This window comes from Actinomadura chokoriensis, from assembly GCF_039529475.1.
GTDB lineage: Bacteria > Actinomycetota > Actinomycetes > Streptosporangiales > Streptosporangiaceae > Spirillospora > Spirillospora bangladeshensis.
The window spans coordinates 1-55,252 of sequence record NZ_BAAAMW010000002.1; the positions used below are offsets into that span (position 1 = coordinate 1).

50 protein-coding genes, 2 tRNA genes and 1 pseudogene (1 of these 53 cut by a window edge) are annotated in these 55,252 nt (G+C 73.0%); 24 read left to right on the plus strand and 29 right to left on the minus strand.

All coding sequences use genetic code 11. The annotated features are described in order from the left end of the window. The first annotated feature begins 149 nt into the window (after positions 1-149). The 4 genes from ABFX46_RS04170 to ABFX46_RS04185 are packed head-to-tail and all read left to right on the plus strand — an operon-like array spanning position 150 to position 2,722. Positions 150-599, plus strand: a complete 450-nt coding sequence (locus ABFX46_RS04170) for a roadblock/LC7 domain-containing protein (RefSeq protein WP_346040000.1) — start codon at positions 150-152, stop codon at positions 597-599. After that, positions 596-952 (plus strand): DUF742 domain-containing protein, encoded by a 357-nt coding sequence (locus ABFX46_RS04175; RefSeq protein ID WP_346040001.1) that lies wholly within the window; start codon positions 596-598, stop codon positions 950-952. The genes ABFX46_RS04170 and ABFX46_RS04175 overlap by 4 nt, the downstream gene beginning before the upstream one ends. Continuing rightward, entirely contained in the window at positions 930-1,541 is a 612-nt protein-coding gene (locus tag ABFX46_RS04180) for a GTP-binding protein (protein ID WP_346040002.1), read from the plus strand. The genes ABFX46_RS04175 and ABFX46_RS04180 overlap by 23 nt, the downstream gene beginning before the upstream one ends. After that, positions 1,538-2,722: a cytochrome P450 family protein gene (locus tag ABFX46_RS04185; protein WP_346040003.1), complete on the plus strand. Its 1,185-nt coding sequence runs from the start codon at positions 1,538-1,540 to the stop codon at positions 2,720-2,722. Before ABFX46_RS04180 ends, ABFX46_RS04185 begins: the two co-directional genes overlap by 4 nt. On the opposite strand, the gene ABFX46_RS04190 is transcribed toward ABFX46_RS04185, so the two are convergent. Beyond that, positions 2,691-4,118 (minus strand): SPFH domain-containing protein, encoded by a 1,428-nt coding sequence (locus ABFX46_RS04190; protein ID WP_346040004.1) that lies wholly within the window; start codon positions 4,116-4,118, stop codon positions 2,691-2,693. The two genes, ABFX46_RS04185 and ABFX46_RS04190, sit on opposite strands and share 32 nt — an antisense overlap. Before the next feature lie 682 nt (positions 4,119-4,800). Here ABFX46_RS04190 and ABFX46_RS04195 point away from each other — a divergent pair. Next, a pseudogene (locus ABFX46_RS04195) lies at positions 4,801-6,048 on the plus strand (bifunctional copper resistance protein CopD/cytochrome c oxidase assembly protein); the annotation flags it as partial. A gap of 50 nt (positions 6,049-6,098) precedes the next feature. On the opposite strand, the gene ABFX46_RS04200 reads toward ABFX46_RS04195, so the two are convergent. From ABFX46_RS04200 to ABFX46_RS04220, 5 genes are all read right to left on the minus strand, one after another. Next, on the minus strand, positions 6,099-7,430 hold the full coding sequence (locus ABFX46_RS04200; protein WP_346040005.1) for an HD-GYP domain-containing protein: 1,332 nt from the start codon (positions 7,428-7,430) through the stop codon (positions 6,099-6,101). Continuing rightward, the gene (locus tag ABFX46_RS04205; protein ID WP_346040006.1) at positions 7,427-8,779 is read right to left on the minus strand and encodes an HD-GYP domain-containing protein; all 1,353 of its coding nucleotides are present in this window, start codon (positions 8,777-8,779) and stop codon (positions 7,427-7,429) included. Before ABFX46_RS04205 ends, ABFX46_RS04200 begins: the two co-directional genes overlap by 4 nt. A gap of 618 nt (positions 8,780-9,397) precedes the next feature. Then, a complete protein-coding gene (locus ABFX46_RS04210; protein ID WP_346040007.1) occupies positions 9,398-10,324 on the minus strand; it encodes an NAD-dependent epimerase/dehydratase family protein in 927 nt (308 codons plus the stop codon). Between the two features lie 70 nt (positions 10,325-10,394). Continuing rightward, complete coding sequence (rsrA, locus tag ABFX46_RS04215) at positions 10,395-10,691, minus strand: mycothiol system anti-sigma-R factor (RefSeq protein ID WP_346040008.1); 297 nt, start codon at positions 10,689-10,691, stop codon at positions 10,395-10,397. Continuing rightward, entirely contained in the window at positions 10,688-11,293 is a 606-nt protein-coding gene (locus tag ABFX46_RS04220; RefSeq protein WP_346040009.1) for a sigma-70 family RNA polymerase sigma factor, read from the minus strand. The genes rsrA and ABFX46_RS04220 overlap by 4 nt, the downstream gene beginning before the upstream one ends. Before the next feature lie 335 nt (positions 11,294-11,628). On the opposite strand from ABFX46_RS04220, the gene ABFX46_RS04225 reads away from it, so the two are divergent. Further along, positions 11,629-12,432: a class I SAM-dependent methyltransferase gene (locus tag ABFX46_RS04225; protein ID WP_428831220.1), complete on the plus strand. Its 804-nt coding sequence runs from the start codon at positions 11,629-11,631 to the stop codon at positions 12,430-12,432. On the opposite strand, the gene ABFX46_RS04230 is transcribed toward ABFX46_RS04225, so the two are convergent. After that, positions 12,429-12,770, minus strand: a complete 342-nt coding sequence (locus ABFX46_RS04230; RefSeq protein ID WP_346040011.1) for a TraR/DksA family transcriptional regulator — start codon at positions 12,768-12,770, stop codon at positions 12,429-12,431. The genes ABFX46_RS04225 and ABFX46_RS04230 overlap by 4 nt on opposite strands. Before the next feature lie 56 nt (positions 12,771-12,826). Beyond that, positions 12,827-13,621, minus strand: coding sequence for an SOS response-associated peptidase (locus tag ABFX46_RS04235; protein ID WP_346040012.1), 795 nt, complete (start codon positions 13,619-13,621; stop codon positions 12,827-12,829). A 78-nt stretch (positions 13,622-13,699) separates the two neighbouring features. Here ABFX46_RS04235 and ABFX46_RS04240 point away from each other — a divergent pair, with 78 nt between their 5' ends. From ABFX46_RS04240 to ABFX46_RS04265, 6 genes are all read left to right on the plus strand, one after another. Next, positions 13,700-14,719 carry a DoxX family protein gene (locus tag ABFX46_RS04240; protein WP_346040013.1) on the plus strand — a complete coding sequence of 340 codons (1,020 nt, stop codon included), beginning with the start codon at positions 13,700-13,702 and terminating at the stop codon, positions 14,717-14,719. 118 nt (positions 14,720-14,837) lie between these two features. Further along, a complete protein-coding gene (locus ABFX46_RS04245) occupies positions 14,838-15,446 on the plus strand; it encodes a sigma-70 family RNA polymerase sigma factor (RefSeq protein WP_346040014.1) in 609 nt (202 codons plus the stop codon). Beyond that, on the plus strand, positions 15,443-16,171 hold the full coding sequence (locus tag ABFX46_RS04250) for an anti-sigma factor family protein (RefSeq protein ID WP_346040015.1): 729 nt from the start codon (positions 15,443-15,445) through the stop codon (positions 16,169-16,171). Before ABFX46_RS04245 ends, ABFX46_RS04250 begins: the two co-directional genes overlap by 4 nt. A gap of 50 nt (positions 16,172-16,221) precedes the next feature. Next, the gene (aroA, locus tag ABFX46_RS04255; protein WP_346040016.1) at positions 16,222-17,493 is read left to right on the plus strand and encodes a 3-phosphoshikimate 1-carboxyvinyltransferase; all 1,272 of its coding nucleotides are present in this window, start codon (positions 16,222-16,224) and stop codon (positions 17,491-17,493) included. 15 nt (positions 17,494-17,508) lie between these two features. After that, positions 17,509-18,537 (plus strand): ribosome small subunit-dependent GTPase A, encoded by a 1,029-nt coding sequence (gene rsgA, locus ABFX46_RS04260; RefSeq protein ID WP_346040679.1) that lies wholly within the window; start codon positions 17,509-17,511, stop codon positions 18,535-18,537. A 40-nt stretch (positions 18,538-18,577) separates the two neighbouring features. Next, entirely contained in the window at positions 18,578-20,101 is a 1,524-nt protein-coding gene (locus ABFX46_RS04265; RefSeq protein ID WP_346040017.1) for a serine/threonine-protein kinase, read from the plus strand. On the opposite strand, the gene ABFX46_RS04270 is transcribed toward ABFX46_RS04265, so the two are convergent. Continuing rightward, complete coding sequence (locus tag ABFX46_RS04270; protein ID WP_346040018.1) at positions 20,098-20,946, minus strand: hypothetical protein; 849 nt, start codon at positions 20,944-20,946, stop codon at positions 20,098-20,100. The genes ABFX46_RS04265 and ABFX46_RS04270 overlap by 4 nt on opposite strands. Before the next feature lie 135 nt (positions 20,947-21,081). On the opposite strand from ABFX46_RS04270, the gene hisN reads away from it, so the two are divergent. From hisN to lhgO, 3 genes are all read left to right on the plus strand, one after another. After that, positions 21,082-21,885: a histidinol-phosphatase gene (gene hisN, locus ABFX46_RS04275; RefSeq protein ID WP_346040680.1), complete on the plus strand. Its 804-nt coding sequence runs from the start codon at positions 21,082-21,084 to the stop codon at positions 21,883-21,885. Between the two features lie 188 nt (positions 21,886-22,073). Continuing rightward, positions 22,074-22,265: a hypothetical protein gene (locus ABFX46_RS04280; RefSeq protein ID WP_132192914.1), complete on the plus strand. Its 192-nt coding sequence runs from the start codon at positions 22,074-22,076 to the stop codon at positions 22,263-22,265. Positions 22,266-22,307: 42 nt separating this feature from the next. Beyond that, positions 22,308-23,495, plus strand: coding sequence for an L-2-hydroxyglutarate oxidase (gene lhgO, locus ABFX46_RS04285; RefSeq protein WP_346040019.1), 1,188 nt, complete (start codon positions 22,308-22,310; stop codon positions 23,493-23,495). Positions 23,496-23,514: 19 nt separating this feature from the next. Here the strand turns inward: lhgO and ABFX46_RS04290 are convergent, their stop codons facing one another. Continuing rightward, the gene (locus tag ABFX46_RS04290; RefSeq protein WP_346040020.1) at positions 23,515-24,981 is read right to left on the minus strand and encodes a carboxylesterase/lipase family protein; all 1,467 of its coding nucleotides are present in this window, start codon (positions 24,979-24,981) and stop codon (positions 23,515-23,517) included. A 74-nt stretch (positions 24,982-25,055) separates the two neighbouring features. Then, on the minus strand, positions 25,056-25,697 hold the full coding sequence (locus ABFX46_RS04295; protein ID WP_346040021.1) for a TetR/AcrR family transcriptional regulator: 642 nt from the start codon (positions 25,695-25,697) through the stop codon (positions 25,056-25,058). A gap of 106 nt (positions 25,698-25,803) precedes the next feature. Between ABFX46_RS04295 and ABFX46_RS04300 the strand changes: the two genes are divergently transcribed. Next, complete coding sequence (locus ABFX46_RS04300; RefSeq protein ID WP_346040022.1) at positions 25,804-26,676, plus strand: oxygenase MpaB family protein; 873 nt, start codon at positions 25,804-25,806, stop codon at positions 26,674-26,676. Positions 26,677-26,734: 58 nt separating this feature from the next. Here ABFX46_RS04300 and ABFX46_RS04305 read toward each other — a convergent pair whose 3' ends face one another. The 5 genes from ABFX46_RS04305 to ABFX46_RS04325 form a co-directional block, all read right to left on the minus strand. Beyond that, positions 26,735-27,544, minus strand: coding sequence for an SDR family oxidoreductase (locus tag ABFX46_RS04305; protein WP_346040023.1), 810 nt, complete (start codon positions 27,542-27,544; stop codon positions 26,735-26,737). After that, positions 27,541-28,896 (minus strand): cytochrome P450, encoded by a 1,356-nt coding sequence (locus ABFX46_RS04310; protein WP_346040024.1) that lies wholly within the window; start codon positions 28,894-28,896, stop codon positions 27,541-27,543. Before ABFX46_RS04310 ends, ABFX46_RS04305 begins: the two co-directional genes overlap by 4 nt. Positions 28,897-28,995: 99 nt before the next feature. After that, positions 28,996-31,989, minus strand: a complete 2,994-nt coding sequence (locus ABFX46_RS04315; RefSeq protein WP_346040025.1) for an AMP-binding protein — start codon at positions 31,987-31,989, stop codon at positions 28,996-28,998. Positions 31,990-32,045: 56 nt separating this feature from the next. After that, positions 32,046-33,692, minus strand: coding sequence for an AMP-binding protein (locus ABFX46_RS04320; protein WP_346040026.1), 1,647 nt, complete (start codon positions 33,690-33,692; stop codon positions 32,046-32,048). A 109-nt stretch (positions 33,693-33,801) separates the two neighbouring features. After that, on the minus strand, positions 33,802-34,173 hold the full coding sequence (locus ABFX46_RS04325) for a DUF3054 domain-containing protein (protein WP_346040027.1): 372 nt from the start codon (positions 34,171-34,173) through the stop codon (positions 33,802-33,804). Positions 34,174-34,262: 89 nt separating this feature from the next. On the opposite strand from ABFX46_RS04325, the gene ABFX46_RS04330 reads away from it, so the two are divergent. Continuing rightward, complete coding sequence (locus ABFX46_RS04330) at positions 34,263-35,198, plus strand: DUF5996 family protein (protein WP_346040028.1); 936 nt, start codon at positions 34,263-34,265, stop codon at positions 35,196-35,198. 173 nt (positions 35,199-35,371) lie between these two features. Here ABFX46_RS04330 and ABFX46_RS04335 read toward each other — a convergent pair. Together ABFX46_RS04335 and ABFX46_RS04340 are read right to left on the minus strand one after the other, a co-directional pair. After that, positions 35,372-35,445: transfer RNA gene (locus ABFX46_RS04335), tRNA-Met, on the minus strand. 32 nt (positions 35,446-35,477) lie between these two features. Then, positions 35,478-36,095 carry a TetR family transcriptional regulator gene (locus ABFX46_RS04340; RefSeq protein WP_346040029.1) on the minus strand — a complete coding sequence of 206 codons (618 nt, stop codon included), beginning with the start codon at positions 36,093-36,095 and terminating at the stop codon, positions 35,478-35,480. A gap of 62 nt (positions 36,096-36,157) precedes the next feature. Between ABFX46_RS04340 and ABFX46_RS04345 the strand changes: the two genes are divergently transcribed. Next, positions 36,158-37,369, plus strand: a complete 1,212-nt coding sequence (locus ABFX46_RS04345; RefSeq protein ID WP_346040030.1) for a cytochrome P450 — start codon at positions 36,158-36,160, stop codon at positions 37,367-37,369. Here the strand turns inward: ABFX46_RS04345 and pruA are convergent. Continuing rightward, entirely contained in the window at positions 37,366-38,997 is a 1,632-nt protein-coding gene (pruA, locus tag ABFX46_RS04350) for an L-glutamate gamma-semialdehyde dehydrogenase (RefSeq protein WP_346040031.1), read from the minus strand. The genes ABFX46_RS04345 and pruA overlap by 4 nt on opposite strands. A gap of 15 nt (positions 38,998-39,012) precedes the next feature. Further along, the gene (locus ABFX46_RS04355; RefSeq protein ID WP_346040032.1) at positions 39,013-39,921 is read right to left on the minus strand and encodes a proline dehydrogenase family protein; all 909 of its coding nucleotides are present in this window, start codon (positions 39,919-39,921) and stop codon (positions 39,013-39,015) included. A 117-nt stretch (positions 39,922-40,038) separates the two neighbouring features. Between ABFX46_RS04355 and ABFX46_RS04360 the strand changes: the two genes are divergently transcribed. Further along, complete coding sequence (locus tag ABFX46_RS04360; protein ID WP_346040033.1) at positions 40,039-41,139, plus strand: PucR family transcriptional regulator; 1,101 nt, start codon at positions 40,039-40,041, stop codon at positions 41,137-41,139. Here the strand turns inward: ABFX46_RS04360 and ABFX46_RS04365 are convergent. The 5 genes from ABFX46_RS04365 to ABFX46_RS04385 form a co-directional block, all read right to left on the minus strand. Next, on the minus strand, positions 41,136-42,788 hold the full coding sequence (locus ABFX46_RS04365; protein ID WP_428831212.1) for an acyl-CoA synthetase: 1,653 nt from the start codon (positions 42,786-42,788) through the stop codon (positions 41,136-41,138). The two genes, ABFX46_RS04360 and ABFX46_RS04365, sit on opposite strands and share 4 nt — an antisense overlap. A gap of 211 nt (positions 42,789-42,999) precedes the next feature. Further along, positions 43,000-43,073, minus strand: a tRNA-Met gene (locus tag ABFX46_RS04370). Positions 43,074-43,123: 50 nt separating this feature from the next. Beyond that, the gene (locus ABFX46_RS04375) at positions 43,124-44,173 is read right to left on the minus strand and encodes a YlbL family protein (protein WP_346040035.1); all 1,050 of its coding nucleotides are present in this window, start codon (positions 44,171-44,173) and stop codon (positions 43,124-43,126) included. A gap of 87 nt (positions 44,174-44,260) precedes the next feature. Further along, complete coding sequence (locus ABFX46_RS04380; protein ID WP_163055620.1) at positions 44,261-44,704, minus strand: molybdenum cofactor biosynthesis protein MoaE; 444 nt, start codon at positions 44,702-44,704, stop codon at positions 44,261-44,263. Positions 44,705-44,774: 70 nt separating this feature from the next. After that, on the minus strand, positions 44,775-45,308 hold the full coding sequence (locus tag ABFX46_RS04385) for a PPA1309 family protein (RefSeq protein ID WP_346040036.1): 534 nt from the start codon (positions 45,306-45,308) through the stop codon (positions 44,775-44,777). Positions 45,309-45,485: 177 nt separating this feature from the next. Here ABFX46_RS04385 and ABFX46_RS04390 point away from each other — a divergent pair, with 177 nt between their 5' ends. Further along, positions 45,486-48,347 (plus strand): UPF0182 family membrane protein, encoded by a 2,862-nt coding sequence (locus ABFX46_RS04390; RefSeq protein WP_346040037.1) that lies wholly within the window; start codon positions 45,486-45,488, stop codon positions 48,345-48,347. 60 nt (positions 48,348-48,407) lie between these two features. On the opposite strand, the gene ABFX46_RS04395 is transcribed toward ABFX46_RS04390, so the two are convergent. After that, positions 48,408-49,490 (minus strand): NAD-dependent epimerase/dehydratase family protein, encoded by a 1,083-nt coding sequence (locus ABFX46_RS04395; protein ID WP_346040038.1) that lies wholly within the window; start codon positions 49,488-49,490, stop codon positions 48,408-48,410. A gap of 89 nt (positions 49,491-49,579) precedes the next feature. Between ABFX46_RS04395 and ABFX46_RS04400 the strand changes: the two genes are divergently transcribed. Genes ABFX46_RS04400 through ABFX46_RS04410 form a run of 3 tightly spaced genes read left to right on the plus strand, consistent with a single transcriptional unit; the run spans position 49,580 to position 51,790 of the window. Beyond that, positions 49,580-51,007 (plus strand): zinc-dependent metalloprotease, encoded by a 1,428-nt coding sequence (locus ABFX46_RS04400; protein ID WP_346040039.1) that lies wholly within the window; start codon positions 49,580-49,582, stop codon positions 51,005-51,007. Next, on the plus strand, positions 51,004-51,180 hold the full coding sequence (locus ABFX46_RS04405) for a hypothetical protein (RefSeq protein WP_163061162.1): 177 nt from the start codon (positions 51,004-51,006) through the stop codon (positions 51,178-51,180). Before ABFX46_RS04400 ends, ABFX46_RS04405 begins: the two co-directional genes overlap by 4 nt. Positions 51,181-51,223: 43 nt before the next feature. Beyond that, positions 51,224-51,790 carry an NUDIX hydrolase gene (locus ABFX46_RS04410; protein ID WP_346040040.1) on the plus strand — a complete coding sequence of 189 codons (567 nt, stop codon included), beginning with the start codon at positions 51,224-51,226 and terminating at the stop codon, positions 51,788-51,790. Positions 51,791-51,797: 7 nt separating this feature from the next. Here ABFX46_RS04410 and ABFX46_RS04415 read toward each other — a convergent pair whose 3' ends face one another. The 3 genes from ABFX46_RS04415 to ABFX46_RS04425 form a co-directional block, all read right to left on the minus strand. Next, a complete protein-coding gene (locus tag ABFX46_RS04415; RefSeq protein WP_346040041.1) occupies positions 51,798-52,457 on the minus strand; it encodes a hypothetical protein in 660 nt (219 codons plus the stop codon). After that, positions 52,454-53,005, minus strand: coding sequence for a M48 metallopeptidase family protein (locus ABFX46_RS04420; RefSeq protein WP_428831221.1), 552 nt, complete (start codon positions 53,003-53,005; stop codon positions 52,454-52,456). Before ABFX46_RS04420 ends, ABFX46_RS04415 begins: the two co-directional genes overlap by 4 nt. A gap of 172 nt (positions 53,006-53,177) precedes the next feature. After that, a complete protein-coding gene (locus ABFX46_RS04425; RefSeq protein ID WP_346040043.1) occupies positions 53,178-53,978 on the minus strand; it encodes an enoyl-CoA hydratase/isomerase family protein in 801 nt (266 codons plus the stop codon). A gap of 229 nt (positions 53,979-54,207) precedes the next feature. Between ABFX46_RS04425 and ABFX46_RS04430 the strand changes: the two genes are divergently transcribed. Continuing rightward, positions 54,208-55,252: the 5' portion of an ABC1 kinase family protein gene (locus tag ABFX46_RS04430; protein WP_346040044.1), read on the plus strand. The gene runs 287 nt beyond the window's last position; 1,045 of the gene's 1,332 nt are visible here — the first part of the coding sequence; its start codon is at positions 54,208-54,210; its stop codon lies off the right edge, out of view.

Genomic DNA, 55,252 nt, shown 5'->3' on the forward strand with positions numbered 1-55,252 from the left:
GAGCCCGCCGCGCCCGCCGCCGGGGAGAGGCCGCCGGCCCGCCCGGCGCGGGAGACCGCCGCCGGCCTCGGCGCCTGGCAGCGCGGGACGCGGTCCGGCCGCGCCGCGACGCCGGGCGGCGACGGCACCGAGAGCAAGGAGCCGCGGCCATGAACTCCGCGGTCGACGACAAGGGGTGGAACGGCTCGATGGACGACGGTACGAACCGGCTCGGCTGGATGCTGGACGACGCGCTCCGGATGCCGGAGACCCGCTACGCGGTCCTGCTGTCGGCCGACGGGCTGCTGATGGCGCACTCCGAGGGGATCGGCCGGGACGAGGCGGAGCGGCAGGCCGCCGGGATGGCGGGCCTGCAGTCGCTCGCCCGCAGCACCGCCGAGTTCTGCGGGGACCCCGGCACCACCTGGCGGCAGACCGTCAACGAGTTCGACGACGGCTACGTGTTCCTCGTCGCCGCCGGCCCCGGCGCCTACCTCGCGGTGTCGGCGACGCAGCACGTCGACATGGAGGCCGTGTCGTTCCGGCTCCAGGAGCTCGTCCAGCGGCTGGGCAAGGAGCTGACCAGCCCGCCGCGCCCCGGCGCGGGCAGTCCCGCATGACCCCCCGCCGGAACGAGCGCGCGCTGGTGCGCCCGCACGTCGTCACCGGCGGCCGCGCGCACCCGACCCGCAACGTGTTCGACCTCGTCACCCTCGTCATCGCCACCGGCGACCTGCCGCGGACCGGCCTGTCCCCCGAGAAGCTCCGCATCCTCGCGCTGTGCCGGGGCGGCGCGCTGTCGGTCGTCGAGATCGCCGGGCACCTGAGCCTGCCCGTGGGGGTCGTCAAGGTGCTCCTGTCCGACCTCGTCGACGGCGGCCACCTCACCACCCGGGCCGCCGCGCCCGCCGCCCCGCAGTCCAAGGCCCGGCTCCTTCAGGAGGTGCTCGATGGACTCCGCGCCAGCCTCTGAGACGTCCCGCTCCGACCCGCGCTACGTGCGCGCCAGCGTCCGGACGGCCGTCAAGATCCTCATCGTGGGCCACTTCGCCGTCGGCAAGACCACCTACGTCGGGACGCTCTCGGAGATCCGCCCGCTGCGCACCGAGGAGCGGATGACGCAGGCCGGGGCGACCGTCGACGACCTCGCCGGCATCCGCGACAAGACGACCACCACCGTCGCGATGGACTTCGGCCGCCTCACCCTCAGCGACGACCTCGTCCTGTACCTGTTCGGCGCGCCCGGCCAGCAGCGCTTCACCCGCCTCTGGGACGACCTGGCGCGCGGCGCCCTCGGCGCGCTGATCCTCGTGGACACCGCGCGGCTCAAGGAGTCGTTCGACGTCATGGACCTCGTGGAGAAGCAGGGCCTGCCGTACGCGGTCGCCGTCAACCACTTCGACGGCTCGCCCGTCTTCCCGGACGCCGAGGTCCGCGAGGCGCTCGACCTCGCGCCCGGGACGCCGCTCGTCACCTGCGACGCCCGCGACCGCAGGTCCTCCACCGAGGCGCTGATCTCGCTCGTCGACCACCTCCTCACCCTCGATCGGGAATCCGCATGACCGAACCGCAGCGCTTCCCCCTGTACGGCCCCGAGTACGCGCGCGACCCGGCCGCGACCTACGCGGCGATGCGCGCCCACGGCGACCTCGTGCCCGTCGAGCTGTCCCCCGGCGTGCCGGCGACGCTGGTCATCGGGTACGAGGCGGCACTGGAGATCCTCCGCGACCCGGACACGTTCCCGCGCTGCAGCGAGGTGTGGGAGGAGGAGGTCGGCCCGAGCTGCCCGGTGCTGCCGATGATGATGTCGCGGCCCAACGCGCTGTTCACCAACGGGTCCGTCCACGCCCGGCTCCGGTCGGTGATCGTCGACAGCCTGGACCGGGTCGACCCGGTGACGCTGCGCGAGCACGTCCAGCAGAGCGCGGACACCCTCATCGACCGGTTCGCCGCCGACGGCAAGGCCGACCTCATCGGCCAGTACGCGCGGACGCTGCCGCTGCTGGTGTTCACCGAGATGTTCGGCTGCCCCCGCGACATCGGCGACAAGCTCGTCCGCGGCATGAGCGCCCTCTTCGACGCCGAGGGCGCCGAGGAGGGCAACGCGCTGCTCGCCGAGGCCGCCGGCGAACTCGTCGCGCACAAGCGGCGCACGCCCGGCGCGGACGTGACGTCGTGGATGATGCGGCACCCGGCCGGACTCGACGACATGGAGATGGCGCACCAGCTCACGCTGCTCGTCGGCGCGGGCACCGAACCCGAGCAGAACCTCATCGCCAACGGCATCCTGCTGCTGCTGTCGGACGACCGGTTCGGCGGCGACCTGTCCGGCGGCAGCATGCCCGTCGAGGACGCCCTGGACGAGATCCTGTGGACCGACCCGCCGATGGCCAACTACGGGACGACGTTCCCCCGCCGGGACATCGACTTCCACGGGTACACGCTGCCCGCCCACCAGCCCGTCCTGATCAGCTACGCGGGCGCGAACACCGACCCGTCCCGGGCGACCCCCGACCGGAAGGGCAACCGCGCGCACCTGTCGTACGCGGGCGGGCCGCACACCTGCCCGGCCAAGAGCCACTCCCGGCTGATCGCGTCCGCCGCCATCGAGGTGCTCCTCGACCGGCTGCCCGACCTGGACCTCGACGTCCCGCGGGAGGCGCTGGAGTGGCGACCGGGCCCGTTCCACCGCGCCCTGGTCGCCCTCCCCGTCACGTTCCCGCCGGCCGGGACCCGTCGCTGACCGACCCGTCCGCCGCCGCGCGCAGCGCGCCGATCACCGCGGTCAGCTGGGTGATCAGGCCCGCCACGCTGGTCTGGTCGGCGCCGTTGACGGTGACGGTGCGCAGCTCGTCCGGCTTGGGGAGCCTCGCCATGATCTCCGGGAGCGAGGCGATGAGCCGCGCCTGGAGCGCCGCGGGCGTCCGGTCGTTCTCCAGCGCCGCGGCGGCCGCCTCCCGCTCCAGGTCCAGCAGCGCCTGCTCGTGCCGGGACCGGGCGCGGGACTCGGCGAGCGCCAGCTCGCCCTCGGTGCGGAGCCGGGCCAGCTCCTGGTCGCGCTCGATCCGCAGCCGCCCGGTCTCGGCCTCCTCCGCGTGCCGCTCCCGCTCCATCCGCAGCGCGTGCCGCGTCGTCTCGGTCTCCAGCTCGGCGACCTCGCGGGCGTCGTCGTGCTCACGCCGGGTGCGGCGCAGCTTCTCGGCGGCCTCGGCCTCGAACAGCCGCGCGTCGTTGGCGGCGCGCAGCTCGGCCAGCTCGCGCTCGTGGTCGAGCCGCTGCGACTCCTTGGTCCGCGCGGCCGCCATCTCCCGCTGCCCGACGACCTCCTCGGCCTCCAGCTCGGCCAGCCGCGCGACCTGCCCCTGCTGGGCGCGGTAGGGCTTCTGCAGGTTCTCCCACAGCTGGGACGAGCTGACCACGGCCTCCTTGATCTGGACGGTGACGATCCGCAGCCCGAGGCCCTGGTCGCTGTTGTCCTCGCCCTCGGCGACCGCGCGCAGCCGGGCCGTCAGCTCCTCGATGATGGGCTGCTTGTCGCTGAGGACGTCCCGGACGCCCATCGTGGAGACCTTGTCCTTGATCGCCGCCTCGGCCTGCTCGCGGAGCTGCAGGTTCACCAGCCGCATCGGGTCGTCGGCGTCGCCGAAGTCGAGCTTGCGGTAGGCGGTCGCGAAGTCCTGGATGATCCACTGCACGTAGCCCTGGACGAGGACGCCCTGCAGCTCCCGGCAGATGCAGTACGCGTTGATCAGGATCGTCTGCGTCGCGCCCGGCACCACGATGAACGAGTCGGTCGACGGGTTGAACCGGAACGAGACCCCGAGCCCGATGTGCAGCGGCTCGGCGCGCCCGCGCCGGGTGTGCACGACGAACGCGTTCGGCGGGACCAGCACGTTCTTCCACCGCCAGAACCCGGTGACGCGCACGTCCACGGGGCCGGGCCCGCCTCCCTCGCCCGCGCCGCGGCCGAGCGCCCGCTCGCGCTTGGCGAGCGGGCCCGGGGGCGGCGGCGGGACGGCGCCCGGCGCGGCGGGCATCGGCATCGGCGCGCGCCGGCCCTTGAGGTCGTCCTCCAGCACGGCCTGCTGCGCGACGACCTTCTCCAGATACGTGTTGCTCCCCGGCTGCTGGGCGCTCATCTCGCTCCTCGGGCGCGATCACGGGGCCGGGCGGACCGGCCGGAACGGGAGGCCGCCTCGGCGGTCGGTCCCCGTGCGAGATGCGGCTTGGCGGCCACAGTAATGAACTTTCCACCGGGTTGTGTGCGTATTTCGACGCGTGACGACACATGAGGCGAACCCGGCCCGGCCCCCGGCCCGGACCGACCGGGCGATGCTCGTCATCGGGGCCGCGGCATTGGCGCTGGTCGTGCTCGCTCTCGTCGTGCGGCTCGGCGGCGCGTTCAGCGGGAGCGCGACCCCCGGGCTGTCGCAGGCGGGCGCGCTGACCAAGACCGGCCTGTCGGTCGCCGAACTCGGCGGGGACGTCGCGGCCGTCCTCACGGTCGGCTGGCTGCTGGTCGCGGCCGTGTTCGTGCCCGGGACGTCCGCGCTCGGCCGGCGCTGCCTGCGCGCCGCCTCGCTGACCGCGCTGGCGTGGGCGCTGTGCACGCTCGCGCTGATCCTGTTCACCGCCCTCGACCTGTTCGGGATCGGGTTCGCGGGCCTCACCGGCGACATGATGCGGACGCTCCTCATCGAGCTGCCGCAGGGGCGGGCGCTGCTCCTCGTCCTCGCCGCCGCGGTCGCGCTGGCGGTCGCGGCGAGCCTGCCGCGCGCGGCGGGCGGCGCCGGGTACCTGCTCGCCGGCGCGCTCGCCGGGATGCTGCCGCCGCTGTTCACCGGGCACGCCGCGAGCGCCTCGAACCACGCACTCGCCGTCTACAGCCTCGCCGCCCACGTGCTGGGCGTCGCGCTGTGGGTCGGCGGGCTCGTCGCCCTGGTCACCGTCGCGCCGGACGTCCGCGACGGGCTCCCCCGGGGCGCCGGGCACTCCTCCCGCGACGCCGATCGGCACGGCCTCGCACGGATCGCCGAGCGGTACAGCTCCCTCGCCCTCGTGGCGTTCGCGGTCGTCGGGGTCAGCGGCGCGGTGAACGCCTGGGTGCGGCTCGGCGGCGTCCACCTCGGGTCGCGGTACGGGATGCTCGTCGTGGCGAAGGGCGTGGCGCTCACGGCGCTCGGCGTGCTGGGGTGGCGGCACCGCCGCGCCACGATCCCCGCCCTGCGGGACGGGACCGGCCGGCGCCCGTTCCTCCGCCTCGGCACGGCCGAGGTCCTCGTGATGACGGCGACGATGGCGCTCGCGACCGGGCTGTCCCGCACGCCGCCGCCGGAGAACGCCCCCGGGACCCTCGACATCACCGCGCTGCGGCTCGGGTTCCCGATGCCCGGCCCCGCCGGGATCGGTCCGTACCTGGCGGACTGGTGGATCGACCCGCTGTTCTTCGCCCTGATCGTGACCGGCGCCGTCCTGTACGGCGTGGGGATCGCGCGCGTCCGTGACTGGCCGTGGACGCGGACGGCGGCCTGGGCGGGCGGCCTGCTCGCCCTGCTGCTCGCCACCGGCAGCGGGATCTCCCGCTACAGCATGGTCCTGTTCAGCGCCCATGCCGTCCAGCACGTCCTCGTCGGGCTCGCCGCGCCGCTGCTGCTGCTCCACGGGGCCCCGGTGGGCCTGGCGCTCAAGGCGATGCGCGGCGAGGGCCGGGCGCTGCTCGCCGCCGCGGCCGGCAGCCGGGGTGTGCGAGCACTGGCCAACCCGGTCGCCGCGTCGGCGCTGCTGCTGCTCAGCCTCTACGCGTGGTACGTGTCGCCGCTGTTCCCGCCGTCGCTCAGCAACCATGCCCTGCACTCGCTGGCCATGGTGGCCTTCCTCGCCATCGGGCTCGCCTACTTCCACGGGACGGCCCGGACGCCCGTCCCGCTCGCGGTGCTCCCGCTGCACGCGGCCGCCGGGATCGCGCTCATGCGGGACGGGAGCGTCCTCGGCGGCTGGTACGAGACCCTCGGCCGCCGCTGGGGCGCGTCGCCCCTGGACGACCAGCGCCTCGGCGCGCTCCTGCTGTGGACGGCCGCGGCCGCGATCACCGCCGCGCCCGCCGTGCCCACCGCGCGCCGCTACTGGCGGAGCCGCCGGTCCACGACGCGGCTGAGCGCCTCCACGACCGCCGGGTCGTACTCGGCGGCCGAGTCGAGCCGCAGCCGCTCCAGCACGGCGGCGCCCCGGTCGCGGTCGGAGGAGTCGCCGACCAGGTCGTCGTAGGCGTTCGCGACCTTGATGATGCGGCCCGCGAGCGGCGGCGGGATCGGCCGGTCGGCCGCGTCGCCGGCGGGCTCGCGGCCCGTCCGGTACGGGTGCGAGGACAGCTGCACGATGTAGGCGACCCGGTCCAGCACGCCGGTCTGCTTGATCACCTCGGCGCCCAGCTCGGCGATGCGGCGCTGCTCCACCGGGGACGCCAGCACGGTCGCGCCGCCCGGGATCGGGTCGCCGAGCGACAGCTGCCCGATGTCGTGCATCAGCGCCGCGTACTCCAGTTCGAGCAGCTCCTCCTCGGACATGCCGAGCTCGCGGCCCATCGCGACCGCGAGCCGCGCGACCCGCCGCGAGTGGCCCGCCTCCACGTAGCCACCGACCTCGGTGACCCGCGACAGCGCCCGGACGGTCTCCAGGTAGGTCGCGCGGATCCCGGCGTACCGGCGGAACGCGAACTGCGTCACCAGGATCGGCACCGTGAAGATCAGCAGCGCGGCCTCGCCCATCGCGGTCGTCGCGACCGCGATCAGCATGGCGGTCGCGCTGGTCGCGGCGCACAGCGCCATCTTCGCGTCGATCTCGTCGCGCAGCGCGATGCCGAACCGGGCGCGGACGGTCTCCGCCCGGATCATCGCGGCGATCAGCACGTCGGTGAAGCAGGACGCGATGACGACGACGCCCATCACCGCCAGCAGCAGGTACCAGGCGAGGTCGAGGCCGAGCATCGGCCGGAAGCACAGCGCGATCACCGCGACGTTGAACAGCCGGCGCGCCATCGCGTCCGGCCGCGGCGTCCGGCCGACCGCGATGTGCGGCAGCGAGCCGACCAGCATGCCGACCGCGGTGACCGCGACGACCTGCAGCGCGGAGTGCTCGGCCGGGACGACGCCGAGCGGCGCGTCCGGCGCCGCGCCCTCGGGGCCGACGCCGACCAGCAGCGCGTACCCCATCGCGCCCGCGCTGGCGATCGGCGCGACCTCCCGGTTGCCCGGCATCACCATGCGGAACAGCTCGCCGAGCGCGATCAGCACGCCGAAGATGAGCGCGACGTTCGGCTGGTACAGGCCGACGGCCGCGACCTGCGTGATCGCGACGACGACGAACAGCCCGGCGGTCGCGATCAGCAGCAGTTGGCCGGAGTCGATGGTCTGCCACGCGGCCCGCTCGCGGGCGGGGATACGGCCGGTCGTCACTGGTGCCGCACCTCGTCGCCGCCGGTGACCCGCAGCGGCGCGCTCGGGTCGTCGTGGTCCTGCTGGGTGGTCTCGACGACGTCGTCGTCCGGCAGGACGACGGGCCGCGGCGGCTCCCAGCCCTCCCGCTCGATCGCGCGCAGGAACGCCTCGACCATCACCGGGTCGAAGTGGTCGCCCATCCCGCGGCGCAGCTCCTCGACGGCCTCGTCCTTGGTGCGGGCCGCCCGGTAGGAGCGGTTGGAGGTCATCGAGTCGAACGCGTCCGCGACGGAGATGACCCGGGCGAACTCGGGGATCTCGTCGCCGGCGAGGCCCATCGGGTAGCCGCGGCCGTTCATCTTCTCGTGGTGGTGCATGATCCCGGCGAGCGCCTCGTCCAGGAACCCGATCTCGCGGACGATCTCCAGCCCCCGCATCGGGTGCAGCTGGATCGCCGCGAACTCCTCCTCGGTGAGCGAGCCCGCCTTCTGCAGCACCTTGGTGGGGACGCCGAGCTTGCCGACGTCGTGCAGCATCCCGGCGTAGCGGATCGCCTCCACCCGGTCGGCGCGCATCCCGATCTCCCGCGCGATCATCACCGACCCCCGGGAGACCCGCTCGGAGTGGCCGCGGGTGTAGAAGTCCTTGGTCTCGACGGCCTGGCACAGCGCGGCGAGGGTGGCGGCGTGCGCCTGCTGCTGCGCGTACGCCTGGTCCATCGCCCAGCGGGCGATGAACAGCGGGAGCAGGACGAGGACGGCGGCGAACGGCCCGACCCGCGGCCACAGCCCGGCGATCAGCAGGCCGACCATGCCGTAGCCGAGGCAGCCGACGGCGAGCTGGCCGCTCTCGTGCAGCAGCTCGCGCGGCACGGCCTGCCGGCTGAGCAGCAGCACCCCGGCCATCAGCGTCAGGTTGACCAGGACGAAGGTGACCAGCGCGCCGAGGAACGGGCCGATGACGTGCTCCACCCAGCGGGCCTGCTCGGGGTGGAAGCGGGCGCCGCCGAGCAGGTCGAAGACCGTCCCGGCGATGAAGCCGCTGAGCGCGAACTGCGCGCCGTTGAAGATTCGCTTGACGGGGGCGAAGAACCGCTGCCCGGTGACGACGGCGACGAGGCCGAGCAGCGCGGCCCCGACCGGGCCGAGCAGCACCACCGAGGCGAGGCTGGCGGCGAAGCTCAGCGACACCCGGGCGCGGGTGATGTTCAGCCGCGCCGGCGCCGAGTCGCAGATCAGGAACAGCAGGGCCAGGACGGCCAGCTTGCTCCAGTCCAGCTCCGCGAAGGACGACGTCGCGATGAGGCCGGCCGCGAGGGCCACCACACCGCAGACGTACGCCCAGGCAGCGAGAGGTAGTCCACGCATTGCCGCCCCTCGGGGAGTGACGAGATGGCGGGCCGCCGCCGGGGTGCCGAGTGCCTGCCGGCACCTAGACCCAGGACACGCCCTTGGTCAGCATCAGCGACGACGCCGCGGCGCTCGGGCGCCCGCCGTGTCCTGCCGGCGACACACGCTTGAGCATGGCTCCTTGCCTCCCCCCGCCGAACCGGGTCGTCCCGGCCTCGCGGGCCGGCCTCCATCCGGGGCCGGGCGCGGGCCCGGCTTCCCGGGCGAGCACATACCCCGAATTGCATCGGTGCGCACGTGCTCCCGTCGCTGATTTCGGCACAAGCCTAACGCGAACTGCCCAGGTCACACACGCATGAAGGAAAATCTGAGCAAAGCGTGAAGTGATCGTCACCATAGGTGATCAATTGCCGGGGTGAATGCACTCAACGTAAGCGCACAATCCGAGTGCACACCAGAATGCACGTGCATCGGCGAATGCACTGGCGCGGCGCCGCTTTTGCTCCCCGCGGGCCGCCGCGGTGCGGTCGACCACGCCTCTCGGATGAAAAAGACTCACCCCTAGGAAATGGCCACAATACGACAACCCCGTGTTTTGGGGTATGCAGCCGAATTCCGCCGTATCGGCGGCCGGGGTCAGCGGGACGCCGCGTGCCGCTCGCGCGCCCACGCGACGGTCTCGGCGAGCCCCTCCGCGAGGCCGACCGCCGGTTCCCAGCCGAGCGCCTCCGCCGTCGCCCGCGGGTCGACCGCCATCGCGGGCAGGTCGCCCAGCCGCGGCGGCGCGAACTCCGGGTCGTCGGGCGCGCCCGCCGCCTCGGCGACCAGCGTGTGCAGGTCCCGGTCGGTGGTCTGCAGCCCGGTGCCCACGTTGAGGCGGCGGCCGCCGCCCGCCTCCCCCGCCGCGCGGGCGAAGGCGTCCACCACGTCCAGGACGTAGACGTAGTCGCGGGTCTGCGTGCCGTCGCCGTAGACCTTCGTCGGGCGGCCGGACAGCAGCGCGTCGGTGAAGATGGAGACGACGCCGGCCTCGCCCTCGGGCGTCTGCCGCGGCCCGTAGACGTTCGCCAGCGTCAGCGTCGTGAAGTCGATGCCGTGCAGCTGCCGGTACATCCCGGCGTAGACCTCGCCGGAGACCTTCGAGGCCGCGTACGGCGACGCGGGGCGCACCTCGGCGTCCGCCGGGACGGGCAGCGCGTCCGGCACCCCGTAGACCGCGCAGCTGGAGGTGAACACGACCTTGCGCCCGCCGGCCGCGCGCGCCGCCTCCAGCACGTTCGCGGTGCCGAGCACGTTGATCCGGGCGTCGGCCAGCGGGTCGGACACGCTGGCGCGGACGCTGACCTGCGCGGCCAGGTGGCAGATCACCTCGGGGCGGCGCACCGCGGCCCGCTCGGCGAGCGCGGGGTCGGCGACGTCCATCTCCCACAGCTCCACGCCGGGGCGGACGTTGCGGCCGGACGACAGGTCGTCCACGCCGATGACCTCGTGGCCGTCCGCGATGAGGCGGTCGGCCAGATGGGAACCGATGAACCCGGCCGCGCCGGTGACGAGTGCGAGCACCCGCAGCACGATACCGAAGCCGCCGCGAGGCGGCGCCCGCCCGGCGGGCGCTCCCGCCGGACGGCCCGGGTCAGGCGCTCTCGGTCTTCTCGGCGCTCCCGGACGCCTTGATCTCGCCGCAGATCTCCTCGATCCGGCCGAGCACCTTGGCGCGCAGGTCGGTGGGCGCCTGCTCGCAGCCGCAGGACTTGTTCACGAGCTTCTTGACGGCCTCTTCGAGCCCGTACTCGCGCAGGCACGGCCCGCACTCGTCCAGGTGCTGCCGGACCTCGCCGCAGCCGCCCTGGTCGAGCTCACCGTCGAGATAGGTGTAGACCCGCGCCAATACCTCGTCGCAAGGCGTCTCGTGGTGGTTGCCGCAGCTCATGATGACCCCCTGCCGGCACGGGTGAGCCCGCGCTCCTCAGCGTAGTCCTCCAGCATTCCGCGGAGCTGGCGCCGGCCGCGGTGCAGGCGGGACATCACCGTACCGATGGGCGTGCCCATGATCTCGGCGATCTCCTTGTAGGCGAAGCCCTCGACGTCGGCGAGGTAGACCGCGATGCGGAACTCCTCCGGCAGCTCCTGCAGCGCCCGCTTGACGTCGGAGTCGGGCAGGTGCTCCAGCGCCTCGGCCTCGGCGGACTTCAGCCCGCTGGAGGTGTGCGACTCGGCGCGGTGGATCTGCCAGTCCTCGATGTCCTCGGTGGCGGCCTGCTGCGGCTGGCGCTGCTTCTTGCGGTAGGAGTTGATGAACGTGTTGGTCAGGATGCGGTAGAGCCAGGCCTTGAGGTTCGTCCCCTCCTTGAACTGGTGGAAGGACGCGAACGCCTTGGCGAACGTCTCCTGGACGAGGTCCTCGGCGTCGGCCGGGTTGCGCGTCATGCGCAGCGCGGCCGAGTACAGCTGGTCCAAGAACGGGAGCACGTCGCGCTGGAACCGCTCCTGGCGCTGCTCCACGGTCTCCGTGGTGCCCGGTACCTGACCCACCCCCTCGGCTGTGGCGCCCTTGGCCCGGACTGGGCCGGCGGCGTCGTATCCCACAGACGATATCGGTCCTCGCGGCCGCCCGACGCGGGCGGGTGCCCGCGCGTCGCCGCGGGGCGCCGCCGTGCCGGCTCTCCGCTGCTGATCGGCGACGGCTGTGGTCATCGGCTAGCACCTCCGTGTTGCTCGCTGTGAGACGGTGCAACACCGGAACGGCCCCGCCGATTCCCCGACCGGCGGCCGGGGAGCCCGGTTCGCCGGATCACGCAGGGTGATGACCGGCCCGGACGGGGAAGAAGTGACATATACGGCGAGAACAGGAGCAATTGGTGCACTCCGTGCATTCGGCGCGACCTTCCGAGCCCACGATCGCCAGCCTGCGCGACAGCTCCGGGGCCGCGGCCGGCGACTCCCTGGCGCGCTACTGGACGTTCTACCGGGCGGTGGCGGACGCCCAGCTGGCCCGGTGGCTGCCGCGCAGGCCGTCCCGCGTCCTGGACATCTCCGGCGGGCACGGGCGCACCGCCGACCGCGCCGCCGGCGCCGGCCACGCGGTGCTGGAGGTGCGCGACCCCGAACGGGCCGGCCGGTCCGCAGCCCGGGGCGAACCGGGGCGCCCCGGGCGCGGCACGACCCCGCTGGTCGGCGACTCCGGCACGCTGTCCTACCTGGTCGACGCCTCGGTGGACGCGGTGGTCGCCGAGAACCGGGTGCTGTCGCGGCACCTCGCCACCGAGGCGACCATCGCCGAGATCGCCCGCGTGCTGCGCCCCGGCGGGCGCGTCCTGCTCTGCGTCGACTCCCTGACGCTCGGGATGGCGCTGCTCGCCGAGCGGAACTACTGGGCGCACCTGTCGGACGTCCCGAGCGCCGAGGTCGTCCTCGTCCCCTGGCCGGACGGGACGATCACGCGCTCGTTCTCGTCCCACCAGCTCCGCGAGCTGCTCGCCGACGCGGGCCTCGACGTCGAGTGGATCAGGCCGCGCACCGCGCTGTCGCCCTCGACGGTCGAGCACGTGCTGGCGGAGTCGCCGGACGCGCTCCCCCGGCTGATCCGCACGGAGCTGAGCGCCGGGCGGCCGGACGAGTCGCTCGGCTTCCACCTGCTCGCCAGCGCCCGCAGGGCCGGGCGCCCCGCTTAGCGGCGGCGGTCGCGCCTCGCCTGGCAGGTGATGCAGCGGGCGGCGTCCGGACGGGCCTCCAGGCGGCCCTCGGGGACCGCCTCGCCGCAGTCGACGCACCGGCCGTAGGTGCCGGAGCCGATCCGCTCCAGGGCGGCGGCCACCCCGGCGCGGTGGCGTTCGAGGGATTCCAGCGCCGCCGCCACGCGGTCGTGGGCGGTGAGCCCGGCCCCGGCGTCGGCGGCGGAATTGTCGCGCTCGGGCGTCTCGCCGCGGAGAATGGCGATGGACCGGTCGAGATCGGCGAGCATGCCCGCGAGGCGGGAACGGGCGGCGGCGGTGTCCACGATCGTGCGCACTCCCCTCCCCCCGAGGCTGCTGCGGTCGGAACAAGGCGGTCGGAACGGGGCGGCGGTCAGAACAAACTGTCGGACCGATTACCCGGACTATCCCCAGAAATCACCGGTTCTATGAGTTCCGGCCCGTTGTTTCGCACGCTGTTGACCGCCTTCGACACCGGGTAGGCGTCCATTGTCCCGGCCATGGCGGGCACCAGGAGGCCGCGGACCCGCTCGGTGTCGGTCAGCTCCGGGTCGAGCCAGGCGTCCCAGCGGTCCCGCTCGACGACCATCGGCATGCGGTCGTGGATGCGGCCGAGGTCGTCCGGCGCGTCGGTGGTGATGACGGTGCACGTCCAGACCCACTCGTCCTCGGGCGACTTCCACAGTTCGTAGAGGCCCGCCATCGCCATGATCTCGCCATCGTTCGGGTGGATGAAGTAGGGCTGCTTCTGCGGCTTCTTCTTGGCCTTCTTCTCGCCGTCCGCCGGGTCGGGCGAGGGGCCCTGGTCCTGGAGGGTGTACCACTCGAAGTAGCCGTCGGCGGGCAGCAGGCAGCGGCGCCGCGCGAACGCCCGGCGGTAGGACGGCTTCTCGTGCACGGTCTCGAACCGCGCGTTGATCATGCGGGACCCGATGGACAGGTCCTTCGCCCAGGACGGGACGAGCCCCCAGCGCACCGTCCGCAGCTGCCGGACCGCGGGCTCCTCCTCGGGGGCGTCCTTCGGCCGCCGGTTCAGGACGACCGGGACCTGCTTGGTCGGGGCGACGTTGTAGTCGGGCTGGATGTCCCCGTCGACGGCGTCGAGCTGCACCTGGAACTCGTCCAGCAGCTCCTGACGCGCGCGGGTGGTGGCATAGCGTCCGCACATGGGTCCCATGACACCACGCGCCGGGGACAGCGGACGGGGGCGCGCTTGAGGTGCGGCGCGCTGGGCATGTAGCGGGCTATGCGACCCTTCACGACCCTGGCCCGCCCGCTCGTGGCGGCGCCCTACATCATGACCGGCCTGGACGCCATCCGCGATCCGCGCGAGCGCGCCGAGCAGGTCGGCCCGGCCGTCAAGCCGGTCGCCGACCGGCTCGAGTGGATGCCGAAGGACCCCGAGACCCTCGTCCGCATCGAGGGCGCGCTCAGCCTCGGCACGGGCGCGCTGCTGCTGACCGGCAGGTTCCGCCGGCTGACGACGCTGATGCTCGCCGCGCAGCTGATCCCCGCGCTGGCCACCGAGCACCGGTACTGGACCGAGGACGACCCCGAGCGCCGCGCGAACGAGCGCTCCCACCTGCTGAAGAACGCGGCGCTGTTCGGCGCGCTGCTGATGTCGGCGACCGAGCCGCGCCGCCCGCCGCGCACCGCGGAGCTGCGGCGCGCGATGCGCGAGTCGCAGATCAAGACCGGCGCCGAGGCCAAGGCCATGCGCAAGGAGGCGGCCGCCACGCTGCGGAACGCCCGCCGGGAGGCCGCGCACCAGGTGCGGGTCGCCCGCGCGGAGAGCGGCCGCAAGAGTGCCAAGCAGGCGGCGAAGGCGGCGCGCAGGATGCCGGCCGCGAAGCCGGGCGGGCTGTTCCGGACCGGCAAGGCCGGCGGGACGGGCCTGTTCAAGGCCGGCCGGGCCGGCGGCAAGGCGGGCAAGGGCGGCATGGCGAAGGCCGGCCGGGCCGGGGGCGCGCTGACGAAGATCGGCGCCGCGGGCTCGTTCAAGGCGGGCAGGGCCACCGGCGCGCTGAAGGGCATGGGTTCGCGGGGCCGGTCCAAGGGCGGCCTCTTCTCCCGTGGCGGCAACCCGGACATCCGGGAGATGGCGGCGTTCCGCGCCGGGCAGGCGGCGAAGGCGGGCAAGGCCGCGGGCAAGAGCATGAAGGCGGGCGGCGCGACGCAGGCCGCGAAGGCCATGAAGGCCGGCCGGACGGTGAGGACGGGCACCGCCGTCCAGGCGGGCAAGGTCATGGAGGCGGTCAAGCGCTGACTTCCCGAAGGGAACCTTAAAAGACCCTCAAGTCCGTTGAACCGGGGGCGGGCGGGTCCCGTACTGCCAGGTGACCCGTTGCATCCACCGTCCTGCACCCCCACGGAGCGCCCCGGCCATGGCCCTTCCCGGATCGACCGGACGCCAGCCCGGCGGGTTGCGGAGCCTGCTCCGCCGCCCCGGCACGGCACGTCCGCCATCGGCCGCGAGTCCGCCGCGCGACGACGACGAGGAGATCGCCGCCGCGCTGTACCGCGAGTACCATCGGCCCCTCCTCGCGTTCGTCCTCCGGCTGACCGGCGGTGACCGCCAGTGGGCCGAGGACGTGGTGCAGGAGACCATGATCAGGGCGTGGCGCAGCGCGGACCGGCTCGATGACCGGACGTCGTCGCTGATGCCGTGGCTGGCCACGGTCTCCCGGCGTATCGTGATCGACAACCGGCGGCAGCGCGAGGTCAGGCCGCCGGAGGTCGGCGACGGCCCCCTGGAGAACCTCCCGATGGCGGACGAGATGGACGGCCTGCTGCGCAAGGTCGTCGTGGCGGAGGCGCTGGAGTCCCTCTCCCCGGCGCACCGCCAGGCGCTCACGGAGACGGTGCTGCGCGACCGTACGGTGAACCGGGCCGCCGAGTACCTCGGCATCCCGGTGGGGACGGTCAAGTCCCGCGTGTACTACGCACTGCGCGCCCTGCGCGTCGCCTTGGCGGAAAGGGGGGTGACCTCATGAGTTCCCAGATCGAGCACACCGACGTCGGCGCCTACGCCCTGGGCCTTCTGGAAGCCGGCGACCGGCGGGCGTTCGAGGCGCACCTGCACGGGTGCGGACGCTGCCAGGCCGAGCTCGGGGAGCTGTCCGGGACGGCCGGAGCCCTCTTCGAGTTGGCGCCGGGGGCGGCGGAGCCGGGCCCCGAGGCGGCCGCGGAGGGGGACGAGCCCTCCGCACCGCCGGCGCCCGTGCTCGACATGGTGCGCCGCAGGCGCAAGGCCGACCGCCGGTTCCGCCGCACCGCGTACGCGGTCGGCACGGCCGCCGCGGCGGTGGCGCTGGGCGCGGGCGTCGCGGTCGGGGCGGCACTCGGCGGCGAGGGCGGCGACGAGGGGAAGGCGCCGCCGGTGGCGCAGCAGTCCCTCACCGGTCAGCGGTTCCAGGCGACGAACGCGAGCACGGGCGCGTCCGGGGCGGTCGGGCTCGTCGACAAGGGGTGGGGCACGCAGGTCAGCCTGGAGCTGCGCGGCATCAAGGGGCCGCTGCGCTGCCATCTGGAGGCCGTGTCCCGCAGCGGTGAGCGCAGCGTGGTCGCGGGCTGGCGCGTCCCCGACAAGGGCTACGGCGTGCCCGGCCAGCCCAAGCCGCTGGTCATGCAGGGCGGGACGGGCCTCGACCGGCGGGACATCGACCACTTCACGGTCCGGCTCGACGACGGCGGGACGCTGCTGACGATCCCCCTGTGATTCCCGCTCTGGTTCCCGGTTCGATCGGCCGGGCCCGATAGCCTTGGGCCATGCCCTCTCCGCATTGGTCCGCCCCGGTCGCGCACGCCCCGGTGGACGCCACCGTGCCGCTGCCCGGTTCGAAGTCGATGACCAACCGGGCGCTGGTCCTCGCCGCGCTCGCCGCCGGGCCGGGCCGGGTCGTCCGGCCGCTGCGCAGCCGCGACACCGACCTGATGGCCGCGGCGCTCCGCGCGCTCGGCACCGGCATCACCGAGGACGGCGGCGACTGGGCGGTCGTCCCGGGTGAGCTGCGCGGCCCCGCGAGCGTCGACACGGGCCTGGCCGGGACGGTGATGCGGTTCCTCCCGCCGGTCGCGGCGCTCGCGTCCGGCGAGGTGTCCGTGGACGGCGACCCGCGCGCGCGGGAACGGCCGATGGGCCCGATCATCACCGCGCTGCGGGCGCTCGGCGCCGCGATCGACGACGGCGGGCGGGGCGCGCTCCCGTTCACCGTGCGCGGGACGGGCTCGCTGAACGGCGGCGAGGTCGTGATCGACGCGTCCGGGTCGTCCCAGCTGGTGTCGGGGCTGCTGCTGGCAGCGCCGCGCTTCGAGAAGGGCGTCGACGTCCGGCACGAGGGCCCGCCGGTCCCGTCGGCGGCGCACCTGGCGATGACCGTGGAGATGCTCCGCGAGGCGGGCGCGGTGGTCGAGGCGGAGGAGAACGCCTGGCGCGTCGCCCCCGGCCCGCTCCGCGGCCGCGCGTGGGCGATCGAGCCGGACCTGTCGAACTCGGCGCAGTTCCTCAGCGCCGCGCTGGTCACGGGCGGGCGGGTGACGGTCCCGGACTGGCCGGCCGAGACGACGCAGCCCGGCGACGCGCTGCGCGAGCTGCTCACCGCCATGGGCGCGGAGGTGGCCCACGGGCCCGGCGGCCTGACCGTGCGCGGCCGGGGCGGGTTCGCGGGCCTGACCGCCGACCTGCACGAGGTCGGCGAGCTGACCCCGGTGCTCGCGGCGCTGTGCGCGCTCGCGGACTCCCCGTCCCGGCTGACGGGCATCGCGCACCTGCGCGGCCACGAGACCGACCGGCTCGCCGCGCTGGTCGCCGAGATCAACGGGCTGGGCGGCGACGCCGCCGAGCTGCCGGACGGGCTGGAGATCCGCCCGCGCCCGCTGCGCGGCGGCGTCTTCCACACCTACGACGACCACCGGATGGTGATGGCGGCGGCGGTGCTCGGCCTGGCCGTTCCCGGCATCGAAGTGGAGAATCCGGGCACCGTGGGCAAGACTCTTCCGGACTTCACTCGGCAGTGGGCGTCGATGCTGGCGCCCGCCTGACGGCAGGGGCGGACACTGGCTCGACGAGTACACGACTACGACGAGGACGACGTCCGGGTCCGGCCCGGGCGCCGCGGGTCGCGGCCGCGCACCCGCCGCCGTCCCGCGCACGAGGACGCCTCCGGCGGGTTCGTGATCGCGGTCGACCGCGGCCGGTACCGGTGCCTGGTCGACGGCGGCACCGATGACGAGCGCGGCGTGACCGCCATGCGCGCCCGGGAGCTCGGCCGCAAGGGCGTCGTCGTGGGCGACCGGGTGGCGCTGGTCGGGGACGTGTCCGGCGACCCGGACACGCTCGCCCGGATCGTCCGGGTCGAGCCGCGCACCTCGTCGCTGCGCCGCACCGCCGACGACACCGACCCGTTCGAGCGGATCATCGTCGCGAACGCCGACCAGCTCGCCATCGTGACCGCGCTGGCCGACCCCGAGCCGCGCCCCCGGATGATCGACCGGCAGCTCGTCGCCGCCTACGACGCCGGGATGGACCCGCTGCTCTGCCTCACCAAGGCCGACCTCGGCGACCCGGACGCGCTGGTCGCCGAGTACGCGCCGCTCGGCGTCCCGTACGTGGTGACCCGGCGCGGCGGCGACCTGGACGAGCTGCGCGGGCACCTCGCCGGGCGCACCAGCGTCCTCGTCGGCCACTCGGGCGTCGGCAAGTCGACGCTGGTGAACGCGCTCGTCCCGGACGCCGAACGCGCCGTCAGCCACGTGAACGCGGTCACCGGCCGGGGCCGGCACACCTCCTCGTCCGCGATCGCGCTGGAGCTGCCCGGCGGCGACGGCTGGATCATCGACACCCCGGGCGTGCGCAGCTTCGGCCTGGCGCACGTCGACCCGGGCAACGTGATCAACGCGTTCGAGGACCTCGCCGAGGGCGCCGCCGAGCGCTGCCCGCCGCACTGCGACCACTTCCAGGACGACTGCGGCCTGGACGCGTGGGTCGCCGAGGGCCGCGCCTCGCGGGCGCGCCTGGACTCGCTGCGCCGCCTCCTGTCGTCCCGCGAGGCCGACACCTCCTCCCGCGAGGCGGACTCCGAATAGCGGGCGGCGCCCGCCGGGGCGTCGTCGGTAGGGTCGCTGCATGCCTCAGACGATCGCGGCGCGGTACGAGCTGCTGGAGGTGCTCGGCCGGGGCGGGATGGGCGCGGTGTGGCGCGCCCGCGACCGGACCCTCGACCGCGAGGTGGCGGTGAAGGAGGTCCTGCTGCCGCAGGGCCTGGACGACGCTGCCGTCGAGCGCCTGTACGCGCGGACGTTCCGGGAGGCGCGGTCGGCGGCGCGGCTCGACCATCCGGGCATCGTGACGGTCTACGACGTCGTCGAGGAGGACGGCCGCCCGTGGATCGTGATGCGGCTCGTCCGGGCGGAGGGCCTGGACCGGGTCATCGCGCGGGAGGGGCCGCTGCCGCCCGCGCGGGTCGCCGCGATCGGGCTCGACCTGCTGGACGCCCTCGGCGCCGCGCACGCGGCCGGCGTCGTGCACCGCGACGTCAAGCCGGGGAACGTGCTGCTGCCGCCCGGCCGGGCCGTCCTCACCGACTTCGGCATCGCGACGGTGGCGGGCGACGAGACCCTCACCCAGGCGGGCGCGATCGTCGGGTCGCCCGCGTACCTGGCGCCCGAGCAGGCCCGGTACCAGAAGGCGACGCCGGCGTCGGACCTGTGGTCGCTCGGCGCGACGCTGTACGCCGCGGTCGAGGCCCGTCCCCCGTTCGGGCGCCCGGACGTGTGGGGCGTGATGGCCGCCGTCCTGTCCGACGACCCGGACCCGCTCCGCCTCGCCGGCCCCCTGGCGCCCGTCCTGCACGGGCTCCTGCGCAAGGACCCCGAGCAGCGGATGGGCCCGGAGGAGGCGGGGCGGCTGCTCCGCCGGGCCGCGCAGGCCGCACCGGAACCCGCGGCCGCGCCCGCCGGGCCGCCGCACAACGTGACGCTGGACCCGCGGCCGGCCGGTCCGACGGTGGCCACACCGCCGCCCTCGCCGCCGCGGCGCGTCCCGTGGCCGCTGCTCGTGCCCGCCGGGATCTTCGCGGCCGCGCTGGTCGTCGCCGTCGTCGCGGTCGTGCTGTTCACCAACGGGGACGAGAACCGGAGCGGGAGGGGCGGGCCGGGGACGTCCTCGTCAGCGCCGAGCACGTCGCCGTCCGGGCGGACCTCCGTACCCGACGGGTACACCCCGTACAAGGGGTCGGCGTTCACCGCGGCCGCCCCCGAGGGCTGGAAGGCCGAGCCCGAGGGCGACGACGTGACGTTCACCGACCAGACGAAGGGCGTCGTCCGGGGCCTGGCGTTCCAGCGGCTCGGCTCGTCCTTCCAGAGCCCCGGGGACGGTCTCGCGTCCGCCATCGGCCAGATGAAGAACGACCCGGGCTACCCCGACTTCACCCAGGAGAGCTTCGACCGGAACGTCCCCTCCACGTACGGCCCGGCGGCCGAACTGCAGTTCACGTTCACCAAGAACGGCACGCCCAGCCGGGCGAGGGTGCGGGTGTTCAAGTCCACCGGCGTCTTCTACCAGGTCCTGCTGGTGACCGATCAGGCGCACTGGGACGAGAGCGTCACCTACTACGAGACGTTCCTGCGAAGCCTGACCATGACGGGCTAGCCGCGCGACTCCTCGAAGAGGGTGCGGGCCTTGGCCTCGGCCTCGTTGAGCGCCTTGACGTGCCGGGGCGCGAGTTCCTCCACGCACCGGGTCATCTCCTCGGTGACGTGGCTGAACGCGCTCTCCTCCGCGCCGCGCAGCGCCGCCCGGACGGTGGCCGAGCGGGCGCCGAGCGCGGCCCACTCCAGCTCCAGCCGCGCCACGGCCTCGTCGAACGCGCGGGACGTCTCGGCGCCGGCGCTCCGCAGCTCGTCCGGGACCGGCCCCCGCCCGGCCTTGCGGGCGTGGCCGGAAAGGGCCGAGATGCGGCTGGCCAGCGTCAGGCCCTCGCGGGCGAGCGGCAGCACGTCGTGGATCAGGTCGGTGACCGCCTTGGCGAGCTCCTCCACCCGGGTGAGCAGCGTCTGCGTCGCCTCCTCCAGCGCGGTGGAGGTCCGTTCGGCGACCTGCTCGGCGACGTCCTGCTGCTGCCTGGACAGCACCGCCACGACGTCGCGGTCCAGCAGCCGGCGCAGCTCCCGGTGCCGGGCGCCGTGCTCACCGGGCCCGGCCTGCTCGGCCCAGTCGGCCCAGACCCGCTCGATGCGCTCGGCCCCGGACGCGGCGATCTCCGCCGTGATCTCGTCCAGGGCCTCGCCCACCCGGGCCTTCAGCCGTTCCACGCGGCCGTAGAGCGCCTCGCGCTTGAACGGGTCGTTGAGCTCGTTGAGCTGCGCCTGCAATCGACGGGACACGTCGATCGCGTGCTCTGCCAGGGGGACGAGGCGGTCGGCGAGCTCGTCGAGCGTCGCCGCCCGGCGCGGGTCGGTCAGCTCGGCCACCCACGCGGGAAGGTCGTGCGCCATGGCCCCCATGCTGCCACTGCCCGCCCCGCGGCACCGCCCACCGCGCCCGGCGCGCCCCGTCCGGAGGACCGAAAAGCCGGATCGGCACGGGTAAGTGTGTCTGGACGGGCGGTGATCAGGGTAGCGTGGCTGGCCGTGGCGGGCTATTCCGATGACCTGCGTCTCGCGCACGTGCTGGCGGACGGGGCCGACGACATCACGACCAGGCGTTTCCGCGCCCTCGATCTGGCCATCGAGACCAAGCCGGACCTCACGCCGGTCAGCGACGCCGACCGCAGCGTGGAGGAGCAGATCCGCGGCACGCTGAAGCGGGCCCGCCCGCGCGACGCGGTGCTCGGCGAGGAGTACGGCAAGACCGGCTACGGCAACCGCTGCTGGATCATCGACCCGATCGACGCGACGAAGAACTTCGTGCGCGGCGTCCCGGTGTGGGCGACGCTGATCGCGCTGATGGAGAACGACGAGATCGTCGTCGGCGTCGTGTCGGCCCCGGCGCTGAACCGGCGCTGGTGGGCGGCGCGCGGCGGCGGCGCCTGGACGGGCCGCAGCCTCACCCGCGCCACCCGCATGAACGTGTCGGCGGTGAGCGAGATGTCCGACGCGTCCCTGTCGTTCTCCAGCCTGAGCGGCTGGGAGGAGCAGGGCCGCCTCACCCACTTCCTCGACCTGACCCGGTCGGTGTGGCGGACGCGGGCGTTCGGCGACTTCTGGTCGCACATGATGGTCGCCGAGGGCGCCGTCGACATCTCCGCCGAGCCGGAGGTCTCCCTGTGGGACCTCGCCGCCCTCCAGGTCATCGTGGAGGAGGCCGGCGGCATGTTCACCGACCTGACGGGCGTCCCCGGCCCGGACGGCGGCAGCGTCGTCTGCACGAACGGCCGCCTCCACGCCGACGTCCTCCGCACCCTGGGCGGCGGCCAGCTCTCCCTGCGCATCTGACGCCCCGCCGGGCCCGCGAGCAGGCTTCGCACCGCGCGGCACGGGGTACCTCCCCGGGAACAGTGGCGGCACCCGGAAGGTAAGGGCGGCCCGGCATTGGCTTTCGGCGCGACTCGCGACATATCGTGGAACAGCGGTCGCGGGACGGCCGTTGTTCCAGATGGGCGGCCCGTAAACGGAGGTACCAGATGTCGACCCAGACCAAGGTAGTGATCGGCGGCGTCGTCGTCGGCTTCCTGACCCTGTTCGTCTTCCCGTGGTGGCTGAGCGCGCTGATCATCCTCGGCGTCCTCGGCGCGCCGCTCGTCGGCTACATGATGCTCGACCCGTCCCAGCGCAAGCGGGTGCGGGCGCAGGGGCGCAAGCGCCTCGGGAGCTGAGCGCCCGGGGAGCGGTCCGCGGGCGCCCGCTAGGGTGCCGGTGTGGCGGAGACGAGGGTCGGGGTCGTCGGCGCGGGGATCCTCGGGCTGGCGATCGCGCGCCGGCTGGCGCGGACGCGCCCCGGCACGGAGGTCACGGTCCTCGACAAGGAGGACCGTGTCGCGGCCCATCAGACGGGCCGCAACAGCGGCGTCGCGCACGCGGGCCTGTACTACGCGCCGGGTTCGCTGAAGGCGACGCTGTGCAGGCGCGGGATCGGCCTGCTCAAGGAGTACTGCGCCGACCGGGGCCTGCCCTACGAGGAGTGCGGCAAGGTCGTCGTCGCCCGCGACGCGTCGGAACTGGCCGCCCTGGACGAGATCGAGCGGCGCGCGGCGGCCAACGGCGTCCCGGGGCTGCGGCGGCTGACCGGTGACGGGCTGCGGGAGATCGAACCGCACGCCGCCGGGGTCGCCGCGCTGCACTCCCCCACCACCGCGATCGTCGACTTCCCGGCGGTCGCCCGCGCGTTCGCCGGCGACGTCGCCGAGGGCGGCGGACGGGTCAGGCTCGGCTTCGAGGTGGTCCGCATCGGGCGGTCCGGCGACCGCGTCACCGTCGCGTCCCCGCACGAGGAGCTGGTGTTCGACCGGCTCGTCGTGTGCGCCGGGCTCCAGTCGGACCGGGTGGCGCGGCTGGCCGGCGACGCGCCGGCCCCGGCGATCATCCCGTTCCGGGGCGAGTACTACCGGCTCGTCCCGTCCCGGACGGACCTGGTCCGGGGCCTCATCTACCCGGTGCCCGACCCCCGCTACCCGTTCCTCGGCGTGCACTTCACGCGCCGCGTGGACGGCGGCGTGGACGTCGGCCCCAACGCCGTCCTGGCCCTGGCCAGGGAGGGGTACAGGCGGCGCGACGTCCGTCCGGCCGACCTGTGGGAGACGGTCCGCTGGCCGGGCTTCCGGCACCTGGCGCGGCGGCACTGGCGGACGGGCGCGAAGGAGCTGTACGGGTCGGCGGTCAAGCGGGCGTTCGTCGCGGAGGCGCGCGGCTTCGTCCCGGAGCTGACGGCGGCCGACGTCGTCGCGGCGCCCGCCGGGGTCCGCGCGCAGGCGGTGGACCCCGACGGATCGCTGGTCGACGACTTCCGCATCGGACGGGTGGGCCCGGTGGTGACCGTCCGGAACGCCCCGTCTCCGGCGGCGACGTCCTCGCTGGCCATCGCCGAGCACGTGGTCGAGCGGCTGTAGGCGTCCAGCCGGGGCGGGCTCAGTCCCAGAGCTTGCGGACGTCGCCGCGCGGGTCGGCGACGGTCTCGTCGCCCGGCCCGTCGAACATCCGCACCAGCCGCGTGGACGGGTCGAAGCGCTCCCAGCCGGGGTCGCCGGTGGCGGCGAAGGCGACCCAGTGGCGGTGCATCCGGTCGGCGAGCGCCTGCGGCGGGTTCGGCCCGGTCAGCCCCTCGGCCTCGGCGGTCAGGTTGTCGAAGACGAAGCCGAGCTCCAGGGCGTGGCAGGCGCCGAGGTCGTGGTTCGGCGACCGCCACGCGAACTCGTACATCCAGGTGCGCCCGCCGGAGGCGGCGTGCCCGGCGGCGGCGCGGTTCGCGGGGATCCGGAACAGGTGGTCGGTGATGATCGTCGCCATCAGCTCGCCGGCCGCCATGTCCGGGTGGCGGTCGCGGTAGGCGGCGGGCAGCCCGGCCGGGACGCCCATCCCGGCGGTGACGAGGCCCACGATCTCGTGGGTGAGCTCGGCCGCGAGACCGGTCGGCATCAGGAAGAACCGGAACTCCTCGGAGGTGTAGCCGAGGAGGAGGTCGACGTCGCGCCCGGCGCCGGCGGCGATGGCGTCCTGCGGGCGCCGGGTGATCAGCTCGCCGTCCAGGACCGGGGTGAGGGACATGCCGCCCGCGGCCGTGGTGGCGCCCCAGCGGCCCGGATCCGGCACCATCGTGACCTCGGCGGCGACGGACGCCTGCGCGGGCAGGATCGCGGCGGGGTCGAGCGCGGCGAACGCCGCCGCGGTCGGCTCGATGCCGAGCCGCGCCGCCATCTCCCTCGTGACGAGCATGGCGTCGTCCGGGTCCTGCGCGATGTGCCCGGCGCCGCTCTGCGCGATCGCGCGCCGGAACAGCCCGAGGTCGAGGGAGACGAGGGTGGTGACGCTCATCCCGCCCGCGGACTCGCCGAAGACGGTCACGTTGCCCGGGTCGCCGCCGAACCCGGCGATGTTGTCGCGGACCCATTCCAGCGCGGCGATCTGGTCGAGCAGCCCCCGGTTGCACGGGGCGCCGGGCAGGTTCGCGAAGCCCTCCACGCCGAGCCGGTAGTTGATCGTCACGCAGACGACGCCGTCGCGGGCGAAGTTGTGCCCGTTGTAGACGGACACGGCCCCGGACCCGTTCCGGAACGCGCCGCCGTGGATCCACACCATGACCGGCAGCCCAGATCCTCCGGGCTCCGGCGTCCAGATGTTGAGGTTGAGGCAGTCGTCACCGGGGATGGCGGGCTCGGGCAGCAGCGTGTCGAACGGCCTCGGGTAGCCGGGCATCGGCGCGGTCGGCCCGAACTCGACGGCGTCGCGGACGCCGTCCCACGGCTCGGGCGGGCGCGGCGCCGTGAAGCGGTTCGGGCCGAACGGGGGCGCGGCGTAGGGGACGCCGAGGAAGGCGGTGACGCCGTCCCGTGTCCTGCCGCGCACCTTCCCGTGGGACGTCTGGACGACCGCCTCCATGGCGCGCCTCCGGTTCTAGAACGAAATTCGACAAACCAGAGGGTACGGGACGGACGCGTCCGGCGGAATGCCGCTCATCCCCCGGTGCGCGGAGCGGGGTGGAGCATGCGGGTGAGGTAGTCGCGGGCGAACGCGCGGACGGCGTCGTCCCCGTCCAGCGCGAGCCCGCCGCCGGGGACGAGCAGCAGCGACACCGCGAGCCGCAGCAGCACCTCGGCGACGGTGTTGTGGTCCTCGGCGGCGCCGGGGCGCGCGCGGCGCAGCCGGTCGGCGAGGATGTCGCGGGCGGCGAGCATCACCGCGCCCCCGTTCATGCTGAGCTGCGGCACGAACGCCTCCGGCTCGCTCTCCAGCACGCGCCGCATCAGCGGGTGCGTGCGGGCGCTGCGCAGCCCGACCACGAAGCCCTCCACCACGGCGTCCTCGGCGGACGGGAGGTCCTCGGTGGCCTCGGCGATCGCGGTGAGGAACCGGCGGCACTCCCGCAGGATCACCGCCTGGAGCAGCTGCTCCTTGTTGGTGAAGCGCCGGTAGATGGTGGTGCGCGCGACCCCGGCCCGCTTGGCGACGTCCTCGACGCTGACCCGGCGCAGCCCGTAGGTCTCGAACTCGGCGAGCGCCGCGTCCAGGATCCGGGTGTCGAGGCCGTCGGCGCCGCCCTCCGGCGCGGCCAGCCGCGCCAGCAGCGCGTCCGGGGTCGTGGCATCCATGGTCATGACCAGCACCCTAACGGGATCGGGGCGCCCGGCTCGTGGCACCGGACGATACAGAGCTACAATAATCGTCGATCTGTACTTCTGTCTCCTCATCGCGGCGGTGCACATGACGGACCAGGCCGAGACCCAGAAGCCCCCTGCGGAGACGCGGCCCCCGGCCCCGCTCGGACCGGGCTCACTGACCTGGCGCTACTTCGGCGACACCCGGATGGTCCTGGTGGGCCCCCGGGCGGCCGTCCTGCAGAACATGCTGCCCGCGCTCGGCCAGGGCGTCCTCGACCACTCGGTGTTCTTCAAGGAGACGTTCGCGCGGGTGAAGCGGTCCGCCGGGCCGATCCTGGACACCGTGTACGGAGGGGAGCGGTCCGCCGAGACGGGCCGGAAGGTCCGCGACTACCACCGCGACATCAAGGGGACGATGCCGGACGGCACCCGCTACCACGCGCTCGACCCCGAGACCTACTACTGGGCGCACGCGACCTTCCTCGACACCATGCTCTACGGGATCGAGACGTTCATCCGCCCTCTCACCGACGCGGAGAAGCGCCGCGCGTACGAGGAGTCGAAGACCTGGTTCCGCATGTACGGGGTCAGCGACCGCGCCATGCCGGCGGACTGGGAGGAGTTCCAGGCGTACTGGAAGCGGATGCTGGACGAGGAGATCGTCGCGCACAAGACCGCCCGGTACGGCGTCGGCTACGTCACCAAGGGCCTGCCGCGGCCGAAGCAGGTCCCAGCACCCCTATGGCGCGCGGTGTCCCCGCCACTGAACGCGGTAGCCCGCTTCATCACAGTAGGCGGCCTGCACCCACGCATGCGCGAGCTGCTGGACCTGCCGTGGACCGCCGCCGACGAGCGCCGCTACCGGCGGTTCGCAGCGGCCGTCCGGGCGGCGAACCGGGCGTGGCCCCTACTCCCCGAGGCACTCCGCTACCTCCCCCAGGCCCGCCGCGCCTTCCACCGCGCCCGCCAACGTTGATCTGCGGCGTGTTGTTGTTATGGAGCGGCTCATAACAACAACACGCCGCAGGTCAACGTCAGTTCGCGGAGCGGATGCGGGCGTCGTAGGCCTTGCGGGCGTCCGGGTCGTACTCCAGGAAGATCTTGTCCAGGCCCAGGCGGCGGGACGCCGCCCGGCGGAGCCGCTCGGGGAGCAGCGCGCCGAGCCGCACCTGCGTGCCGAGCTTCTTCGGCACCGCGACCTGCGGGCGCGGCTCGCCGATCAGCTCGACGACGGCGGCGGCGATGTCCTCCGGCTCGCAGTTCTTCTGCCCCTTCGGGCTGCGCGTCCCCGCGACCAGCTCGGTGTTGGTGAACGTCGGCAGGACGGCGCCGACGTGCACGCCCCGGTCCTGGACCTCCAGCCGGGTCGCCTCGGTGAACGCCAGGACGGCGGCCTTGCTGGCGTTGTAGAGGGCGAGGCCGGGGGTGAACATGACGCCGGCGATCGACGCGATGTTGATGATGTGCCCCGACCCGCGCGGCAGCATCCGGCCGAGGGCGAGCTTGGTGCCGAGCATGACGCCGTGCACGTTGATGTCGATGCAGCGGCGGGCGTCGGCGTCGCTCTCGTCGGTGACCGGCCCGATCGGCATGATCCCGGCGTTGTTGACCAGGACGTCGAGCGGCCCGGCCGCCTCCTCCACCCGGTCGAGGAACGCGGTGAACGACGCGCGGGACGTGACGTCCACGACGAGGCCGGTGACGCCCAGCGACGCGGCGGCCTCCGCGACGGCGGCCTCGTCGATGTCGCCGATGACGACGGTCGCGCCCTTCGCCCGGAGTGCGCGGGCGGTGGCGAGGCCGATCCCCCGCGCTGCCCCGGTGACGGCGATGACCTTGCTCATTGCGGCTCCAAGCGGTCGAGGCGGACGGGGAGCCCGTCCTTCGGCGACGGGAGGGACGTGGTGTCCAGGGGCCACTCGTAGCGTGCGGGGACGCTCCAGCGGTAGCGCTGCAGCACCTGGTGCAGGATGGTCTTGACCTGCATCCCCGCGAAGTACATCCCGATGCACTTGTGCGCGCCGCCGCCGAACGGGGCCCACGCGTACTTGTGGACCTTGTCCTCGCGGCGCTCCGGGGAGAACCGCCCGGGGTCGAACGTGTCCGGGTCGGGCCACCACTGCGGCATGTGGTGGTTGCTGAGCATCGGCACGACGACGAGCGAGCCGGCCGGGATGTGGAAGCCGAGGATGGAGGTGTCCTTGACGACCTTGCGCGGCAGTGCCGGGACGGGCGCGACCATCCGCAGCGACTCCTTCATCACCATGTCGATGCCGGTGAAGTGGTCGAGGTCGCCGTAGCCGGGCCGCGGCCGGCCGAGGGCGAGGGACTCCTCGCGCAGCCGCTCCTGCCATTCGGGGTGCTTGGCCAGGAAGTAGGACATCGTCGTCAGCGTGATGGTGGTGGTGTCGTGCGCCGCCATCAGCGCGAAGATCATGTGGTTGACGACGTCCTCGTCGGTGAACCGCTCGCCGTCGTCGGTCTCGGCCGCGCACAGCGCGGCGAACAGGTCGTCGCCGCCGTCGCGGCGCTTGGCGGGCAGGTGCCGGTAGAAGAACTCCTCCAGCACCTTGCGGGCCTGCAGGCCGCGGTGCCAGCGCAGCCCGGGGACGGGGAACCGCACGTAGGCCGTCCCGGCGCGGACGGCGTCGATGAACGCGCCGTTGACCCGCGCGCGCTCGGCGTCGTCCAGCTCGACGCCCATGAAGACGTCCACGGCGAGGTCGAGCGTGAGCTTCTTGATGTGGTCGTACACCTTGAAGCCGGGGCCGGGCTCCCACGACTCGACGCCCTTGATGATGCCGGGCGCCATCGCCTCCATGTACGCCTCGAGCCGCGGGCGGGTGAACGCCTCCTGCATGATGCGGCGGTGGTGCAGGTGCTCCTCGAAGTCGAGCAGCATGATGCCGCGGGTGAAGAACGGCCCGATGAAGTAGCTCCAGGCGGGCCCGTTCGCGAACGCCTTGTCCCGGTTGACCAGGACGGCCTGGGCGGCCTCGGGCCCCTGGACGGTGACGGTGCGCTGCCCGAGCAGCCACCCCCAGGCGACGGGCCCGTACTGGTCGTAGCGCTTGCGGGCCATCCCGATCGGGTCGCGCATCACCGCGAGCGTGCTGCCGATGTACGGCAGGCCCGGCACGCCGGGGACCGGTTTCAGGCCGCTGCCCTGCGGCGGCGGCGCGAGGACGCTCGTCATGACCCCTCCGGACGCGTGCAACAAATAAGCGAAATCTGTTGCTTTGTTCTAACGTAGCGGGCGCCCGTAAGTCCAGACTTATCGCCGGTGACTTGCGCGTCAGCGGGCCTCGCGGGCCGTCCCGCCCCGGACCAGCCGCCGCCGCGCGGCCTCGGTGAGCGGCCGGTAGGCGCCCGCCCTGTCCCGGTAGTAGGCCGGTCCGCCGCCGGCGTCGGGGACGCCCTCGTCCCGCAGCGGCGCGAGCCGCAGCCGCCCGCCGGCCGTGACGGGCAGCGCGTCCACGACCCGGACGAGCGCGGGCCGCAGCCCCGGCTCCACCCGCAGCAGCGCCTCCGAGAGGTCGATGGGCTTGAGCTCGCCGGCACCGCGCAGGCTCACCGCCGCCGCGGCCAGCTCGGTGCCGCCCGCGGGGATCCCGTAGACGGCGACGCCGTCGACGTACGGCAGGTCGCCGAGCGCGTCCCGGATCGGGCCCGGCGGGACGATGCCCTCGGCCGTGCGGATCAGCTCGGCCTCCCGTCCGACGAGCCAGTAGTCGCCGTCCGTGTCGCGGCGGAACAGGTCGCCGGTGATCGTCCAGGCGTCCTCGGGCTGGAACACGCCCCGCACCGGGCGCGCCGCCGCGCCGATCGCCGACGGCCGGACCCGTGCGAGCAGCATGCCGATCTCGCCCGGCTCGCACCGGACCGCGAACCCGTCGGGCCCCTCGGCCGGCCGCCCGCTCTCCAGGTCGTAGCGGGCGAGCCGCACGCGGGCGCTGCCCGGCAGCGGCCGCCCGAGCGAGCCGGGCTTCTTGCCGCTCAGGTTGACCAGCACCGCCTCGCCCTCGGTTGAGGCGTAGAACTCCAGGACCCGCGCGGGCGCGAACCGGTCCTCGACCCGCCGCCACAGGCCGCGCGGCATCCCGGACCCGATGAACAGCCGGACGGCGTGGTGCCGCTCGGCCGGATTCGGCGGCGCGTTCACGAGGTCGCGCAGGAGCGTCCACGTGTAGGACGCGACGGTGACGCCGTAGCGGCGCGCCTCGTCCCAGAACGTCTCCGGGTCGATTTCCATGTGGGGGGACCGCCCCCCGGGAACCGCGCTGGGGGCGCTGGCGAGGGCGAGCCGGGCCCCGCCCGCGACCGCGCCGCCGAGGCTCATCAGCAGCGCGGACGGGTGCTGCAACGGCGTGATGCTGTAGACGGTGTCGGACGAGGACAGGGCGGCCGACGACGCCGTCCCGAACGCCGACAGCGCCCACCGCCGGTTGGTGATCCGGCTGGCGCGCAGATGCTCCCCGTCGCCCCGGAAGACGATGAAGGCGAGATCACCGGCCCGCCCCGGATTCGGCCGGTACCACCCCGGCAGCTCCACCCGGTCCGGATCGATGCGCTCCATGTCCACGAGGGAGCCGCGGTCGCCGCGCCCGACCCCGCCGAGCAGGTACCCCCGGACGCCCTCCAGCCTCCCGGCGAGCTCCGCGTGCTCGGGATCGGCGATGACCCGCGTCACCTGGCTGAGCCGGGCCTCCGCCGCGGGGTCGCCGTCGGGGCGGAGCAGCACCGCGACGGCCCCGAGCCGGCTCAGCGCCGCGACGAGCGCGAGCGCGGTGGGGCGGGTCCCCATCAGCACGCCGACCGCGTCGCCGCGCCGCACGCCGATGTGGATCAGCCCGCGCACGACGGCGTCGACGCGCCGCTTGGCCGCGTCGTGGGTGTGGGCGCGCCCCTGGTAGAGGAAGAAGACCTCGCCGGGCCGGTGCCGCGCCTGCTCGTCCAGGAGCAGCCCCATCGACATCCGCGTGTCGGACTGGATGCGCTCCAGCCGCGCCAGCCGCGGCAGGTTCTGCGCGGCCTCGCCGCTCAGCTGCCGGCTGCCGTGGACGACCTGGGAGGCGGTCCGGAACGCCGACCGCGCGGCGCTGGTCCCGATGCCCATCGCCAGCTGGAGCCCGTATCCGGCCGGTCCGCCGGGCAGCTCGGCGGTCGCGGCCTCCTCGTCCCCGGCCACGGGCACGACGATCTCCGGGAGTTCGTCCTCGCCCTCCCGCCACAGCGTCCACGACGCGACGGCGGGCCAGGTCTGCGCGATCGCGAGGCTGCCCACGACGAGCCCGAAGTGCCCGGCCCTGAGCGACGCCTCGTACACCTGGGCGCGCGGCGCGGCCCGCCGGATGCCGCGCACCATGAGCGGCGACGCGATCTCGTCGACCTCACCGACGAAGGTGAGCACCGGGCACGTGATGTCGGCGAGCGTGACGAGCCGGTCGCCGATGACGAAGCCGCCCGTCAGCATCCGGTTGTGCTGGATGAACTGCCGCAGGAACTCGGCGAGCGCGGGCACGGGCCACGACACCCACCCCTCCCGCTCCAGGAACCGCCGCTGCCGTTCCCGCGGTGCCAACCGCTCCCGGTCGTGGAGCTGCAGGATGAAGTCGACTCGCGACCGCACGGACTTGACAGGGCTGAGGACCTGGAAGCCGAGCCGTGTCACCCACCCCGGCACGGCGAACCCGCCGAGCACCCAGTCGGGGATCCGCTCGACGCCTTCCGACGCGAGCCAGCCGGGCAGCCCGAACGGCAGCCCCTGGCTCGTGTCGGACGGGCTGCCGAACGTCACGATCGACTCGATGCCCTCGCTGCGCCGGTAGGCGGCGGCCTGGTAGACGAACATGCCGCCCTGCGAGTACCCGGCGAGATGGACGTCCCTGCCGGTCGCCTTCCGGATGCGATCGACGGCGTCGCTCACCGCCAGCACGTGGTCGCTGACGGTCCGCTCGAGCCCGCCGGGCTCCCGCTCGGGCGCCCCGAAGTCGACGACCCACGGATCGACCCCGAGGTCGTGCAGCACTTTCACCGCGCTGACGCGCGAGGAGATGTCGTACACCTCCGCGGTGATCATCAGCGGCGGGACGAGCAGCATCACGGGCCCGCCCGCCGCCTCCGGGAAGTAGTGCCGCAGCCGGTACACCCGCTGCTCGGTCACGACCTCGCAGGGGGACGCGTCCTCGCCGGTGTCGAATCCCCCGAACCGGGCGACCTCCAGGGCGTTCTGGGCGGTGGATCCCAGGCGGGCGCCCAGGCGGAACAGCGTTCTGGCAACAGACGGCATCGTCGACCTCTCGCAGCGTCAACGACATGGTGTCCTGTTATCAGCGGCTTTAGCAATTACGCGACGACCCGCGCCCCGTCCATCCGCCCGCCCTGGAGCCGCTCCCACATGTACCGGCGGCGGGGCTTGCCGCTGGACGTCCGCTGGATCAGCCCGGTCCCGACCACGACCGTGATCTCGACGTCGTCCCCGACCCGGCGCCGCAGCGTCTCGCGGACCGCGGGGACCCACTCCTCGCTCTGCGTCTCGGCGAACAGCGCGAGCCCCTTCTGCCCGGCGCCCGGCACGCCGACCACCACGATGCGGCCCCGGCCGAGCCCGCTCACCTCGGCGATCTTGGATTCGAGGTCCTCGACGTAGACCGACCGCCCGCGGACCTTGATGCTGTCGCCCATCCGCCCGAGGACGAACAGCTGGCCCTGGTGGAAGAACCCGGCGTCCCCGGTGTAGACCTTGCCGTCCATGAACCGGGTCGACTTGGCCTCGGCCCCCGCGTAGTACCCCGGGCAGGCTGAGGCACCGCCCACGACGATCTCCCCCAGAAGCCCCTGAGCAAGCTCGTTCCCATCATCATCAACGATCACAACGGGCACGTCACTCTCAGGCGTCCCGCACCCGACGACCCACCCGGCCTTGGCGCCGACCGACTCGGGGCCGAGCCGGTGCTGGTCGAGGATGCGGACGGGCTGCCCGAACGCGAGCGCCTCGGGGTCGGGCCGGACGGCCAGCGGGTCGCGCCACTCGTTGTCCATGGTGACGAGCAGCGTGGTCTCGGCCATCCCGTAGGCCGGCTTGAACGTCGCCCGCGAGAACCCGAACGGCTCGACGAGCTGCGCGAACACCTCCAGCGCGTGCGGGTCGATCGGTTCGGCGCCGATCAGCGCCATCTTCCAGCCCGACAGGTCGAGGCCCTCCAGCTGCTCCGGCTTGATCCGCCGCGCGCAGTAGGCGTAGGCGAACGGCGGCGCCGCCGTGTGCTGGGCCTCGGCGAAGCACCGGATCCAGCGTGCCGGGTCGCGGATGAAGTGGTCGGGCCGCATCAGCCGCAGCGTCCCCTGCCGCGCGATCGGCGTGATGAAGGTCCCGATGAGCCCCATGTCGTGGTAGAGCGGCAGCCAGGACGCGACCACGTCGCCGTCCTCGTACCCGGCCATGCGCGCGATCAGGTCGCTGTTGGCCTCCAGGTTCTCCCAGGTGACCATGACGCCGCGCGGGGCTCCGCTGGACCCGGAGGTGAACTGCAGCAGCGCGAGTTCCCCGGCGGGCCGGACGTCCGCCTCCTCGCCCTGCTGCGGCTGCCACGGCTCGCCGCTGAGCCCGGCCTGGTCCATGGCCCGCCCCGCGTACTCGGCGAGGTCCTTGGACGCGACCACGAGGACCGGCGACGCCTGCCGCAGGATGGCCGCGACATGGGCGACGTAGTCGTCGCCGTCCTGGAACAGCGGCGGCGTGATCAGGCAGACGGTCGCGCCCGCCGCCCACACCCCGAAGTAGGTCTCGATGCAGGTGAAATCGGTGGGCAGGATGAGGCACACGACGTCGCCCGGCCGGACGCCCTCCTCGATGAGCGCCCCGGCGGTGCGCCGCGCGGCGGCGGCCAGCGCACCGTAGTCGCGGTACTCCCAGCCGCCGTCGTCGGCCGCCAGGTGTACGCCACGTCCGGTGTTCGGCGTCTCCAGCCATGCGCGCAGCGCAGATGCCATCGGTGTTCCCCTTCAACATGATCACGGTCACCCACGTGACTCGCGGGTAACTTCACCAGCACCGCGCGCCCGCCGTCAACCGGTTCGATCGGTCAAAGAGACCGGGCGGTCACTCGGAGGGAACCGACACGGTCCGCCGGCCCGCGACCCGCGCCAGGGCGCGCCACCCGAGCAGCGTCGCACCGAGGAACGAGAGCGCGACGATCACGAACGCGAGAGCGGTCCCCTGCCCCGAGACGACCCGGAGCAGCATCCCGACGCACACCGCGGACAGCCACACACCGACCCCCACGGGAACCAGTGCGTCAGCCCTCCGCCAAGCCCGGAAAAGACCCCACCCTGCCGCGAGCCCCACGAGGAACGGCCAGGCGGTGGTGGCGTATCCGCTCAGGCTGGCGGCCTCCTCATGCGAGGCCCGCCCGATCGCCACGAAGACGAGCACGCAGCAGACGTCCGCGACTCCGCCCACAAGATTCCGCATACCTCCAGCGTATGCGCCCGTCATGAGCGGGTGGTGACGATGACCTTTTGGGGTACTGGATCGCCTGAGGGGACTCAAGTGGAGGTGCGATGACCGGGAAGAACGGCGCCTGGCCGAGGCTGAGGATCGCGGACTGGACGGCGACGCGCGAAACGCTGCACATGTGGACGCAGATCGTCGGCAAGGTCCGGATGGCCCACGCGCCGCTGCTCAACCACTGGTGGCAGGTGACCTTGTACGTGAGCCCCAGGGGGTTGACCACGTCGGCCGTCCCCTACCGGGACGGCGTGTTCGACATCGAGTTCGACTTCGTCGAGCACGTGCTGCGCCTCCGGAGCAGCGACGGCGGATCCCGCACAGTGCGTCTGGAGCCGAAGTCGGTCGCCGACTTCTACGCCGAGACCATGGCCGCGCTGGACGAGTTGCGGATCGAGGCTCCGATCCAGGCCAGCCCGAACGAGGTGGATCCGGCGATCCCGTTCGCCGAGGACCACCAGAACGCGTCCTACGACCCGGACGCGGCCCACCTGTTCTGGCGCCAGCTCCTGCAGGCGGACCGGGTCCTGGGCGAGTTCCGGTCCCATTTCATCGGCAAGGTGAGCCCGGTGCACTTCTTCTGGGGCGCGATGGACCTGGCCTGCACGAGGTTCTCGGGCCGTCCCGCCCCGGCGCACCCCGGCGGCGCCCCGAACTGCCCGGACTGGGTGATGGTAGAGGGCTACTCCGGCGAACTGTCGAGCGCCGGCTTCTGGCCGGGCGGAGGCGAGGAGGGAGCCTTCTACTCCTACGCCTACCCAGAGCCTCCCGGCTTCGCCGACCACCCCGTACTCCCCGCGGAAGCCGTCTACAGCCAGGAAATGGGCGAGTTCCTACTCCCCTACGAAGCAGTGGCGACCTCAAAGGACCCAGAGGGAACCCTGGAAGATTTCCTGCACTCCACCTACGAAGCAGCCGCAGAACGAGCCGCTTGGGACCGAGAGGCCCTAGAAGACACCCCCACAAGACTGAACCACCACAAGGCATAAAGAGACCAGGGAAGAGAACAAAAGGGGGGCCAGGGGCGCAGCCCCGGGGGCGGGCGGGCGGGCGGGGGATGGCGGAGGCACAGGGGGCTCCGGGGGATCGTCCCCCGGGCGAAATGCGAAGGGCCCCCTTGGGGAGCGGGCGAAGCCCGCGACCAAGAGGACCCTAGGACCAGTAGCGGGGGCAGGATTTGAACCTGCGACCTCTGGGTTATGAGCCCAGCGAGCTACCGAACTGCTCCACCCCGCGGTGATGTCTTAACTGTATGGGGTGGGGGGTGGTTAGGCAAACGGGTTTGCGGCGGGGGCTTGGAGGGCGGCGGTGAGTTGGGCGGTGAGGTCGGTGGTGAAGGCGGTGTGGTCGAGGGGGCTGTCGGTGCGGGTGGCGCGGTCGGCGAGGGCGGCGGTGAGGTAGGCGATGTGGAGGGAGATGCGTTCGAGGGCGAGGGGTTCGGGGAGGGTGGCGCGGCAGGCGGTGTGGAGGAGTTCGAGTTGCCGTTGGAGTGCGGTGCCGTGGAGGAGGGGCGGGAGGTGGCGGTCGCGGATTCCGGCGCGTCCGGCGAGTTGGGCGGTGATGCGGAGGAAGTCGCGGCCGTGGGGGGTGCGGAGTTCGTCGGCGGTGGGGGTGACGATGGCGGCGACGATGGCGGGGAGGTCGTGGGGGCGGAGGCCGGGGAGGGCGGTTTCGCGGGCGGGTTCCATGCGGGTGATGCCGGCGCGGAGGACGGCGTCGAGGAGTCCGGCGCGGGAGCCGAAGTGGTAGGTGATGGCGGAGTCGTTGGCCTGTCCGGCGCCGGCGACGATGTCGCGGGTGCGGGCGGCGTCGATGCCGTGGGCGGCGAAGTGGTGGGCGCCGGCGCGGATGAGCGCTTCGCGGGTGGCTCTTGCGTCTTTCGGCACGCCGGTGATACTAACAGTGGGCGTTAATAACGACGCCTGTTACAACCCGCGGAGGCCGCGCCATGGCGGACGTCTACGATCCGTTCGATCCCGGATTCCAGGCCGACCCCTATCCCGCGTACCGGCGCCTGCGCGACGCCGATCCCGTCCACCGCCACGACGATCCGCCGTTCTGGGCGCTGTCGCGCTTCGACGACATCTGGGCGGCGACGCGGGACGCTGGGACGTTCTCGTCCGCGCAGGGCCTGACGTTCTACCCGGACGAGATCGGCACGCTGGGCCTGGCCCCGACGATCGTGATGCTGGATCCGCCGCGGCACACCGTCCTGCGGCGCCTGATCAGCCACGGTTTCACGCCGCGCAGGACCGCCGCCCTGGAGGGCCGGCTGCGCGATTTCGTCCGCTCCAGGATCACCCTGATGGAGCGCAAAGCATCACAAGGCGAAGCACCCGACCTGCACCGGGACTTCTCGTCCCCTCTGCCGACCTACGCCCTGGCCCACCTGCTCGGCGTCCCGGAGTCGGATCGGGCGCGGTTCGACCCGTGGGTGTCCGCGCTGACGACGCTCCAGGACGAGGGCTTCGGCCTGCGGTCGCTGCAGAAGGGCGCGGTCGAGGCCGTCGCGGAGATGTTCGCCTACTTCTCCGACGTGATCGCCGCGCGCCGCGCCGATCCGTCCGACGACCTGATCAGCGCGCTGACGGCCGCCGAGGTGGACGGGGAGCGCCTCACCGACTGGGACATCCTCGGGTTCTGCTTCGTCATGGTGGCGGGCGGCAACGACACGACCGGGAACCTGATCTCGCACGGGGTGGCGCTGCTGGACGGCGACCACGCGCAGCGCGAGCGCCTCGCCGCCGACCCGTCGCTGATCCCGAACGCGCTGATGGAGTTCCTGCGCCTGGAGGGTTCGGTCCAGGCGCTGGCCAGGACCACCACCCGCCCCGTGACCCTCCACGGCACGGAGATCCCCGAGGGCGAGAAGGTGATGATGCTGTTCGGTTCGGCGAACCGGGACGAACGCGAGTTCGGCCCGTCCGCCCACGAACTCGACGTCACCCGGGAGATCCCGCGCCACCTGGGCTTCTCCAGCGGCGTCCACTTCTGCATCGGCTCGCACCTGGCCAAGCTCCAGGCGCGGGTCGCGCTGGAGGAACTCCTCCAGGCCCACCCGGATGTCGGCGTGGACCTGGAGGCGTCCGAGCGGATCTCGTCGCCCTTCACCCGCGGCTGGGTCTCGCTCCCGGCCACGGGCATCGGGCTCGCGACCTAGCCCATGTGGGGGTACCGGTAGTCGGTCGGCGGGACGAACGTCTCCTTGATCGACCGCGGCGAGGTCCACCGCAGCAGGTTGAAAACGGACCCGGCCTTGTCGTTCGTCCCCGACGCCCGCGCGCCCCCGAACGGCTGCTGGCCCACCACGGCGCCGGTCGGCTTGTCGTTGATGTAGAAGTTGCCGGCCGCGTACCGGAGGACGTCGGCGGTGTGCGCGGCGGCGGCCCGGTCGCCGGCGATGACGGCGCCGGTGAGCGCGTAGTCGGCGACCGACTCCATCTGGGCGAGCATCTCCTCGTACCGGTCGTCCTCGTAGACGTGGACGCCGAGGATCGGCCCGAAGTACTCGGTCCGGAAGATCTCGTTCCCGGGGTCCCCGGAGACGAGCACGGTCGGCCGGACGAAGTACCCGACCGAGTCGTCGTAGGTCCCCCCGGCGACGATCTCGACGTCGCCGTCGTCCCGCGCCCGGTCGATCGCGGCCTTGTTCTTGGCGAACGCCCGCTCGTCGATCACCGCGCCCATGAAGTTGGACAGGTCGGCGACGTCCCCCATGGTGAGCCCGTCGACCTCGGCGGCGAGTTCCTCCTTGAACCCGCCGTCCCAGATCGACCGCGGGATGTACGCCCGCGAGGCCGCGGAGCACTTCTGCCCCTGGTACTCGAACGCGCCCCGCACGAGGGCGGTCTTGAGCACGGCCGGGTCGGCGGACGGGTGGGCGACGACGAAGTCCTTGCCGCCGGTCTCCCCGACGATCCGCGGGTAGCTCCGGAACTTCTCGATGTTGTTCCCGACCGTCCTCCACAGGTGCCGGAACGTCGCCGTGGACCCGGTGAAGTGGATCCCGGCGAGTTCGGGGTGCTGGAGCGCGACCTCCGACACCTCGATCCCGTCCCCTGTCACCAGATTGATGACACCGTCCGGCAGCCCGGCCTCCTCCAGCAGGCGCATCAGCAGCACGGCCGAGTAGGTCTGCGTCGGGGACGGCTTCCACACGACCACGTTGCCCATGAGCGCGGGTGCGGTCGGCAGGTTCGCGGCGATCGCGGTGAAGTTGAACGGGGTGATCGCGTAGACGAACCCCTCCAGCGGCCGGTGGTCGGACCGGTTCCACACGCCGGGCCCGCTGATCGGCTGCTCGGCGAGGATGCGCCGCGCGAAGTGGACGTTGAACCGCCAGAAGTCGACGAGCTCGCAGGGGCTGTCGATCTCCGCCTGCTGGACGGTCTTGGACTGCCCGAGCATCGTCGCGGCGAGCAGCGTCTCCCGCCACGGCCCGGCGAGCAGGTCGGCGGCGCGCAGGAAGACCGCGGCCCGGTTGTCGAACGACAGCGCCCGCCACGCCGGCGCGGCCGTCAGCGCCGCCCCGATCGCGTCCCGCGCGTCGTCCTCCGTCGCGGTGCCGAACGTCCCGAGCACCGACGCGTGCCGGTGCGGCTGGACGACGGCGACCTTGGCGCCGGCCCCGAGCCGCCGCTCGCCGCCGATCGTCATGGGCAGGTCGACCGGCGCCTCGGCGGTCAGCTCGGCGAGCCGCGCCTCCAGCCGGGCCCGCTCGGCGCTGCCCGGCGCATACCCGTGCACCGGCTCGTTCACCGGCATCGGAACGTTGGTCACGGCGTCCATGGAAAGGGCCCCTCCTTAGCGGGAGATGAACGAACGGAGAAAGAACGCGAGGTTGGCGGGACGTTCGGCCAGGCGCCGCATGAAGTACCCGTACCAGTCGGCGCCGTAGGGGACGTAGACGCGCATCCGGTGGTCCCGGGCGAGCCGCCGCTGCTCGGCGGCCCGGATCCCGTAGAGCATCTGGAACTCGTAGGACGACGGGGAGCGCCCGACCGCCAGCGCAAGCGCGATGTCGATGATCCGGGGGTCGTGGCTGGCGACCATCGGGTAGCCGTCGCCCTCCATCAGCATCCGCAGCGCCCGGACATAGGCGCGGTCGACCTCACGCCGCCCCTGGAACGCGACGGAGCCGGGCTCGGCATAGGCGCCCTTCACCAACCGGACCCGCGACCCCTCCCCCACGAGGTCACGCAGATCACCCTCACTGCGCCGCAACATCGCCTGGACGGCGACACCCACCCACGGAAAGTCGCTCCTCAGCTTCCCGAGGGTCTCCAGGGTGGAGTCGACGGTCGTGTGGTCTTCCATGTCGAGCGTGACGGTCATGCCGACCCGCTCGGCCGCGGCGCAGATCTCCCGAGCGTGATCAACGGCGAGCTCGCCCGGCAGCGCCTGCCCGAGGGCGGAGAGCTTCACCGAAGCGTCGGCACCGTCCGCGAGCCCGTACCGCTCGAAGGCCGCGAACATGCGCAGGTAGGCGTCCCGGGTCGCCTCCGCCTGCGCGGCGTCCCGGGTGTCCTCGCCCAGGTGGTCGAGCGTGACGCTGAGCCCCGCGCCCGCCAGCTCCCGCACCGCCCCGACCGCCGCCCCGAGGTCGTCCCCGGCCACGAAGCGGTCGACGACGCTCCTGGTCAGGGGCATGGACGTGACGAGACCGCGCATCCGTTCGCTGCGGCCGGCGGCGAGCAGAAGGGCACCGAGCATGGGAGCCTCCAACGTCGAGGAACACCTCGAACGGTAGAAGCGCCGCGCCCGTCCCCCTACAGCCAAATGCCACTTTCACGACGGCTAGACTTCATACAAACGTATGAAGGCAGGCGCATGGCTCTCGATCTGCAAGACATCGTGGAACAGGCCGCAGACCTCCTGCACGCGCCGGCCACGCTGGAGGACCGCGACTTCCACCTCGTCGCCTACGCCGCCCACGGCGACACGATCGACCCCGTCCGGATGGACTCGATCCTGCACCGCCGCGCGTCGGAGGCCGTCCGCGCCCGCTTCGAAAGCCACGGGATCGCCCGCGCCACCGGCCCCGTCCGCATTCCCGCCGACACGTCCCTCGGCCAGTTGGGCCGCCTCTGCCTGCCGGTCCGCTGGAACAACGTGACCTACGGCTACCTCTGGCTCCTGGACGACCAGGAGCGAATCACCAACCCCCAGGCGCACAAGGCCATGCCCCTCTGCGAACGAGCGGCCCTCCTCATGGCCCGCCAGGCCAGGGAACGCGACGACCTGACGTGGAAGGTCGCCGACCTGCTCTCCACCCACCCGGACACCCGCACGCAGGCGGCCCACGACCTGGCCGAGGCCGCGGCCCCCGACCAGCCCCTCACCGTGGCCGTCCTGCGCACCCCGTCGCCCGAGCCCCTGAACCCGTGGCAGCTCCCCCACTCCGTGCTGACCACCGTCTGGCAGCGCGACCACGTCCTGGTCATCCCCACCTCGACACCCACCGCCCCGACGATCGACAGAGCCCGCCGCCTCCTGGAGGAACGCAACGCCCCCGTCCAGACCGGCGTGTACTCCCCCTGCGCGACCCTGGAGGACGTCCACGAAGGCTGGCTCCGCGCCCGCGTCGCGGCCCGCACCGCCGCCCCTGGCGAATCCCGCGACTGGACGACCCTGGGCGCGCTGCGCCTCCTCCGCACAGCAGGCGACGAGGCCCTGGCCCAGACGACCCAAACCCCAGGCACAAACGCCCTGCTAGGACACCCAGACCTCACCGAAACGGCCCGCACCTACCTGGACCAGGCAGGCAACGTCCAGCAAACGGCCAAAGCCCTGAGCATCCACCGCCAGACCCTCTACCACCGCCTACGCCGCATAGAGGAGCTGACGGCCCTGACCCTCACCAACGGCCAGGACCGCCTGACCCTCCACCTGGCCCTGACCCTGGCCCCCCACCTGAAGCAGGACGCTTAGCCTTCGGCCAGCCCCGCATGCCGGGACCGCAACTCCCGCTTCAGAATCTTGCCGCTCGGGTTCTTGGGCAGGGAGTCGACGATGACCACGTACTTGGGCCGCTTGTAAGCCGCGAGCCGCGCACGGGCGTGCGCATGGACATCCTCGGCGCTCAACTCCACGCCCGGCTTCGGCACGACGACGGCGGTGACGGCCTCGATCCAGTGCGGATGGCTGATGCCGAAGACGGCGACCTCGGCGACGCCGTCCAGCGCGTAGACGGCCTCCTCGACCTCCCGGCTGGCGACGTTCTCGCCACCCGTCTTGATCATGTCCTTCTTCCGGTCGACCACCGAGAGGTACCCGTCCTCGGTCATGACCCCGAGGTCACCGGAATGGAACCACCCGCCCCGGAACGCCTCCGCGGTCTTCTCCGGGTCCCGGTAGTACCCCAGGGCCGCGTGCGGACTCCGGTGGACGATCTCCCCGACCTCTCCGACCCCCACGGGCTGACCGTCGTCGTCGACGAGCATGGTCTCGACGTTGATGGCTGCGCGCCCCGCGCTGCCGGCCCGCTCCAGCTGCTCGTGGGGCCGCAGGATGGTCGCGAGGGGCGCCATCTCCGTCTGCCCGTAGAAGTTCCACAGCCGCACGTCGGGCAGCCGCCGCAGCAGCTCCCGGAGCACCTCGACCGGCATCGGAGAGGCCCCGTAGTACCCCTTGCGCAGACTCGAAAGGTCCCGGGTGTCGAAGTCGGGGTGCCGCAGCAGCGAGATCCACACGGTCGGCGGGCAGAACAGCTTGGTGACCTTCTCCCGCTCGATCGTCTCCAGCAGCACACCCGGGTCCGGCGAGGGCAGGATGATGCTGGTGGCGCCGAGGTAGACGTCCACCGAGAAGAAGCAGTCGAGCTGCGCGCAGTGGTACATCGGCAGCGTGTGCACCTCGACGTCGTCGGCGCTCATCTCCCCGTCGACGACGCAGCTGACGTACTGGCTGATCAGCGACCGGCTGGACAGCATCACGCCCTTGGGACGCGACTCGGTCCCCGACGTGTACATGAGCCGCAGCGGATCATCGTCGCCCACGAGGACGTCCGGCGCGGACACGGGCCCGTCGAGCCACCAGGAGTCGACGTCCTCCCACCCGGCGGCCGCCGGGGCCCCCGACAGCGGAATCCACCCCCGGACCCCACCTTCGACCCCGGCGATGGCAAGCGCCTTCTCCGCGGTAGGTGCCAGCGCATCCTCCGCGATGATCCCGGACGCCCCCGAGTGCTCGACGATGTAGGCGATCTCCTCGGCGTTGAGCATGAAGTTCACCGGCACGAGCACGACACCGAGCTTCGCCGTGGCGAACGCGATCACCGCGTACTGCCAGCAGTTGTGGCTGAGCAGCGCGACCCGGTCCCCCTTGCCGACCCCGCGCGCCGCGAGCGCGTGCGCGGCCCGGTTGACCGCGACGTCGAACTCCGCGTACGTGACCCGCAGTTCCCCGCTGACGACGGCGAGCTTCCCCGGATACCGCCGCGCCGTCCGATGCAGCAGATCCCCCACAGAGTGCTGACGAGCACGAACCACAGAGTCAGACAAGACCGCCCCTCCAAACGCAAAACCGCAGGTAAGCCCCAACGCCGTGATCCTAACCACACCAGCAGCCGCAAGGACCACCCCCGAAAAGGGGGGATAAGACCGACCCGAAGCCAACAAGGGAAGAAGCCCCACAAGACCGGAGAGAAGGGGGGGCAGGGGCGCAGCCCCGGGGGCGGGCGGGCGGGGGATGGCGGAGGCACAGGGGGCTCCGGGGGATCGTCCCCCGGGCAAAATGCGAAGGGTCCCCTCGGGAAGCCGCAAAGCGGCGACCAAGGGGACCCAGGACCAGTAGCGGGGGCAGGATTTGAACCTGCGACCTCTGGGTTATGAGCCCAGCGAGCTACCGAACTGCTCCACCCCGCGGTGATGTTTCAAGTGTATGGCATGGCGGGGAGTGGTTGGGTCGGGTGGCGTTATTTGGTGCAGGCGGGGACGGTGCCTTTGCCGGTGTTGAGGGCGTTGATGGCCTGGATGCTGCCGTGGAGGGTGTCGGCGCGGACGAGGCGGAGGCCGTCGGGGCGGGCGGAGAGGGCGTCGGCGCAGTTGTCCTTGGGGGTGAGGAAGACGGTGGCGCCGGCCTTGCGGGCGGCGATCATCTTCTGCTGGATGCCGCCGATGGGGCCGACTTCGCCTTCGGGGGTGATGGTTCCGGTGCCGGCGATGAACTTGCCCTGGGTGAGGGGGCCGGGGGTGAGCTTGTCGTAGATGGCGAGGGAGAACATGAGGCCGGCGGAGGGGCCGCCGATGTCGCCGATGCTGATGTCGATCTTGAAGGGGAACTTGTACTGGTCGGAGAGGACGATGCCGACGACGGCGCGCTTCCCGGTGGGGTCGGCGACGGTCTTGAGGGCGGCCTTCTGCTCCTTGCCGTCGCGCTTGTAGGTCAGGGTGGCGGTGTCGCCGATCTTGGCCTTGGCCATGGCGCCGGTGACCTGGGAGACGCTGGTGACCTGGGCGCCGTCGAGCGCGGTGATCTCGTCGCCGGGCTTGAGGACGCCGTCGGCGGGGCGCCCCTTCTGGACGCCTTCGACGACGACGCGGGTGGTGACGGGGATGCCGAGTTCGTGGAGGGCGGCGGCCTCGGCGTTCTGCTGGGAGTCCTGCATCGCCCGGGTGTTCTCCTGGTCGACCTCTTTCGGCGTCTCGTCCTTGGGGAAGATCGTCTCTTCGGGGACGATGGCGGTGTCGCCGTCGAGCCAGCCGCGCAGGGCGGTGAAGAGGTCGATGCGGCCGCCGGGTCCGCCGCGGTAGGTGACGGTGGTGAAGTTGAGGTGGCCGGTGGCGGGGTAGACCGTGCGGCCGTCGATGCGGATGAGCGGCTGGCCCTTGTCGTTCGTGCCGAGGGTGTTGCTCGTGGGTCCGGGCATGAGCGCGACGTAGGGGACGCGCATGACGGAGCCGATGACGGCGAGCACGAGGACGAGCACGCTCGCGACGGTGAGCGTGGCGGCACGACGAGACATGCCGGAAACTCTATGCCGTCGGGGGGCTCGGCAGACCCCGACCCACGCGCTCGATCATCCGGGGACCACCGTCGCCCACGGCGGGGCTCAGCAGGCCCCGACCCACTCGTCGTCCCCGTCGGCGAAGGTCTGGTGCTTCCAGATGGGGACGTTCGCCTTGAGGTCGTCGATGAGCCGCCGGCAGGCGGCGAACGCCTCGGCGCGGTGGGCGCTGGAGGCGGCGACGACGACGGCGATGTCGCCGATCTCCAGGTCGCCGACGCGGTGCAGTGCGGCGAGGCCGAGGACGGGGAAGTCGGCGGCGACCTTCTCCATGACGGCGCGGAGTTCGCGTTCGACGGTGGGGTGGGCGCTGTAGGCCAGGCCGGTGACGGCGCGGGCGTGGTCGTGGTCGCGGACGGTGCCGGTGAAGACGGCGATGCCGCCGGCGCCGCGGGCGCCGACGGCGCTGTACACCTCGTCGATGGACAGGGGCGTCTCGCGGACGCCGATCAGCCGGATGACGTCCCCGCCCGCAGCGCTTTGGCTCACGTCCCGAAGGCTACCTCTCCGGCCGCGTCCTACTCCCCGCGGGCGGCGGGACTTCCGGCGGCCGCGGGTCTCACTCGGCGCGGGCGCCGGGCTCGTCGGGTTCGAAGGTGGCGGCGAGGGCCTCGGCGAGGGCGGGGACGAGGTCGGGCCCGGCGAGGACCTCGTCGTCACTGTCGTGGCGGCGCAGCCGGAGGGCGGAGTGGCGGGCGCCGTCGCGCAGGACGCCGACGACCATGCGGACGTCCTCGCGCTCGGGGTGGGACGCGGCGAACGCGGCGGCCTCGGCCTCGTCGTCGGGGATCTCGTCCTCGGCCTCGGGCGGCAGGACGACGCGCTCCATGATGATGGCGCAGCCTTCGACGGCGTCGGGCCAGGCGATGGAGGCGAGGGCGTCCTCGACCGCGTCCTTGTCGGGCAGCGGGGGCTGTTCGAGGGCGGCGAGGGTGTCGCCGTCGGGGGGCAGGCCGAGCTGGTCGGCGAGGTCGGGTTCGGCACGGCGGAGCTCGGTGCTGCGGACGAGGGCGTAGAGGCGCGGCGCGCTGTCCCAGCCCTCCTGGGCCGAGTGACGTTCGAGGTCCAGCACGACTTCTTCCAGAAGACTCACGGGGCCATCTTTCCCCCAATCAGGACCCGGAAATGCCGGAACCCTCGCGACAGTCGGTAAGTTGCATCTACAGCACCGGCGGGCGGCCGGTGAGCGAGACCTCTGATCGGAGGGGCCGACTTGACGTTCCGGACTCCCGCTTTCGGGCGCCGACTCGGTACCGGGCGGACGCGGCTGATGCTGCCGGTCCTGGTGACGCTGGCGGTGCTGCTGGTCGTCTTCCTCGTCTTCACCGCGATGTACACCGATCTGCTGTGGTACCGGTCGATCGGTTTCTCGTCGGTGTACACCACGCAGCTCCAGGCGAAGATCGTCCTGTTCTTCGGGGCGGGCCTGCTGATGACGCTGGTCGTGGGCGCGAACGTGCTGGTCGCCTACCGGCTTCGCCCGGCCTACCGTCCGCTGTCGGTGGAGCAGCAGGGCCTGGAGCGGTACCGCGCGGTGATCGACCCGCGCCGCCGGCTGATCGGGGGCGTGCTGCTGGGCCTGCTCGGCGTCCTGACGGGGTCGTCGGTGGCGGGCCAGTGGCCGGTGTGGCTGGCGTTCCTGAACCGGACGCCGTTCGGCGTCGAGGACCCGCAGTTCCACAAGGACGTGTCGTTCTACGTCTTCACCTACCCGTTCCTGCGGCTCGTCATCGGTGTGATCTTCGCGACGGTGATCCTGTCGATCCTGGCCGCGGTGATGGTGCACTACCTGTACGGCGGGCTGCGGCTGCAGGGGCCGGGCGACAAGGCGAGCCCGCCGGCGCGGGCGCACCTGTCGGTCCTCTTCGGCGTGTTCATCCTGCTGAAGGCGGTCGCGTACTGGTTCGACCGGTACGGCCTGATGCATTCGGAGCGCGGGGTGACGACCGGCGCGTCCTATACCGACGTCAACGCGCTGCTGCCCGCGAAGACGATCCTGTTCGTGATCGCGCTGCTGTGCGCGGCGATGTTCTTCGGCAACCTGCTGCGGCGCGGCATGATGCTGCCGGGCGTCGGGTTCACGCTGCTGGTGCTGTCGGCGATCCTGCTGGGCGGGGTGTACCCGCTGCTGATCCAGCAGTTCCAGGTGAAGCCGGACGAGCTGGCCAAGGAGCGCGAGTACATCCAGCGCAACATCAAGTTCACCCGCGAGGCCTACGGGGTGGACGGCGCGAAGGTCGTCCCGTTCGGCACGCAGCCCGTGACGGACAAGAAGCAGCTCCAGGACGACGCCGACAAGCTCGGCGGCGTGCGCGTCCTCGACCCGAACGTGGTGGGCGAGACGTTCCAGCAGTTGCAGCGGATCCGCCCGTTCTACCAGTTCCCCGACACCCTCGACGTCGACCGCTACCAGGTGGACGGCAGGCTCGTCGACACGGTGGTCGCGCTCCGCGAGCTGTCGGGCGCGCCGGCGGGGCAGCGCAGCTGGGTCAAGGACCACATGGTCTACACGCACGGCTACGGCTTCGTGTCGGCCTACGGCGACCGGTTCGACTCCCGGGAGCCGGACTTCATCACCCGCGACATGCCGGCGTCCCAGAACCAGAAGATCAAGGTGGCGCAGCCGGAGATCTACTTCGGGGAGCGCTCGCCCTCGTACTCGGTGGTCGGCGGGCAGGGCCAGAAGGAGCTGAACTACCCGGACAACAGCGCGTCGGGCCAGCAGAGCAGCACCTACGACGGGCAGGGCGGCGTCCGCGTCGACTCGTTCTTCCGCAAGCTGCTGTACTCGGCGAAGTTCCAGGACAAGAACCTGCTGCTGTCGGGCGCGATCAACAAGAACGCCAAGATCCTCTACGACCGGTCGCCGCGCGAGATGGTGCAGAAGGCGGCGCCGTGGCTGACGCTCGACGGCGACCCGTACCCGGCGGTGGTGAACGGCCGCATCCTGTGGATCCTGGACGGCTACACGACGTCCAGCAGCTACCCGTACTCGGAGGAGATGAGCCTCGGGGAGGCGACCCGCGACACGATCACCGACACGCGGTCGGCGGTGGCGCGGCAGGCGAACGACCACATCAACTACATGCGCAACTCGGTGAAGGCCACGGTGGACGCCTACGACGGCACCGTGCACCTCTACCAGTGGGACGAGAACGACCCGGTGACGAAGACGTGGATGAAGGTGTTCGACAACACCGTCCAGCCGCGCTCGTCGATCCCGCCGGAGCTGGAGGCCCACTTCCGCTACCCGCAGGACATGTTCAAGGTGCAGCGGAAGGTCCTCACCAAGTACCACGTGACGGACCCGTCCGCCTTCTACAACGGCGAGGGCTTCTGGGAGGTCCCGCAGGACCCGACGGTGAAGGGCAAGCGGCAGCCGCCCTACTACCAGAGCCTGCGGATGCCGGGCCAGGACACCGAGTCGTTCTCGCTGACGACGGTGTTCAACCCGCGCAACAACCCGCAGCTGGCGGCGTTCATGTCGGTGGGGTCGACACCGGGGCGCGACTACGGGCAGATCCAGATCCTGCAGATGCCGCGGAACGCGCAGCCGGCCGGGCCCGGCCAGGTGCAGAACTCGTTCGAGACCGACTCGAAGGTGAAGAACGACCTGTTCGCGCTGCGGCAGGGCGGCACCAAGACCGTGGCCGGGAACCTGCTGACGATCCCGTTCGGCGGCGACCTGCTGTACGTGGAGCCGATGTACACCAAGGCGGCGGGCGGGGCCGAGCAGCAGCCGTACCCGATCCTCGGCAAGATCCTGGTGCGGTACCGGGAGAGCATCGCCGCGGCCGACACGCTGCAGGACGCGCTGAAGCAGGTCCTCGGCGACACGGGCGCGGCGCCCCCGTCGGGCACCCCGGCCGGGCCGCCGGACCAGCAGCAGCTGAGCGCGGCGGCGCAGAAGGCGATCGGCGACCTGAACAAGGCCGTGACCGACTACGAGGCCGCGCAGAAGAAGGGCGACTACCCCGGCATGGGCGACGCCTGGAAGCGGATCAAGGACGCGCAGGCGGCGCTGGCGGCGGCGGGCAAGGCCGTCCCGAAGACCTCGCCGAGCCCGTCGCCGTCCCCGTCCGGGTCGCCGTCCGGGTCGCCGTCGCCGAGCGCCACACCCCCGTCGAGCTGACGCCCTAGAGCCGGCGCCGCCGAGCCGGCGGGCGGCCCCGGGCCCGTTCGCGGCCCGGGGCTACCTGCGGCGCTTGCGGGCGCGGCGGATCGCGGCGGCGGCGCCGATCGCGGCGACGGTCGCGCCGGCGGCGGTCGCCATCGTGGCCTCCTTGCCGCCGACGCGGCGGCCGACGACGGCGTGCCGTCCCGCGGTCTCGGCCATGACGGCGCGGAGCGCGGAGGCGTTGTCGTGCAGCGGCTTCCAGCCGGCGGCGCGCAGCCGGGCGCAGTCGACGACCCACGGGTAGGCGACGTAGTGCAGGTCGGTGGCGGGCGCCGGGGTCATGCCGAGCCGGTGCAGCCGCTGCGCCATCCCGAAGGTGAGGGCGGCGGGCAGCTCGAAGGTCCGCTTGCCGGTGATCTCGGCGACCTCCTCGGGGCCGAGCCAGCCCTCGGAGCCGACGGCGACGGGGCCGCGCACGTCCGCGGTGACGACGACCTCCAGCGCGGACGCGAGGTCCTCGATGTGGCAGAACTGCCAGCCGGGCGTGCTGCCCTTGACCGACAGCAGCCGGGGCGCCTCGAAGTGGCGGGTGACGACGGTGTCGACGCCGGGCCCGGCGACCGCGGCGGGGCGGACGACGGTGACCTCCAGGCCGGGGTGGGTGACGGGCGCGTTCGCGGCCAACTCCTCCATCTCCAGGTAGTCGCCGGCGATGCTGGTGCTGGCCTCGGCGAGCAGCGGCGCGTCCTCGCGCAGCGGCACCTCGTTGTCCGGGCCCGCCCCGTACACCATCGCGGAGGTGGCGAGCACCACCCGGCGGACGCGGGCCGCCGCGGCGGCGGTGACGACCGTCTGGGCGCCGCGGACGTTGTGGGTGCGGCGCTCGCGGGGGTCGGCGTCCGGGGACCGCTCGATGTCGAGGTTGACGATCACGTCCACGTCGGAGAGCCGTCCGGACAGCAGCGGATCCCGGATGTCGGTGACGCGCCAGATGACGCCGGGCACGTCGCCGCGCTGCCCGTCGATCGCGACGACCTTGCGGATGTCTTCCCGTTCGGCGAGCCGGGCGGCCAGCAGCCGCCCCGCCCCGGACGCGGCGCCGGTGACGGCGACGACCGGGGCCTTGCTACGCCGAGGGCGAACCTTGCCCGTTGCCACGGGGCTGCCCCCTTCCTTGAGTACGCGACCTTGCCGGGACCGGCTAACGTTGCGGATATGAGCCCATCATGCATCCCAGGGGCGATCCGATGAGCAACACTCCCTTCGGCTTCAATCGTCCCGGCGACGGAGACGACGACGACCGGCCCCAGGATCCGTTCTCGGGCATGGGCGGCGACATGGCGCAGTTCGCCGACATGCTGCACCGGTTCGCCGACATGATCGGCGCGCAGGGCGCGGGCGGCGCGGCGGGCGGGCCGCTGAACTGGGATCTGGCCAAGAACATCGCGCGGCACACGGTGGTGGAGCAGGGCGACCCGTCGGTCGTCGACGCCGAGCGGCGCCAGGTCGAGGAGGCCCTGCGCCTGGCCGACCTGTGGCTGGACGAGCGGACGACGCTGCCCGCCGGCATCCGCACCCCGCAGGCGTGGAGCCGGTCGGAGTGGATCGAGCAGACGCTTCCCGTGTGGGCGAAGGTGTGCGACCCGATCGCGACCCGCATGGTCGACTCCATGGGCGGGGCGCTCGGCGGCGGCGAGATCCCCGCCGACATGCAGGCGATGGCCGGGCCGCTGATCGGCATGGTCAAGCAGATGGCCGGGGCGATGGTCGGCGGCCAGGCCGGGCAGGCGCTCGGCGCGCTGGCCCGCGAGGTCACCGGCTCGGCCGACGTCGGCCTGCCGCTCGCCCCGGACGGCGTCGGCGCGCTGCTGCCCGCCGGCGTGGAGGCGTTCGGCGAGGGCCTGGAGGTGTCCGCCGACGAGGTCCGGCTGTACCTGGCGCTGCGCGAGGCCGCGCACCAGCGGCTGTTCACCCACGTCCCGTGGCTGCGCTCGCACCTGCTGGGCGCGGTGGAGGAGTACGCGCGCGGCATCACCGTCGACCTCTCGGGCATCGAGCAGGCCGTGCAGGGGCTCGACCTGAGCAACCCGGAGGCGCTGCAGGAGGCGCTCGGCGGCGAGATCCAGCTCCAGCCGGAGGAGACGCCCCGGCAGAAGGCGGCGCTGGCCCGGCTGGAGACGGCGCTCGCGCTGGTCGAGGGCTGGGTCGACACGGTCGTGAACGAGGCCGCGGAGGGCCGGCTGCCCGGTTCGGTGAAGCTGGCCGAGGCGGTGCGGCGGCGCCGCGCCACCGGCGGCCCCGCGGAGCGGACGTTCGCGACGCTCGTCGGCCTGGAGCTGCGGCCCCGGCGCCTGCGGGAGGCCGCCGCGCTGTGGCGGTCGCTGACGCAGGCGCGCGGCACGGAGGGCCGGGACGCGGTCTGGGACCACCCCGACCTGCTGCCGACGGCCGACGACCTCGACGACCCGGACGGCTTCGTCCACGGCCGCGACGAGATCGAGGGCCTGTCCGACCTGGACCTGTCCAACCTGACCAAGGCGCCCGAGGAGGGCGAGGAGAAGCCCGGCGACGGGAAGCCCGACGACGGGCCCGACGACGGGCCTGATGACACGGGGCCCGATGGGAAGGGGCCGGGCGGGAAGCCCGGTCCGGACGACGAGGGGCCGCGGGCATGAGCCGGTCGCGCCCGTCCCGGGTGCGCGGCTGCCGCTACGAGCCCGGGTCGTCCACGAACGCGATCAGGCGGCGCGTCGCGCGCGCCAGCCTGTGCTGGCAGCGCCCGATCGACCAGGAGCGGCGGCGCCGCCGTCCCGACAACTCCCGCTACCCCCGCGTGGGCCGCGCATGACGCACCCCGAAGCCGGGCGCCGGCCGGGGCCCGGGGTGTCGCGGTGAGCGTCCCGCCGGTCACGTCGGAGTCGCTGTACGGCGACGCGGTGCGGGTGCTGTCGCGGTGGCGGGCGCCCGACGCCGGTCAGGAGCGGGTGCGGCGGGAGTTCCTGCGGCATCTGGAGGAGCATGCGGCGGACGGGATGTGGCGGGCGTGCGCGGCCGGGCACATCACCGCCAGCACCGCCGTGCTCGACGCGTCCCGCACCCGCGTGCTGCTGACCCTGCACGCGAAGGTGAAGGCGTGGCTCCAGCTCGGCGGCCACTGCGAGCCCGGCGACGCGACGCTCGCGGGCGCGGCGCTGCGGGAGGCCACGGAGGAGTCGGGCATCGCGGGTCTGCGGCTGCTGCCCGAGCCGGTCCAGCTCGACCGGCACGCGGTCCGCTGCCACCCGCGGGGCAGCTGGCATCTGGACGTCCAGTACGCGGCGATCGCCCCGGAGGGCGCCCGCTACACGGTGTCGGACGAGTCGGACGATCTCGGCTGGTTCCCGGTGACCGATCTCCCCGAGCCCACCGACGACCCCGTCCGGCGCCTGGTGGCGCGGGCGGTCTCGCTGCCGGGCTGACGGCAGGTCAGCGGGCCAGGGGGTGGCCCTCCAGGAGGGCGCGGGTGCTCTCCCAGCCTTCCAAGCCCGGGTCGAGGAAGCGCAGGTCGCCGAGGGTGCGGAGGCGGTGCCAGCCGGGGCCCTGCGGCACGAGTCCGGGGCGGGGCGCGGCGGCGCGGAGGCGGGTCAGCGCGTCCGGGGTGTCGAGATCGACGTCGCGGAGGGCGGTGGCGAGCCAGTCCGGCAGCGGGAGGCGGGCGGCGAGCGCGACGAGGCCGCGTCCGGCGCCGTCGGCCCGGCAGGCGGCGGACGGCGCGCTGCCGAGCGCGCGGAACAGCTTGCCGAGCAGCAGCGGCGGCAGGTCGGGGGCGTCCGGCGCGACCAGCGCGGCGGACGCGGCGCCGAGCGCGTGCAGGGCGGCGAACGCTCCGGTGAGCGTCGCCTCCCGGACGATCGGGGTGCCGGGCCAGGTGACGGCCTCGGCGTCCGGCTGGTCGGGCGGGTCGAGGACGAGCGCGGGCGTCACCAGTTCGAGCCCGGCGACGACCTCGTAGGTGTCCTCCAGGAGCGCGAGCCGGAACTCATCGGGGTCGACGCCCGGCGGAACGTCCCGCCGCCGGGCGGGGTGGGAGAGCACGGCGGCGAAGCGCGTGCCGGCCGCGGGCACCCGGTCGGGGGCGTCGGTCACCCGGCGGCCTCGTGCGGGTACTCGCCGCCCGGGTGCAGCCCGTCGCCGTGGTGCATGCCGTCGCCGACCGCCTCGGCGTCGGGCGCGTCGGCCTCCAGCGGCAGGTGCGCGGCGGCGGCGACGCCCTCCAGGTAGCCGCGGGCGCGGTCGGCCTTCGGGTAGTTGCCGACCAGTTCCCAGAAGTCGGCGCCGTGCCCCGGGATGAGCAGGTGCGCCAGCTCGTGGACGAGGACGTAGTCGACCACCCACCCGGGCATGCCGCGCAGCCGGGTGGACAGCCGGATCGTGCCGTCGTCGGGGGTGCACGACCCCCAGCGGGTGCGCTGGTTCGCGACCCACCGGACGCTGACCGGGTCGGCGCGGCCGTCCAGGTAGCGGCGGGACAGCTCGCGGGCCCGCGACTGGAGGTCGGCGTCGCTGGGCCGCCGGCGGCGCTCCCGCTCCTCGAGGCGCTCAAGGATGGTCGCGATCCACTGTTCCTCTTCGGCCTTGCTGAGCCTGGACGGAACCATCACCACCACCTTGTCGCCGTCGCGGTAGGCGGACACGGTTCGCCGCCGTCTGGCGCTGCGGCGGACCTCAACGTTAGGGGGCACGCCTGAACCGTACTCGAAAATTTGCCTCCGCCAAAGGGGGTGTTTGACGTTACCGCAGGTCAGCGCCTATCTTTTGACCATGGCCGGGGGTTTGCGGAAAACCCCTGGAGCGGTGTACGCGGCTTTACTCGCCGGTGAATTGCGCGCTGCGCTTCTCCCGCTGGGCCGCCAGTCCTTCGAGCATGTCGCGCGACGACATCGTGACCGGCTGCGCGAGCGATTCCCAGCGCAGCGCCGACTCCATGTCGGCGTGCCCGCCGCCGGACAGCGCGACCTTGGTGAGCCGGGTGGCGATCGGCGCGTTCGCGGCGACCCGCGCGGCGACGGCGAGCGCCTCGTCCCGCAGCTCCGCGCGCGGGAACGCCCGGTTGACCAGTCCGTGCGCGGCGGCTTCGGCGCCGGTGAGGACGCGTCCGGCCAGCAGCATCTCGCGGGCCAGCGGGAGCCCGGCGACCTCGGGGAACAGCCAGGTCGCGGCCATGCCGGGGTGCAGCCCGAGGGCGGTGAACGGGGCGAGCAGCTTGGCGTCGTCCGCCGCGTAGCGCAGGTCGCAGGCGAGGGCGAGGCACAGCCCGGCGCCGACGGCGTGCCCGTTGACGGCGGCGATCGTCGGGACCTCCAGGCCGCGGATCAGCAGCCACGTCCGGTAGAACTCCAGCATCCGGTCGCGCAGCGGCGGGACGGCGACGGCGTTGGTGTCGGCCAGCCAGGACAGGTTGCCGCCGGAGCTGAACGCGCTGCCCGCGCCGGTGACGACGACGCAGCGCAGGCCGGCGTCGGCGCGCAGGCCCTCGATCGCCGCCTTCCACGCGGCGGTCATCTCGTCCGACATGGCGTTGCGGCGGCCGGGGTCGTTCAGCGTGAGGACGGCGACCCCGTCGGGGCGGCGTTCGACCAGCAGCGCATCGGCGGAGTCTCCGGACATGCGCGCCACGGTACCGAATCGCACTCGGACCGCACCAACCGCCCCGCGTCCCGCCGCGATCCGGCCCCGCTCCCGGCCGGGCGCGCGCGTACCACAGCCGGCACACCGCCGTGAGAAAGCGCACACTTACAGTGTTCTTGCAGGTCAGCACGGTGCCACGGGCGCGGCGTCGGCGATACTTGCTGATGGTTGTGGCGTGAACGACACCGGATCACCGACAATGTACGGCGTGAGCGATCTTCCCCGCCGCGCGGTGACGCGGTCAGCAAAGCTGGCGTCCCTCCCCATCGGCTTCGCGGGACGCACCGCGCTCGGCGTCGGGAAGCGGACCTTCGGCAAGCCGGCCGAGGCCGTCGCGCTGGAGATCCAGACGCGGACCGCCGAGCAGCTGTTCAAGGTGCTCGGCGAGCTCAAGGGCGGGGCGATGAAGCTCGGCCAGATGCTGTCGATCTTCGAGGCCGCGCTGCCGCCGGAGATCGCCGGCCCCTACCGGGCCACGCTGACCAAGCTGCAGGAGGCCGCTCCCCCGCTGCCGGCGTCGACCGTCCACAAGGTGCTGGAGGAGTTCCTCGGCGCGGACTGGCGCGACTACTTCGAGTCGTTCGACGACAGGCCGGCCGCCGCGGCGTCCATCGGGCAGGTGCACCGCGCCGTCTGGCACGACGGCCGCGCGGTCGCGGTGAAGGTGCAGTACCCGGGCGCCGGCAAGGCGCTGATCAGCGACTTCAACCAGCTCGCCCGGCTCGGCCGGCTGTTCGGCGTGCTGATGCCGGGGCTGGACGTCAAGTCGATGCTCGCCGAGCTCAAGGAGCGGGTGGTCGAGGAGCTCGACTACACGATCGAGGCCGAGTCGCAGTCCCTGTTCCGCGAGGCGTACCTGGACGACCCGGACTTCTACGTCCCCGAGGTCATCGCCCAGTCCGGCAACATCCTGATCACCGAGTGGATGGACGGCACGCTCCTCTCGAAGATCATCAGCGACGGCGACCAGGAGACCCGCGACCACGCGGCGCTGCTGTACTGCCGGTTCCTGCTGTCCGGCCCGAAGCGGTCCGGGATGCTGCACGGCGACCCGCACCCCGGCAACTTCCGGCTGCTGGCCGACGGCCGGCTCGGCGTCCTCGACTTCGGCGCCGTGGACCGCATCCCCGGCGGCTTCCAGCAGCGGCTCGGGCTGCTGCTGCGCATCGGCACGATGGCCGACATCGACGAGATCGAGGACGCCCTGCGCCGGGAGGACTTCATCCGCGAGGGCGTCGAGGTCGACGCCGAGT

Coding starts and splice junctions, on each gene's coding strand:
- ABFX46_RS04170 (WP_346040000.1), top strand. CDS start 150: ATGAACTCCGCGGTCGACGACAAGGGGTGGAACGGCTCGATGGACGAC.
- ABFX46_RS04175 (WP_346040001.1), top strand. CDS start 596: ATGACCCCCCGCCGGAACGAGCGCGCGCTGGTGCGCCCGCACGTCGTC.
- ABFX46_RS04180 (WP_346040002.1), top strand. CDS start 930: ATGGACTCCGCGCCAGCCTCTGAGACGTCCCGCTCCGACCCGCGCTAC.
- ABFX46_RS04185 (WP_346040003.1), top strand. CDS start 1,538: ATGACCGAACCGCAGCGCTTCCCCCTGTACGGCCCCGAGTACGCGCGC.
- ABFX46_RS04190 (WP_346040004.1), bottom strand. CDS start 4,118: ATGAGCGCCCAGCAGCCGGGGAGCAACACGTATCTGGAGAAGGTCGTC.
- ABFX46_RS04205 (WP_346040006.1), bottom strand. CDS start 8,779: ATGCGTGGACTACCTCTCGCTGCCTGGGCGTACGTCTGCGGTGTGGTG.
- rsrA (WP_346040008.1), bottom strand. CDS start 10,691: ATGAGCTGCGGCAACCACCACGAGACGCCTTGCGACGAGGTATTGGCG.
- ABFX46_RS04235 (WP_346040012.1), bottom strand. CDS start 13,621: ATGTGCGGACGCTATGCCACCACCCGCGCGCGTCAGGAGCTGCTGGAC.
- ABFX46_RS04240 (WP_346040013.1), top strand. CDS start 13,700: ATGCGACCCTTCACGACCCTGGCCCGCCCGCTCGTGGCGGCGCCCTAC.
- ABFX46_RS04245 (WP_346040014.1), top strand. CDS start 14,838: ATGGCCCTTCCCGGATCGACCGGACGCCAGCCCGGCGGGTTGCGGAGC.
- ABFX46_RS04250 (WP_346040015.1), top strand. CDS start 15,443: ATGAGTTCCCAGATCGAGCACACCGACGTCGGCGCCTACGCCCTGGGC.
- aroA (WP_346040016.1), top strand. CDS start 16,222: ATGCCCTCTCCGCATTGGTCCGCCCCGGTCGCGCACGCCCCGGTGGAC.
- ABFX46_RS04265 (WP_346040017.1), top strand. CDS start 18,578: ATGCCTCAGACGATCGCGGCGCGGTACGAGCTGCTGGAGGTGCTCGGC.
- ABFX46_RS04270 (WP_346040018.1), bottom strand. CDS start 20,946: ATGGCGCACGACCTTCCCGCGTGGGTGGCCGAGCTGACCGACCCGCGC.
- ABFX46_RS04280 (WP_132192914.1), top strand. CDS start 22,074: ATGTCGACCCAGACCAAGGTAGTGATCGGCGGCGTCGTCGTCGGCTTC.
- ABFX46_RS04290 (WP_346040020.1), bottom strand. CDS start 24,981: ATGGAGGCGGTCGTCCAGACGTCCCACGGGAAGGTGCGCGGCAGGACA.
- ABFX46_RS04295 (WP_346040021.1), bottom strand. CDS start 25,697: ATGACCATGGATGCCACGACCCCGGACGCGCTGCTGGCGCGGCTGGCC.
- ABFX46_RS04300 (WP_346040022.1), top strand. CDS start 25,804: ATGACGGACCAGGCCGAGACCCAGAAGCCCCCTGCGGAGACGCGGCCC.
- ABFX46_RS04305 (WP_346040023.1), bottom strand. CDS start 27,544: ATGAGCAAGGTCATCGCCGTCACCGGGGCAGCGCGGGGGATCGGCCTC.
- ABFX46_RS04310 (WP_346040024.1), bottom strand. CDS start 28,896: ATGACGAGCGTCCTCGCGCCGCCGCCGCAGGGCAGCGGCCTGAAACCG.
- ABFX46_RS04315 (WP_346040025.1), bottom strand. CDS start 31,989: ATGCCGTCTGTTGCCAGAACGCTGTTCCGCCTGGGCGCCCGCCTGGGA.
- ABFX46_RS04320 (WP_346040026.1), bottom strand. CDS start 33,692: ATGGCATCTGCGCTGCGCGCATGGCTGGAGACGCCGAACACCGGACGT.
- ABFX46_RS04325 (WP_346040027.1), bottom strand. CDS start 34,173: ATGCGGAATCTTGTGGGCGGAGTCGCGGACGTCTGCTGCGTGCTCGTC.
- ABFX46_RS04330 (WP_346040028.1), top strand. CDS start 34,263: ATGACCGGGAAGAACGGCGCCTGGCCGAGGCTGAGGATCGCGGACTGG.
- ABFX46_RS04345 (WP_346040030.1), top strand. CDS start 36,158: ATGGCGGACGTCTACGATCCGTTCGATCCCGGATTCCAGGCCGACCCC.
- pruA (WP_346040031.1), bottom strand. CDS start 38,997: ATGGACGCCGTGACCAACGTTCCGATGCCGGTGAACGAGCCGGTGCAC.
- ABFX46_RS04355 (WP_346040032.1), bottom strand. CDS start 39,921: ATGCTCGGTGCCCTTCTGCTCGCCGCCGGCCGCAGCGAACGGATGCGC.
- ABFX46_RS04360 (WP_346040033.1), top strand. CDS start 40,039: ATGGCTCTCGATCTGCAAGACATCGTGGAACAGGCCGCAGACCTCCTG.
- ABFX46_RS04375 (WP_346040035.1), bottom strand. CDS start 44,173: ATGTCTCGTCGTGCCGCCACGCTCACCGTCGCGAGCGTGCTCGTCCTC.
- ABFX46_RS04390 (WP_346040037.1), top strand. CDS start 45,486: ATGCTGCCGGTCCTGGTGACGCTGGCGGTGCTGCTGGTCGTCTTCCTC.
- ABFX46_RS04400 (WP_346040039.1), top strand. CDS start 49,580: ATGAGCAACACTCCCTTCGGCTTCAATCGTCCCGGCGACGGAGACGAC.
- ABFX46_RS04405 (WP_163061162.1), top strand. CDS start 51,004: ATGAGCCGGTCGCGCCCGTCCCGGGTGCGCGGCTGCCGCTACGAGCCC.
- ABFX46_RS04425 (WP_346040043.1), bottom strand. CDS start 53,978: ATGTCCGGAGACTCCGCCGATGCGCTGCTGGTCGAACGCCGCCCCGAC.